Source organism: Actinobacillus lignieresii (assembly GCF_900444945.1).
Taxonomy (GTDB): domain Bacteria; phylum Pseudomonadota; class Gammaproteobacteria; order Enterobacterales; family Pasteurellaceae; genus Actinobacillus; species Actinobacillus lignieresii.
In genome coordinates, this window is record NZ_UFRM01000001.1 from 130172 (window position 1) to 187842 (window position 57671).

Genomic DNA, 57671 nt, shown 5'->3' on the forward strand with positions numbered 1-57671 from the left:
TAACGGCACTATCACCGTTAAACAAGGTAAACCGGGTGTAGATGGTAAAGACGGCGAAACGAAAACGCGTATCGTTTATGAAACCAAAGACGAAACCGGCAAACCGACTACTGAAGAAGTGGCAACGCTTAACGACGGCTTAAACTTCGTGGGTAACGACGGTAAAGTGATTGCGAAGAAACTTAACGAAACTTTAGCGATTAAAGGTAACTTAAGTACGGCGGTTAAAGACGTGACGGCAAACAACTTACGTGTAGATAACGTAGGGGACGAGCTTATCATTAACATGGCGAAAGCATTAACCGACTTAACCAGCGCAACTTTCACTAACAAGGATGGCAATAAGTCTGTGGTTGATGGTAACGGCTTAACTATTACGCCTAAAGGTGGCAATGCAAGCAATACCGTAAGTTTAACCACTACCGGCTTAAATAACGGCGGTAACAAAGTTATTAACGTTGCAGCAGGTGACGTGAACGCAAACAGTACGGATGCGGTAAACGGTAGCCAATTGTATGCGGTCAGCGAAGTGGCGAATAAAGGTTGGAACATCCAAACTAACGGTAACGATACAACCAACGTTAAACCGGGCGATACCGTGAACTTTGTAAACGGTGACAACATCGCAATTACTAACGATGGAACTAAAGTCACTGTCGGCTTAGTGAAACAAGTTGATTTAGGTAAAGACGGTAGCATCAAAGCCGGCGATACCCTCGTGAACAATGAAGGTGTGAAAGTCGGTGATAACGTGAGTTTAACCAAAGACGGTTTAAAAGCTGGTAATGTGACCATTTCAGCAACAACCGGCATCAATGCGGGCGACAAACAAATCACCAACGTAGCAAGCGGTTTGGGCGGAACTAAACTGTCAGAGGCTAAAGGAGATACTTTAACCAATGCGGCGAATATCGGCGACTTACAAACGGCGGTATCGAGCGTAACGGATGCCTCAAAAGGCGGCGGTTTTGGATTAGCGGATGACAAAGGTGCGAACGTGACACAAAACTTAGGCAAGACTATTGCGGTGAAAGGTGACGGTAAGAACATCAGTACGGTGGTAAAAGGCGGTGCATTAACCGTGAACTTGAACAAGGATGTGGACTTGGGTAAAGGCGGTAGCGTAACCACGGGCAATACAAAAGTATCTGATAAAGGTGTAAGTTTTGCGGATTCTCTTGTAAACCTAACCTCAAATGGTTTGGATAACGGCGGTAACAAAGTTACTAATGTTAAAGCCGGTGATGTTAATGCAAACAGTACGGATGCTGTAAACGGTAGTCAGTTATATGCAACTAACCAAAATGTGACGAATGTACAAAATGAAGTTGCGAAAGGTTGGAATATTGAAGCTGGCACAGTTGATGGCGGTAAAGTGTTTAATGCATCGAAAACTAAAGTTGCTATGGGTGATACGGTAGGTGTTAAAGCAGGTAAGAACATTGAGATTACTCAAGACGGTTCGAATATTGCTATTGCAACTTCGGCTAACCCGACATTTGAAACCGTAACGACAGAATCTGTGAAAGTAGGCAAAGGTGATAATACCGTAGCTATTGAAACGGTAACGGATAAACATGGTAGTGCCTTGAAAGTATCAGGTGCTGACGGTAAATCCGAAACTCGTATCAATAACGTTGCCGATGGTAAAGCTGATAATGATGCTGTGAACGTACGTCAGTTAAGAGGTGTTGCTCAAAACGTAGCGAACATTGACAATCGTGTATCTAAACTAGATAAACGTGTTCGTGGTATCGGTGCTAATGCGGCAGCCGCTTCATCGTTACCACAAGTTTACATACCGGGTAAATCTATGGTTGCTTTAGCAGGCGGTGCTTATAGCGGTGCATCTGCTGTAGCGGTAGGTTACTCAAGAGCAAGCGATAACGGTAAAGTTATCCTTAAAGTGAACGGTACTGCAAATAGTGCGGGTCACTATTCCGGTGGTGTTGGTGTCGGTTACCAATGGTAATAACCTATAATTGAATGAATAAATGCGACCTTTCGGGGTCGCATTTTTTTATGATATGTAACCTAAAAATTAGGTCTGTATATAAAGAGAGATATGGAAAAGGGTAGAAGAGTTAAATGAATAAGGCTGGATAAATGTTTCCGAATATTTAAAAAAAGCGGTCGAATTTCCTAAATCTTTTGCAATTTGCAAGTTTTTAGTGAAATTCGACCGCTTGTTTTAGAATAGAATCGTTAGCAATTATTCCGCTTTTTTAGCCGCTTCTTTTGGAAGAAGTAGGTTCATAATAATTGCAGCGATAGCACATAGGCTGATGCCTTTCAGTGAGAACTCACCGACGTTAATCAACATACCGCCGATACCGAAGGTCATTACCACGGAAACGATACAGAGGTTGCGCGCTTCGCCCATATCTACTTTGGCACGAATTAATGTACTCATACCGACCGCTGCGATAGAACCGAAAACTAACATCATAATACCGCCCATCACTACGCCCGGAATGGTTTGTAAGAATGCACCCACTTTGCCGCAGAATGAAATTGCAATTGCCCAGATCGCGGCAAAAGTCATTACACGCGGATTAAAGTTTTTGGTCAGCATAACCGCACCGGTAACTTCCGCATAGGTAGTATTCGGCGGACCGCCTAAGAATGCGGCGGCAGACGTAGCAACACCATCACCTAATAAGGTACGGTGTAAACCCGGTTTCGTCATAAAATCTTTGCCGGTTACCGAGCTGATCGCCATAATGCCGCCGACGTGTTCGACTGCCGGTGCAAGAGCGATTGGGAGTAAGTAAAGAATTGCTTCTAACTTAAATTCCGGCGTGGTGAGTTTCGGTAAGCTAAACCAAGCGGCATTGGTGACTGGGCTAAAATCAATGATGCCGAAAATCAGAGAAAGAATGTAGCCGACCACAATTCCAAACATAATCGGTACTAATTTCATTAAACCTTTGGCAAACACCGCCACGATAAGTGTAGTGATTAAGGTTGCCATCGAAATTAGTAAGGCAGTATTCGGTTCAATCGTTGTACCTTTTCCTAACGCCATATCCACCGCAGTCGGAGCTAAGCCTAAACCGATGATAATAATTACCGGACCAACTACCACCGGCGGGAACAGTTTTTCGAGGATATTCGCCCCTTTCCATTTCACTAACGCACTTAATGCAAAATAGACAAAGCCGGTGAATACCAAGCCACCCATAGTGGTCGGGATGCCCCATTGTTGTACGCCGTATTGAATCGGTGCGATAAATGCGAAGGAAGATGCAAGGAAAATAGGTACTTGACCTTTAGTACAAAGTTGGAAAAGTAGGGTACCGATACCGGCGGTAAGAAGGGCGGTATTAGGATCTAAGCCGGTAATTAACGGCATTAATACTAAAGCACCAAATGCCACAAATAGCATTTGTAAGCCAACGAACACCTGTTTAGGTGTGCTGATAGTTTGATTTGTCATTTTTGTTTCAACTCTCGGTTTGAATTAACATACGTAAACACTACCTCTTTGGATAGTCGGCGCATTATAGCTGAAAAGGAAATGACTTGCTAAACAGAAAATAAAAATCCCCTCAGTTTATGGCTAAGGGGATAAATATTAAGCTGATTCGGATAAGGTTAATCCATTTCGCTCATAAGCGTTGCATTACCGCCGGCGGCTGCGGTGTTAATGCTAATCGACTTTTCATGTACCAACGGTAACAGCGAGAGCGCCAAGTCAAGGCTTTCTACATAAGTTAAAATCGCACCGCTACGCTCGGCATAATGCTGTCTTTCTTCTCCGGAAAGCGGTTCAAGCACAATCATCACGCTTAATTTAGGAAGACTATTGAGGTCGTCCGCTACCGTCAGGTATTCGGCAAATTGATGCGCATATTCCGCTAACGGCGAATCTTTTTTTACTACCGCTTTGCTACCGCACACCGCAATCGCAATCAATGCTTTGATTTGTGCGAACAGTGAGCCGTTACTTACCGCAATTATTGGACGAGCCTCAAAGCGTAAGTAGTTGTTTTCGCCGGTGATACCTTGCATTTTATACACTTGTGCAAGCGGTGATTTTTGGCGTAAAGTTTGCAAGAGAGCTAACGCTTCGCTTTGTTGCTCGCCGGTAAGCGTTTGGCGAACGGCTTGTGCAAGTTTATCCGTTTCTATCACCGCTTCGCCTTCTAAATCAGCAAGCGTCCAAGCCTCGCTTTTTACCAGTCGTTGCAGATAAAGCGGTCCGCCGGCTTTCGGACCGGTACCGGAAAGCCCCATACCGCCGAACGGTTGCACTCCGACCACCGCACCGACCGTATTGCGATTCACATATAAGTTACCGGCGTGTACTTTATCGAGCCATTGATCGATAGTGGTGTCGATACGACTATGTAAACCGCTGGTTAAGCCGAAACCGGTCGAGTTAATGTCATCAATAATTTGTTCGAATTGGTCGGCATTAAAACGAATCACGTGTAGCACCGGTCCAAATACTTCATGTTCGATTTGTGAGATATGGTCGATTTCCAATAAGGTCGGCGGTACGAAAATCCCGTTCTGTTCCACTTCCGCGGTAATCGGCACTTGATAGTACGATTTTGCCGCAGCTTTCATTTTTTCAATATGTGCCAATAAACGGCTTTGAGCGGTACGGTCGATTACCGGACCGATATCGGTATTCAGCAATTGCGGTTTGCCGACACGTAACTCCGCCATTGCGCCTTTAAGCATAGTGAGAATGTGATCGGCGACATCTTCTTGTAGATATAGCACACGCAGAGCGGAACAACGCTGTCCCGCCGAATCGAACGCCGAGTTAAGCACATCCGCCACCACTTGTTCGCCGAGGGCGGAACTATCCATAATCAAGGCGTTTTGTCCGCCGGTTTCGGCAATAAGCGGTACGATTTTACTGTGTTTTTGCAAATTGCGGTTAATAGTTTTGGCGGTTTCGGTCGAGCCGGTAAAAATCACGCCGTCCACACGAGGATCGGCGGTCAATTTATTACCGATTTCCGCACCGCTACCCGGTAAGCATTGTAAAACGCCTTTCGGTACGCCTGCTTGATAAAATAATTCCACCGCATAATGTGCCATTAAGGAAGTTTGCTCCGCCGGTTTTGCCAAAACGACATTACCGGCAACTAAAGCGGAAACGACTTCGCCGGTAAAAATCGCCAACGGGAAGTTCCACGGGCTAATCGCCACAATAATTCCTCTCGGATTTTGATAAGCCTGCGGATTCCGTTTGACTTGGTTTGCATAATAACGGCAAAAATCGACCGCTTCTCTAACTTCTGCAATCGCATTGTTCAGCGTTTTACCCGCTTCGCGAACCGCCAGATCGAATAAAGTCGGCATATTGCTTTCCATTAAATCGGCGATCTTCTCGAGAATTGCCGCTCTTTGTTCCGGTGGAGTCGCTTGCCAAGTGGTCTGATTTTGCTCGGCAATGGCAAAGGCTTTTTCGATGTCGGTTTCGTTAGCATAGGTCACTTCACCGACTATTTGAGTTTGATCGGCGGGGTTATAAATCACTTTTCGTTGCGAACCTTGATAAAATTGCTCGGCAATTTGAGGCACGGCACGGTATTGATTATGATCTGCCAATGCGTTTAATTGTGCGCCTAATTGCACTAAATGGTGCATATCGCTCAGTTCGTAACCGGCTGAGTTTTTACGATCGGCAAATAAGTTTATCGGTAGCGGTGTTTTCGGGTGCATAGTGCCGGCGGTAATACCGGCTTTTGCTACCGGATCTTCAAGTAACTTATCAATACTGACGTTTTCATCGACAATTTGATTGACAAACGAGCTGTTTGAACCGTTTTCTAATAAGCGACGTACCAAATAAGCTAATAAAGTTTGATAAGATCCGACCGGCGCATAGACACGGCATTGAATATTAAGGTTCTCTTTGCCGACTACTTGGTCATAGAGTGTTTCGCCCATACCGTGTAAGCATTGGAATTCAAAACGTTTGCCTTTTGCTAAGTGATAAATCGTGGCTAAGGTTTGCGCATTATGGGTGGCAAATTGCGGGAATACCACATCTTGTGCCGCCAATAGCTTTTTCGCACAGGCAACGTAATTCAAATCGGTATGGACTTTGCGCGTAAACACCGGATAACCGCTTGCGCCTTCCGCTTGAGCGAGTTTTACCTCGGAATCCCAGTAAGCGCCTTTCACTAAACGAATCATTAATTTACGATTATTTTCTCTTGCTTTAGCAATTAAATAATCGATAACCGAACGGCAACGTTTTTGGTAGGCTTGTACGACAATCCCGATACCGTCAAAATCGGCTAATTCGGGTTCGCTTAATAAGCGATCGATTAAATCTAATGAAATTTCTAAACGGTTCGCTTCTTCCGCATCAATATTTAAGCCGATGTTATAACGTTTTGCTAACAGAAATAAATCGCGCAAGCGGGGATAAAGCTCATCCATGACACGATCATACTGTGCCAAACTATAACGAGGATGAATCGCCGAAAGTTTAACCGAGACACCGGAAGAATGATAAACCCCTAAACCTTTTGATACGGCACCGACAGCATGGATCGAATTAACGTAATCTTGATAATAACGTTGTGCGTCTTGTTCGGTAAAGGCGGATTCACCCAACATATCGTAGGTAAAACGGAAACCTTTATTAAAACGAGCCTCGCTATTTTTGAGGGCGAGTTGAATCGTTTCGCCGGTCACAAATTGTTTACCGAGCAAACGCATGGCAAAGTCGATACCTTTGCGAACGACTGGTTCTCCCGCTTTACTAATCAGTTGATTTAGACTGGTTGATAATGCCTGTTGATTTAAAGACAATAATTTTCCGGTAAAGACTAATCCCCATGCGGAAGCATTGACAAATAAAGACGGGCTGCTGCCGATATGTGATTTCCAGTCGCCTTTTGCAATTTTGTCTTTAATCAGTTTATCTCGGGTCGCTTGATCAGGAATACGCAGTAAGGCTTCGGCTAAACACATCAACGCGATACCTTCTTGGCTGGAAAGCGAAAACTCGTGCATCAACGCATCGACACCGCTGGCTTTTTGGCGGTTGGTACGTACTTTTTCGATCAGCTTACGGGCGAGATTTTTGATCTCGGGCTGTAATGTTTCCGTTTCCGCTTCAACTAAGAGCTGCTGAACTAATTCCGTCTCATCAATACGATAACATCGGCTGATATTTTCACGAAGGACGGCTGAAGAAGGAAGAAGTTGATAAATGTTTGTCGGCATAAAGGACTCCTGTTTCGCTTTAACAAGCGGTCGTTTTTATGAAAAAGTTTGCATTTCGAAAACAAAAAAGCGACTTGCCGTTGCCGGCAAATCGCTTTGTCTTTATTGAAGTTCTGCTAAATAGGCTTTATCCGCACACTCAAATGTGTCCGTTACCTTTTTGCTCGGCGGCGGAGTAATGAGCGAAACCAAGACAATCGCTAACGTCGCTAGAATGAAGCCCGGAATCATCGAATAGACTTCCGGTAAATTAGCCCAAAGGGTAATGTCTTTCCAGAAGTACACGATTAACGCTCCTACTAACATACCGCTAATTGCCCCGAAGCCGTTCATACGTTTCCAGAATAATGACAGTAATACCACTGGACCGAAAGCACTACCGAAGCCCGCCCAAGCGTCTTTTACTAAGCCGAATACTTGGCTGTTCGGATCTTGTGCGATATAGATTGCTAATGCGGCAACCGCTAATACCATAATGCGACCGAGCCATACTAATTCTTTATCGGTTGCGGACGGGCGAAGGATACCTTTATAGAGATCTTCGGTAATCGCGCTCGAACAAATTAATAACTGTGCCGAGAGGGTACTCATTACCGCCGCTAAAATAGCGGATAGTAAGACGCCTGCAATCCACGGGTTAAACAGTAATTTTGCCAATTCAATAAAGATTTGTTCTTTATTTTGATTAACAACGGTAGCTTGTTCCGGATGAGTAAAGAAATATGCCATACCGAAATAACCGATGCCGATAGCACCCGCTAAACAGATAATCATCCACGTCATACTGATACGGCGAGCTTTCTCAAGCGATTTTACACTTTCCGCCGCCATAAAACGTACGACGATATGCGGTTGCCCAAAGTAGCCTAAACCCCAAGCCAGTAGGCTTAATACGCCGAGTACGGTCGTACCGGCAAAAATGTCGTTATAATCTTTTTGCGCTAATTCGCCGGCTTTCGCAATCGTTTCTTGCATTACCTCAAAACCGCCTACGTTTATGATGACGAAAATAGGCGTTAAAATTAAAGCGAATAACATTAGCGAAGCTTGAATGGTATCGGTCCAACTTACCGCTAAGAAACCGCCGATAAAGGTGTAAAGAATGGTTGCGACCGCACCGTACCAAATCGCATTTTCATAAGGTACGCCGAAAAGGTTTTCAAATACGCGAGCACCGGCAACTACGCCCGAAGCGCAATATACGGCAAAGAAAAGTAAAAAAATGATTGCGGATAAAATTTTGATAATACGCGTTTCGTCATTAAAACGGTTATGAAAATATTCGGGCAACGTAAGCGCATCGCCGCTATGTTCGGTGTGTGAACGTAAACGACCTGCGACCAGTTTCCAGTTAAGATAAGCCCCGATAGTAAGCCCGACGGCTAACCAGCCTTCAATTAAACCGCTTGCATAAACCGTACCGGGTAGCCCCATTAATAACCAACCGGACATATCCGATGCGCCGGCGGATAGGGCGGTGACGAAGCTGCCTAAACGACGACCGCCGAGGATATAGTCGGATAAATTATTTGTAACACGATAGGCGATAAAGCCGATCGCAATCATTCCAATAATATAAATTATGAATGTAATGGTTGTCGGATCGAAGTTGAACATAGTTATTCCTCTTATTCTTTCTATGTTGCTAATTTAATTAACGCTATGCAAAAGTCGTGAATTATAGCAAAAGATAGGATGGAAATGAATTTTTAACAAAATTTCATGCGTTTTTATGCAGTACTTACGAATTAAATCAAATTTTCGGCAAATCGCAGAAGATTTGTTCATTCGGGAACATAGCGGAAAAAATAAGGGAATGCAAATTATTTTTTAATGAAATGTTTAAAATGTTAAATTTTAGTTAAATGTTATTGGGATATTTTATAAATACCAAAGCAGAAAAAAATAAGTTTTACACAGGCGGAAATTGTCAAGCATCTTTACAAGAAAAATTTTCTGCTTTTTTAACTAAAATAACTGGAAAAAACATAACCAATTGATTTTAAAGGATAAGATATTTTGTATCCAGTTAGCCGAAGAAGCTGATAAAGTCAGATTCCATCTAGGGTTAAGCGATTTTTCAAAAAGAAATCCACAAAGTTATCCACAGGCTTTGTGGATAGAAAAAACACCTGAATATACAATCAGATCTTCGTTGAGATTTTACTAAAAATGTTGAAAAATTCGCCGCTTATTGGCAATTCCAGCCGAGTTCTTCCGAGATCTTATGGGACGTCGCTTGAATTTCCGCACGTAACGTATCAATTCCGACTTGCATAAGTCTTGCCGTAGAAAGAGAAATGGAGATGGCGTAATTCACACGTCCCTGATGATCAAAAATAGGACAGGCGATACATGAAACGCCCATTTCGTTTTCTTCATCATCCATCGCAAATTGTTGTCGGCGGATCTTTTCAAGCTCGGCATTCATCGCCGGCACCGTAGTAATCGTATTCGGTGTTAATTGTTGAATGGTATCGTGTTGGATTTCCCAATAATGCGGAATATATTCCGCTTTATCATAGGCTAAAAATAGTTTTCCCATACCGGAACAATAAAGTTGAAGCCTTTGCCCGATATAGGCACGAGTTTTCATCATACCGGTTGTCGGCTCGAGTTTATAAATCAAGATGGCGTGATTGCCTTCTCGCATAGCGAAATTCACCGTTTCGCCTAACTTTAGGTTAAGCGCCTCCAAATGCGGTGCGGCGATATGTAGGATATTAAGGGAACTGAGCGCGCGCTGACCGATGGCTAAACATTTGGTCGATAAACGATAGCTTCCGGTAGTCGGGGCAGGACGAACGAATCCTTCTTGCTGAAGGCTTTGCAATAAGCGATGAACCGTACTTTTGTTTAAATTCGCCAGTTCGGAAAGTTGAGCTAACGGACAACCGTTCGGGTATTGGGAGAGCAATTCAAGTAATTTAAGACCTCGAACTAATGTTTGGCTTCCTGCGGATTCTTTGTCTGTCACTTTATATCTCCTATGATCAAGTGGTTAAGCGGTATATCCCAAGGTTCCGTCGGTAAATTCTCAACAAATTGAAACGGATATGCAAGCCCTACGCTTATCGCTTGCGGAGTTAGGGCAAGCGTTCTGTCATAAAAACCGCCTCCGTAACCTAAACGATTACCGCTTTTATCACAAGCAAGTAGCGGAGTAAATATCATCTCGATTTCATTTAACGGTTTTACCTTACGTACGTCCGGCTTAGGCTGTTGCATACCGAATTTATGCGTGATGAATAGCGTTTCTGCATCATATTGTTGAAAGAACAGATGACCTTTAGCAAACGGATGGAGAATAGGCAGATAGAGCGATTTGTTTTGTTGTTGTAATCGTTCAATCAACGGAAGCGGTGAAATTTCGCTATTAAAAGGCAAATAGAGTGCAATATGTTCGGTGTGATATTGATTGATAAGAGCAAGTGCTTGCGGAATCAGATTAAAAGAAGCGATTGATTGTTGTTCTAAAGATAATTTAGCTCGTTCGTTCAGAATGGATTGACGAAGTTGTCTGCGAGCTTGTACGGAATGTGATTGCATATTGAGAATACCTTAATGCAAAAGAACCCGAAGTGCCGTTACTTGTGGTGGTCCTTGAACCAGAAGGTTCAAGGGAGTCGAACTTAATTGCCTTTAGGCTTCTTACTCAAGGTAAGCCTGCTCACCGGCATTTAGATGTCCAACTCAAAGTTTCAAATTATCGGCTCAGGGACGTAACGAGTAACGCACACCTCAGGCAAGTCTTATACTAACGGAAATTCACGTTTTTTCCTAGTCTTGAATTGAGAAAAATTCCCAAATGATCAGCTTTTAAACACTTTCTTGATTAATCGCAACGGAACTGCCGGTTAGCAATTTACTTAGCGAGTTATCCAATTGATGAATACAAGATTCCAATACCGCTTTATTATTAGCGTTCTTCTGTTTTTCTTGTTCAAGCTCGTAATTGAGATTCAGTGCGACAATCGCCAATACTTTTTCCAGCTGAATGATACCGGACTGATCTTTTAACAGTGCAACGCGTTCTTCCAAACGTTGTGCAGAGGCAAGTAAATTTTCTTGTTGATCCGGTGGACAATGTAAACGAAGCACCTGCCCAAAAATTTGAACTTCAATATAATTTGCCGACATAGTCGCGAAATCCTCACAAGTAATATAAATTTTTTGCTATTATGCCATTCTTTAACAGAATCACAAATAAGACAACATGGCTATTACACAATCAACCGAATTTAATCAATTAATTACGCAGCTTCAAATCGCCGAAAGCGCCGCAGAAGTACATGGATTTTTAAGCGGATTAATTGCGGGTGGGGTACAAGACGAATCTTGGAAAACCTTAACTTACCAATTTTTAAATGACGGGCATGCTTTTTCACAAGCGCCTCTAGCGGAATTAAGTGCTTTTTACCAACAATTAACCGAAAGTTTTGATGAAGCCAATACCTTATTTTCGCTTTGGACTCCGAATAATGAAGATGGTTTCGCCTTGGCGGACGCTATAGCCGACTGGAGCAGCCAATTCTTATTAGGTTTGGGGCTTGCGCAACCTAAATTAAGCCGCGAAACGGATGAAATCGGCGAAGCGTTAGATGATTTAGAAGAAATATCCAAATTAGGTTACAATGAAGACGATGATAATAACGAGTTGTTGGAAGCCGGAGAAGAAGTGGTCGAGTACCTTAGAGTATTAACGCTTTTCTTACACAGTCATTTTGCCTTAAACGTAAAAACAAGCGAGAAACCTCAACTTCACTAATCCCAACGAGTTATATACAAGCGGTGACTTTCTGGCAAAATTTTGCAAATTTTTTATAAAATTTAGCCGCTTGTTTCTACTTTGAATTGATATGCAAGGAATATTATGAACCAATTAAAAAATGATCGTTACTTAAAAGCGTTACTACGTGAACCAGTTGATATGACACCGGTATGGATGATGCGTCAAGCCGGACGTTATCTACCGGAATATAAAGCGACACGTGCAGAGGCCGGTGATTTTATGTCTTTATGCCGCAATGCGGATTTAGCCTGTGAAGTTACTTTACAGCCGTTACGTCGTTATGCGTTGGATGCGGCGATTTTATTCTCTGATATTTTAACCGTTCCGGATGCAATGGGCTTAGGTTTAAGTTTTGGTGCGGGAGAAGGCCCTAAATTTGCTCGTCCGATTGAAACTAAAGCACAGGTAGAGAACTTACCGATTCCGGATCCGGAAGGTGAATTACAATATGTGATGAATGCGGTACGTACGATTCGTCGTGAGTTAAAAGGCGAAGTGCCGTTAATCGGTTTTTCCGGCAGCCCCTGGACATTAGCGACTTATATGGTGGAAGGCGGTTCAAGCAAAGCGTTCACCAAAATCAAAAAAATGATGTATGCCGATCCGCAAATTTTACACGCATTATTAGATAAATTAGCCGATAGCGTGATCTTATATTTGAATGCACAAATCAAAGCCGGCGCGCAAGCGGTAATGGTTTTCGATACTTGGGGCGGTGTATTGGCGCATAACGAATATAAAGCGTTCTCGCTACGTTATATGCACAAAATCGTGGACGGTTTAATTCGTGAAAACGAAGGTAGAAAAGTACCGGTAACCTTATTTACCAAAGGCGGCGGCTTATGGCTGGAAGCAATTGCGGAAACCGGCTGCGATGCGGTGGGGTTAGACTGGACGATTGATATTGCGGATGCACGCCGTCGTGTCGGACACAAAGTCGCGCTACAAGGCAATATGGACCCGAGTGTGTTGTATGCACAGTCGGAACGTATCAAACAAGAAGTGAAACAAATCTTAGCCGGCTTCGGTCAAGGCTCCGGCCATGTGTTCAATCTCGGTCACGGTATCCATCAAGACGTACCGGAACAAAGTCCGAAAATATTTGTTGATGCGGTACACGAGTATTCAAAACAATACCATAAGTAATCTTCTAGCCGATTTGGCTTAAACAAGCGGTTAAATTTCCGAAAGATTTTGCAAAAAAATGATGAAAATTCGACCGCTTGCGTTAAAAGAAAATTGTCTTTGAATCGAAAAAACAGAGGAAAAAATGAGAAATCCTATTCATAAACGTATGGAACGTTTTGAATCTTGGCAGCATTTAACGTTTATGGTGTGCCTTTGCGAAAGAATGTATCCGAATTACCAACTTTTTTGCGATGTGACGCAACAATCTGAAAAAGCAAAAATTTTTCAAAATATTCTGAACCTTATTTGGGAATTTTTGACAATAAAAGGAACGAAAATTAATTTCGATAACCAACTGGAAAAATTAGAAGAAATTATTCCCGATGTGAACGATTACGATTTTTTCGGCGTATTGCCCGCTCAAGAAGCGTGTGAAGCGTTATCGGAATTATTACACGGCATTATTGCAGGTTCCAGTTTGGAGCAAGCCGTCCGCATCAGCCAGATTTCACTCGGTACGGTGGCGAGTTACCTCGAAATGCAAAATGAAAAAGAACTGAATGAGCAAGAATTGAAAAATTCGGAAGAAATTCAGGACGAATTGGATGTGCAGTGGCAAATCTATCGTTTGCTAAATGAATGCGAAACACGTGATATCGAACTCATTTTAGGACTAAAAGAAGATATTCGCGCTAGCGGAATTAGCAATATTGGGTTAAAATTTAACCAATAAATTAAAATATCGACAATTTTATCACGAATCCCCTTTGCGAAAAGGAAAGTTTCAATTAAGCTAGTGAACGTTTTACGTAACAATTTCGGACGTGTAACGTCATTTAATCTAAAATAAATCTTAGAGGATACAATCATGAATAAAACTGAGTTAATCGATGCAATCGCTGCTGGTGCAGAGTTAAGCAAGAAAGACGCGAAAGCGGCATTAGAAGCGACTTTAAATGCGATCTCTGAAAGCCTAAAAAATGGCGACACCGTTCAGTTAATCGGCTTCGGTACTTTTAAAGTAAACGAGCGTAATGCACGTACGGGTCGTAACCCACGTACCGGCGAAGAAATCAAAATCGCAGCATCTAAAGTGCCGGCGTTTGTTGCAGGTAAAGCATTAAAAGATTTAGTAAAATAATTCTTTGCAAAGTTTTTAAAGCCTAGATTCATTCTAGGCTTTTTTGTTTCTCTTATACCGAGAACGGATATTGGATTGCCGGATGATATTCGTAACCTTCGACTTTAAAATCATCGAGCGTTACCCAAGTTTCTAAATCCTCTAATGATTTAATTGCCGGATTAATCCAAAGTTTAGGAGAAGCCAGCGGCTTTCTTTTCAATTGTACGTCACGCATCAATTCCAATTGGTCTTCATAAATATGCGCATTTACGATTTTATGAAACGCTTGTCCGGCTTTATGTCCGGTAATTTGCGCCATTAAAGCCAAGAAGGTATAGCATTGGATCATATTCCAATTGAGCCCAAGCGGTACATCGGCGGAACGTTGCGTACTGTTTAAATAAAGCGTGCCGTCTAAAAGCGAGAAATGATGGCTATATAAGCAGGGACGTAAACAGCCCATATGGAATACGCCCGGATGATAAAAGGTATAAATTTCACCGCGATTATCCACGCCTTTTTTTAAATCATCGACAATCTGGCGCAATAAATCGACGGAACCTCCGTCCGCTTTCGGGAAGCTACGTCCGACCGCGCCGTAAACCAAACCCATATCATCTTCGCCTTTACGATACGGATTGGCTAACCAAGCCGAGTTTTGATTTGCATTGGCATCCCATGATTTTGTTCCAAGTTTGCGGAAATCGGCGGCATTATCATAGCCTCGAATATAACCCAATAATTCCGCAATCGCCGCTTTCCAAAAACTTCTTCTTGTTGTAACAAGCGGAAACTCTCCGGTTGCAACATTGTAGGTTAAATCGGCATTAATTACGGTTAAACAACGCTTACCAGTACGTTCGTTCTCTACCCATTTTCCTTCGTTTACGATACGATGGCATAAATCTAAATACTGTTTCATGGTGACCTCTTAAAAAAACTTAGGTAATTTTGCCATTTATTCGGTAAAATGGATAATAAATTTTTATAAAGCGATAAGGAGTGCGATATGAAAAAACTGATGAAACCGATTTTTGTCTGCTTAACCTTGGCGGTTCTGACCGCTTGTTCGAGTAAAAGTAGTTGGACTCGTTTAAACGATTCGGAAGTAGATCAAAAATCCTATGCGATAGCTTATGGCGCAACGGCACAAACTTACGCGGATCGAGTAAATGAAAGCTATGATATCGATTCATTTATGAACGGTGTTGATGATTGGTATAACAAAAAAGTTAATCTGCCGGTAGAACAAATTCGAGCAATGATTTTGAATCGCTTAATGGATCATAATATTTACGCTTATTATAGCGGTGTGCTTTATGCTGCGGATTTACAAGGCAATTTTAATCATTTGGATCCAAGTTGTTGGGATTTGGTACAAACGCCGAGTATGACGCAAGGTATCCACGATGCAATGCTTGATATTCAAAAAAATAAGGTACGTGGCGACGAATATATTAAAAACGGAGTGGAACAAATTCTTCATCTTTGCGTAAAAACAATGGTGGAAGACGAGCATAAGCAGGAAGTCAATTCAAAAGCTAAAGGCAAAAAATCGGCGAAAGCGGCTCAGAAACAGAAATCGGCTAAATAACGTCAGTTAATGTATTGTATAAGCGGTCTATTTTTCTCAATAAATTGTAAGATTTTGAGAAAATACGACCGCTTCGGTTTATTTAAGGAGATGACATGACAACCTATAATTTGCGTTTAAAAGCAAAAAGTGAACTTACCCCCCACCCTACGGCACAATATTGGCGTAAATGCCAAGTCGAAGAATTATTCGAAATGCCTTTTATGGAACTTATCTTTAAAGCGGCACAAGTCCATAGAGAGCATTTTGACCCGCAAGCGATTCAATTATCGACGTTACTTTCGATTAAAACCGGAGGATGTCCGGAAGAATGCGAATATTGCCCTCAGTCCGCTCGCTATGATACCGGGCTTGAAAAGCAAGTGATGATGGATGTGGAAGAAATTGTCGAGAAAGCCAAAATAGCCAAAGCGAGAGGCGCGAGCCGTTTTTGTATGGGCGCCGCTTGGCGTGGGCCGAAGCCGAAAGACATTAAAGTGGTGTCTGAAATTATCGGTGCGGTAAAAGCGTTAGGTCTAGAGACTTGCGGTACTTTCGGTTTGCTTGAAGAAGGGATGGCGGAAGATTTAAAACAAGCCGGATTGGATTATTATAATCATAACTTGGATACGGATCCGGAACGTTATAGCAAAATCGTACATACCCGCAATCACGATGATCGTATGGATACGCTCGGTAAAGTACGTCATGCAGGATTAAAAGTCTGCTGTGGCGGAATTGTCGGCATGAACGAAACCCGCCCGGAACGTGCCGGACTTATTGCTAGTTTAGCCAATTTGGATCCACAGCCGGAAAGTGTACCGATTAACCAATTAATTAAAGTGGAAGGAACACCGCTTGAAAATGCGGAAGATTTGGATTGGACGGAATTTGTCAGAACGATTGCCGTTGCCAGAATTACTATGCCGAAAAGTTATGTGCGCTTATCCGCAGGTAGAACCGAAATGCCGGAAGCGATGCAAGCATTGTGCTTTATGGCGGGAGCAAACTCAATTTTTTATGGCGAAAAGCTATTAACGACAGGTAATCCGGAAGAAGATTTTGACCGCTTACTAATGGATAAATTGGATTTATATCCGTTAGCATATCAACCTAATGAAGTCTAATTCGATAAATGAAAAAAGCCAGCATTTTGCTGGCTTTTAGATTCGTTATATAAGTATTTAAAATTAAAGTACTTTTACGTTTACTGCTGAAGGACCGCGATCTGAATCTTGTACTTCAAACTCAACTTTTGCACCTTCTTCTAAAGTACGGAAGTTTGAACCAACGATACCTGAGAAGTGAACGAAAATATCTTTACCGCCTTGATCCGGAGTGATAAAACCGAAACCTTTAGTTGAATTGAACCATTTAACGATACCTGTTGCTTTAGACATAGGATTTTCCTTATAAAAATTTAATGAAAAGAATTGCTGCACGTTTGTTTGGAGATTAGAGATTTATTCGCGAAGAACTCTCAGAAAATCAGAAGATTTATAGAAAGGAAAACATCGATAAAGCAATCGTACTCAAGAACGCTACGAGAAGCGTTTTCGATTAGAACATTAAAAAAACATTAAAGCAAATGTTTTTTTGAACTTATTTATCGGAATTGAAACATAGAAATATATGAACGTAACAAAATAGCGTAATGACTTGATTTTATATAGACGGGAATCCGTAAATAAAATATAGTAGCGGGCTAAGACTCTGTATTGGGTCGGCATCTATTTGGACTTAAATTTAAAGAGAAAAACAATATGTCAGAACAACAAGTAAAAATTCAAAATGGCAATAAAACTAATCCTAGCGTAAAAGAAGTGATTACGTATTTAGCGGAGAAGTTTCCACTTTGTTTTAGTGTTGAAGGAGAAGCAAAGCCACTCAAAGTCGGACTTTTCCAAGATTTGGCCGAAGCGTTGGCTAATGATGAAAAAGTCAGTAAAACATTACTGCGTCAGGCGTTACGTACTTATACGATGAGCTGGCGTTATTTGGCTTGTTGTAAAGCAAATGTCCAACGTGTCGGTTTACAAGGCGAAGAAGCCGGTATTGTGGATGAAGCGCAAGCAGAGCACGCGGCACAAACTTTAACGGTTGCCAAAGAAGCTTATGCGGCTCGTAAAGCGGAACAGCGAAAAGAGCAACGCAAAGAATTCTTTAAGAAAAAAGCTCAAGAAGAGAAAGCGAAGAAAAATGCTGCAAATCAAGTGAAGAAGACTCCTCGAGTTGCGAAAGAAGCTTCTGTAAAAGCGACCGCCGAGAGTTTAGCGGCATTAACAAGCAAATTTGGTAAGGGAAATAAATAATTTGCAGGTCTAGCGGTCGGTTTATTGTCGTTTTACAATACGTAACGTTTTTTTGACCGCTTGCATATCTTTATAATGAATCAGGATTTTTATGAAAATAAATCAACTTAGCCGTCTTATTGCTATTTGTTTCGGGACTATCGTAAGCAGTGCATTTGCGGTAGAACCGCAAATTCAAGAGAGTGCGTTAGTAACCCCGAAACCGACGGAACAACACAGCCTTTCAACTAAACGTGTTACAGCGCGTTTGACACAATCTCACTACCATAAGTTTAAATTAGACGATGAGTTTGCGGATAAGATTTTTAACCGATATATGGATTGGTTAGACGGAGCGCATAATACTTTTTTACAATCCGATATTGATGAGATGCGCGCCAAATATGCGGCGAAATTAGATGATGAGCTGTATGAAGGTAAGTTGGATTCCGCATTTGAAATCTATGATTTAATGACCAAACGTCGTTATGAACGTTATAAGTATGCGTTGTCTTTATTAGATAAAGAGCCGAATTTAAAAGGGTCGGATCAAATCGAAAATGATCGTGAAAAGGCGGCGTTTCCCGCAACGGTTGAAGAAGCTAATCAGCTATGGGAACAACGCGTTAAAAACGATGTAATTAATCTCTATCTTAAAGATAAAAAATGGCCTGAAATTAAGAAAACGTTAATTAAACGTTATAATTTAGCGATTAAACGTTTGACGCAAATTAAAGCGGACGACGTGTTGCAAACGTATTTAAATGCGTTCGCACGTGAAATTGATCCGCATACAAGTTATCTTTCGCCTCGTGCGGCAAAAGCATTCCAAGAAAGTATGAATTTGTCTTTGGAAGGTATCGGTGCGACGCTTGCGATGGAAGACGACGTAACTACGATTAAATCTCTCGTGCCGGGTGCGCCTGCCGCTCGTAGTAAAAAACTGGTGGTCGGCGATAAGATCGTAGGTGTCGGTCAGGATAACGGTGAGATCGAAGATGTTATCGGTTGGCGTTTAGATGATGTCGTCGATAAGATCAAAGGTAAAAAAGGTACGAAAGTTCGTTTAGAAATTGAACCGGAAAAAGGCGGAAAAACGAAAATTATCACTTTAGTCCGAGATAAAGTTCGTTTAGAAGACAGTGCGGCAAAACTAACTGTTGATAAAATCAACGGTAAAAATGTTGCCGTGATTAAAATTTCAACATTTTATATCGGTTTAACCAACGATGTTCGTAAATTGTTAGATGAAATGAAAACTAAAAAAGTGGACGGTTTAATTATCGATTTACGTGAAAACGGCGGCGGTTCTCTGACGGAAGTTGTCGAATTAACCGGACTCTTTATTAAAGACGGGCCGGTTGTTCAGGTACGAGATGCGTTCAACCGTATTAAAGTGCATGAAGATCCGGAAGCGGATAAATCGCTTTATGACGGTAAGATCATGGTTATGATTAACCGCCACAGCGCGTCGGCATCCGAAATTTTTGCGGCGGCGATGCAAGATTACAATCGTGCAATTATCGTAGGGCAACAAACCTTCGGTAAAGGTACGGTTCAACAAAGTCGTTCGTTAAATTTTGTATATGACTTGGATCAGGAACCGTTAGGCTTTATTCAATACACAATCCAAAAATTCTATCGTATTGACGGCGGCAGCACTCAATTGAAAGGCGTCGAAGCGGATATTAAATTTCCTGAAATTATTAATGCGGAGAAAACTGGCGAAAGTTTTGAAGATAATGCTTTACCTTGGGATAAAATTCCTGCGGCAAGCTATCAAGAAGCCGGACATGCAAGAGATGCGGTTTCCGCATTAACTGCTAAGCATGAAGAACGTATTGCGAAAGAACCTGAGTTTATTACGTTAAACGAAGATATTGCAATCCGTAAAGAAAGAGACGCTCGCAAGTATTCGTCACTTAATCTGGAAGAGCGTTTGAAAGAAGATCGCGCAGACGAAGCGAAACGTCTGAAAGATCTGAATGCACGCTTTGCAAGGGAAGGGAAAAAAGCGATTAAGAATATTGATGCCTTACCAAAAGACTATGAAGCACCGGACTTTTTCTTAAAAGAAGCTGAAAAAATGATGGTTGATTGGTTAGAAATTGATAAGAAGTCATAAAATAGCTTATAATGTATTAAATTAGCTGCCGCTTAATGAAAGTTAAGCGGTTTGCTTTTATTGATGTTTTATAATCTCGGAGCTAAGGATTTTTATATGAGTAAGGCGAAAACCTTCAAATTACTGCCGTTAGTAATGCTTTCAAGTGTCGTTTTAGCCGAAACTAATGCAACTCATCTTCAGGCTGCATCAACAGAAAACGCAACGGTTAATCATGCGACATCGGATGCAATTTTACCCCAGCTAAGTTTTAGCGCTCAGCAGGCTAGAGCAGCTGAACTTGCAAAGCGTGCGGATTATGTTTTTGAGCAAGAGCAGATTCGTTTGGAAGAAGAACGTAAATTGCAAGAAGCGGTGTTGAAAGTAAAGCAAACGGTCGGAGATAATCAGTTATTACTAACTAAATCGGTTGCTAAAATTTATTTGGATAACGATTATGCAAGTATGTGGAATGACAAGCATGCGGAGAAGCAATTCCTCAAGGAATACGCATTATTTGCCGCAAGCGGCGTATCAAGCAAATCGGCCAAAGCATTACAACAGATTTTAAATCATCCGGAAGGTTTGGGCAGAGATATCTTATTAACCGACGGTTTCTTAGATTATCTCTATTACAATAAAAACGTGTATAAAAATGCGAATCAATGGTTATACAACCTTGGCAGCTATAGTCCTAAATCACCTAGCTCGGAGCAAATAAATCAATGGGTGGAATCGACTAAGAACGGCGATTCGGCTCAGTTCGTGGCAAATTTAGTGCCTCGTAATCATATTTACCAAGAAACGGTGCAACGCATCTTAGCAATGTCTGCCGGCGGTAACACGAAGAAAGTAGCAAAAGCAAAGAAAACAAAAACGTCTGAGCCGGCAACCGGTAACGATACGTTCTATAAATTAGCGTTAAATGCGCAAAGATTACGTATTATTCCGAGTTTTAATAACGGTATCTTTGTTAATATCCCTAGTTATCAACTATTTTACTTCCGTGACGGTCAGCTTGCATTACAATCAAAAGTGATTGTCGGTCGCGATGATCGCCGTACGCCGGTTATGTATAGTAAGCTTAGTAACGTAGTGGTTAATCCGCCTTGGAATATTCCGCCGACAATTTTAAATAAAGATATTGTGCCGAAATTGGCTAAAAATCCGGGATTCGCAGATGCCGCAGGTTATGAAATTTTTGACGGAAAAGGCAATAAAATTAATCCTCGCAGCGTGAATTGGGCGCAATATGTGAACAGCAAAAATCTTCCTTACCGTATTCGCCAAAAAGCCGGTGATGACAGTGCATTAGGTCGTTTTAAATTTAATATGCCGAGTTCGGATGCGATTTATTTACACGATACGCCGAATCGCGGCTTATTCGGTAAAACGGATCGCGCGTTAAGTTCCGGTTGCGTACGTGTGGAACGTTCGGATGATCTGGCAAGTATTTTGCTGAAAGAAGCCGGTTGGAGTATGGATAAAAAACAAAAAGTATTGGCAAGTCAGAAAACCACTTCGGCTAATATTCGTTCGGACAATCCGGTTTATTTATACTATGTTACCGCATGGGTAGAGAACGGTAAGGTATATACGTTACCTGATATCTATAAATTTGATACCTCTATTCCGAAAAATGTGGTGAATTGGAGTAAAGTTAAAAGTGTGATCTAATTCACAAATATAAAAATTTCCGAGAAGTTTTACTTGCTTCTCGGAACTTTCTTTTTTAGATTAAACCTAATGGGCTTATTACTTAATAAGCCTTTATTTATGGTCGATAGTAAATAATTTGTGATAAATCATTTACTATCAATCATTACTCGTGAAGAATGAGGAATAGCAATGAATCAAATCAATGTTCAACGCCGTAAGTGGTTATCGCTCGGCGGTCTTGTTTTAGGAGCAAGTTTATTGCCAAGCAAAGTAATGGCGCTTCTTTCCACTCCTACTCCGTTAGCGTTACGTTTTCGTAATATCAATACGGGCGATACGTATGCGGCAACATTCAGTAACGGTTCTCTTTCAAGCGGCGATTTAGGGAAATTAAATTACCTTATGCGTGATCGTCATACCAATCAAGTTAAACGAATCGACCCGATGTTATTCGTGAAATTAAATCAAATTCAGCAGCGTTTAGGTTTCCGTAATGCGGAAGTATTAGTGCTAAGCGGTTATCGTTCCGCACAAACCAATGCAAGAATGCATAGAACGCGACGCGGCGTAGCAAGTAACAGTTATCATATTCGCGGACAAGCGGTTGATTTCAGAATTTCCGGAGTTCCTTTGGCAAAATTAAAAGCGGCTGCGGAAAGTTTGCATAATGGCGGTGTTGGTTATTATCCTCGCAGTAATTTCGTTCATGTAGATACCGGCCCTGTTCGTACGTGGCGCGGTTAGGTAAGCGGTCTAATTTTATGTTTAATTTACAAATTATTCCGGTCAGTGCGTTTCAGCAAAATTGTAGCGTTATTTGGGATGATAATAAGAATGCCGCAATTATTGATGCGGGTGACGATGCGGATAAAATCATTCAGTTTGTCGAATCACAAAATTTAAAAGTACAAAAGCTATTACTTACCCACGGTCATTTAGATCATATTATGGCGGTTGAAAAAGTCAGAGATCACTTCGGTGTGGAAGTATATGGCTCTCATATTGATGATAAACCGTTATTTGAACAATTGCCGCAAATGTGCGAAATGTTCGGTATTCCGCCGGTTAAAGCGTTTTTACCGGATCATTGGTTAAGTGAAGATGATAGGGTGGAAGTCGGTGCATTACGATTCTCCGTCCGTCATTTACCGGGACACGCACCGGGGCATATCGGTTTCTTTGATTTTGAAAACAAAATCGCTTTTAGCGGCGATGTGTTATTTAAAGACAGTATCGGACGAACGGATCTTTATATGGGCAGTTTAGACGTGCTACTCAACACGATTCGCACTAAAATGTTTGATTTGGATGACGATTTTATCGTGGTTGCCGGTCATGGTCCGCATACTACAATTGGGCGTGAGAAACAGCATAATCCGTTCTTAAAATAGTTTTATGGTTCGAGAATCGTAAACCATAATTGATTTAACTGATAAATGGCAGAATGATATTCTGCCATTTTTCGTTTAAATTTCCCTTCATTGAATTGTGTTTCTTGCAGATATATACGGAGAAACTCGGTCTGTTGCTGTTGGTTGATTGCAGGATTGGCACTGAAAAGCATCGCAATTTCCAATGCCGGATCCGATACGGCACTATATTCCCAATCAATTAGATACAAGCGGTTATTTTTTTCAATAAAATTCCCTAAATGTAGGTCGTGGTGGCAGATTGCCTGTGCAAAAGGTTGAATCGTTTGAAACGGGGAATGAAATCCCAATGCGGTTTGTTGCTGTTCGGAGAGTTTTCCCCATAAAAATTGACAACGCTCGGCAATATCGAGCTTAGGTAGTGATTCGTCAATTGGAACAAGATGTAGTTCGGCAAGCTGTTGCGCTAATTTATTTAGTAATGACGAACTGAAACGGTTAGGCGTATTACCTTCAATCCAAGTCAGCAAACTGGAATTTTCGTTGTGATAATAGACTTTTGGGCTAAATGATAAGCGAGTTAAGTAGCGTAAAATTTGAGCTTCTTGAGCATAATTGATCCCGAAAGCCGTCGCTCGCTCATTTTGTCGGCGCAAAACAAATCGCTCGCCGGAGGCGAGTTGGATCTGTTGGCTGCAAGCGGTCAAGCCTGCTAAATTTTGGCGAAAAACGACCGCTTGCTGTTGGCTCTCAAGCCAATCAAGCGCATTCATCGATGACCACGTAGATAGATACGATAATTACTGCTTTCATCGGTCGGCTTCTCAAGTTGTAACGTTTGAGATTGCTTTCCGATTAGCCATAAATTAAGCCAAGGCATAGCCGGATCATTATTGCTCTGCGTCACTCCTTGGTTATCATACCAAAATAATTTATAGGATAAATTAAGCGGATGTTCACTAAGGTTCGCAACGGATAACTTATCGCTTTCTGCCTCAACTTGAATTAACGGAGCAATTTGCGCTTCAATATTGACAATCGGCTCAGATTTTCCTTTGATATAACTTTGCGGATTGCTGCCGCAAGCGGTTAAAAAAAGCGAAAAAATTGCCAATAGCCAATAAGATTTTAACTGTTTCATACTATTTGTTGTTTAACATTTTGCCTAAAGGCTCGCCGCCGACTAAATGCATATGGATATGGAATACTTCCTGACCGCCGTGTACGTTACAGTTCACAATTAAACGATAACCGTCTTCAGCAATACCTTCTTCTTTAGCAATTTTTGCCGCCGCGGTAAATAAGCGACCCAACGCTAATTCGTCTTCCGCTTCTACGTGGTTTACGGTCGGAATTAACTTATTCGGTACGATTAAAATATGAGTCGGTGCTTGCGGTGAAATATCACGGAAGGCGGTAACGAGTTCGTCTTGGTAAACGATTGCCGCAGGGATTTCTTTGCGAATAATTTTACTGAAAATGGTTTCTTCAAATGTTGTGTTTGACATAGATATTCCTTATGAGAAGGTAGTTTGAAAGTAATAATTCTCTAATTTTTTGGCAAATTTTGCAAAGAAATTTACCGCTTGCGTTGTTTAAATCGGTTACTTATTAGCACAATTCCAAAAACAATGGATTGAATTAAAATAATCGTCGGACCGGTTGACGCATCGATATGATAGCTCAGTATCGTACCGAAAACAGAGGAACTAATCGCAATCGTCATTGCGATTGCTAACATATAATCAAAACGATTTGATAGCAGATGAGCGGTAATACCGGGGGCAATGAGCATGGCAACAACCAAAATAACACCGACAACCTGCATTGCACTAATGATGGTTAAGGCTAACAGTGCAAGTAAGCCGTAATGTAACCGTTTTACCGGTAAACCGATAACTTTGGCATGATTACTATCAAAGCAATAGAGCAAGAAATCTTTACGTTTAAAGATAATAACGCTGAAAGTTAGCGTGCAAATGATGATAGTTTGAATTAATTCGTTTTGAGTTACCCCGAGCAAATTACCGAATAACAAGTGAGTGAGATGTTGGTCGCTCGGCAAAGCGGTAAATAGCACGATACCAAGCGCAAATAAGCCGGAAAACATAATGCCCATAATGGTATCTTCTTTTAAACGAGAATTCTCTTTGAGATAACCGACGGAAATCGCACAAAACAATCCGGAAGCAAATGCCCCTATAGCTAAAGGTAAACCGAGTAAGCTGGATATTACCACTCCCGGCAATACTGCATGAGAAATTGCATCGCCCATAAGCGACCAGCCTTTTAAAATCAAATAACAAGACAATACCGCGCAAACGGAAGCGACTAATACCGCAGTAAACAAAGCGGTTTGCATAAATTCAAATGCAAAAGGCTCAACGAACCATAGCACTAACTCATTCATTGATCGCCTCCAAACGCTTACGTTTTTGGCTAATCAAACCGTATTTAGGCGCAAAGCAAAAAGCCAATAAAAAGATAAAGGTCTGTAAGCAAACAATCACACCGCCGGTCGCACCGTTTAAAAAGTAACTGAGATAGGCACCGATGCCACTGCTGAGGCTACCGATAAGAATGGCGATAATAACTAAACGAGGGAATTTGTCTGTCAGTAAGTATGCGGTTGCGCCCGGAGTCACCACCATTGCAATTACTAAAATTGCACCGACCGTTTGCAATGCCACCACGACACAAGCACTTAATAAGGTAAAGAATAAAATTTTGTAGAGAAGAGGAGAAAGTCCGACAGACAGCGCATGATGTTCATCAAAAAAAGTGAGCAATAGATCTTTCCAGAAAAAGATGAGACCAAGCAGCGATAATCCGATAATGATAGCAACTTGCCATAAATCTTCGTCCGCAATGCCGAGGATGTTGCCCATTACAATCGCATTAACATCAACTGAGGTTGGGTTAAGCGATACAATAAACATGCCTAGTGCAAAAAATGTGGTAAAGATAAAGCCGATAACCGCATCTTCTTTTATTCGAGTAATACTTTTCACCCATAAAATCGAAAGAGCGGCAAGAATACCGGAGAAAAATGCACCGAAGGCATAAGGGAGTTTTAACGCATAAGCGATGGCAACGCCCGGCACTACGGCATGTGAAAGGGCGTCACCGATTAAAGACCAACCTTTTAACATTAAAAAGGCGGAGAGAAAGGCACAAACCACACCAACGCCCATACTGACGAAAATCGCTTTTTGCATATAGTTATATTGGAAGGGTTCGAGTAGTAGTTCTAGCATTTATAAACCTAAGATTTTCTTCACCGGGGCGAAGCTCTTTCGGTGAAAAGGGGTTGCCCCGAATTGTTCCAGTTTTTCAAAATGTAGTTTAGTCGGATAACCTTTATGCTTTGCAAAACCGTATTCCGGATATTGCACATCTAATTCAGCCATTTCCTGATCTCGGGCAACTTTGGCTAAAATGGAAGCTGCGCTGATCTCGGCAACTAAACTATCTCCTTTTATGACCGCTTGTGCCGGCATCGGTAAAGTTGGAATACGGTTGCCGTCCACCAACACGAAATCGGGCTGAATATTTAGTCCGGCAACCGCCCGCTGCATAGCGAGCATTGTTGCGTGCAAGATATTCAACCGATCGATTTCTTCCGGTTCGGCACGCCCTAAAGACCAACAAAGCGCTTTTGCTTTAATTTCCTCCGCTAAAAGCAAACGCTTCTTCTCCGACAGTTTTTTAGAATCGGCTAATCCTTCAATTGGATTATTCGGATCTAAAATCACAGCGGCAGTTACCACAGCTCCCACTAACGGGCCTCTACCAACTTCATCCACACCTGCGATCAAGTGGGCATTAGGATAAATGAAATTTGTACTCATTGCTATTGATTCTTATTCTTCTGTTCTAAAATGACGTTGACTTTTGGTTTCATCACGGCTTTCAATTAAGCGATGATAGTTTTCAAATCGAATTGCATTAATTTCGCCTTTTTCGACCGCTTCTCTCACCGCACAGCCTGGATCCGATTTATGTTTGCAATCTCGGAATTTACATGTGCCTAATACCGATTGAAATTCACGGTAACCAAGCGTGATTTGTTCCGGCTCTAAATGCCATAAACCGAATTCACGAATCCCCGGCGAGTCAATTAAATTGCCCCCTTGCCGTAAATGGTATAAACGAGAAGATGTGGTCGTATGCTGACCTAACCCCGAAATATCGCTTACCGCACCGGTCAAAGCATTAACCTCCGGTAATAATTGGTTGATTAGGCTTGATTTTCCTACCCCAGATTGTCCGACGAAAATTGAAGTGCCGCGTGATAAATAGCGGTCTAATTTTTCCATATTTTCACCGGTATCGGCAGACAGACAAAGCGTTTCGTAACCGATATTTTCATAAATCGCCAACTGCTTTTGCACTTCTTGTCGCTCGGATTCCGAAAGCAAATCAATTTTATTTAGCACGATAAGCGCATGAATTTTAGCGGTTTCACAAATCACTAAGTAGCGATCAATAATATTAAGCGAAAGTGTGGGTAATACGGCGGAAACAATAATGATTTGATCGATATTTGCCGCCATCACTTTGATACCGTCATAATAATCGGGACGGCTCAATTCGTTTTTACGCGGATAAATTGCTTCAATCACACCGCTAATGCCTTGTAACTGCTCGTTGCCTTGTCGCCAAGAGACCTGATCGCCGACCACCACGTTTTTTAAAGTACGGCGAAGATTACAACGATAAATTTCACCTTGTTCGGTTTCTACATCGGCGTGTTTGGCATGGCGAGTAACCACAATACCTTGTTGAACTTCGCCTAGCATTTCGTCTTGCCATTCCAATTCGGGTTTTGCGATTTTTTTATGATGATTCGATTTGATTCTGCGTTGTTGGTTTTGGGTCAGTCTGCGTTTACTCAAAGGATTTCTCTTAGATGATCGAAATAAGTTGAAAGGATACTATAAATCGCTTTGTTTATGTAGTATCGGAAGAATGAAGTTATCGAAGTTGACGGATAAAAAATTCTATCATTTATACGCACAGATAAGAAATTTTAATGAAAATAGCGCTCTGATACTGGCGGGATTTATTCATTCTGATACAATAGAAAGGCTTTAAACGAAAAAAACCGTCCAAAATGGACGGTTATAAACCAAAAAGGTTCAAAATATACAGGAAGTGAAACGAGTAACTTGATGTTACTCCAGTCTAGTTTCCTAGACCAATATGCAAACACAACATCATACTTAAAAATCTGAAATAGCTTAATTTACCGTAATAAACCGGAAACTTAAGCTATCACTATCCGTCTAAGTACGGCGCGCATTATAGTGATGTTCGACCAGTATGACAAACTAAAAATTTTAATTTTATCTATCAAAAAAAATAATGTAGTCACATTCCGTTTATTAACCAAGAATAATTATCTATGAATAAAAGACTTCCCCCTCTCAACGCGTTAAAAGCATTTGAATCTGCCGCGCGCCATTTGAATTTTACTAAGGCGGCGGACGACTTATTTGTAACGCAAGCCGCAGTCAGTCACCAAATCAAGTTATTGGAAGACTTTCTGGGCGTTTCGCTTTTCCATCGAAGAAACCGCTTGCTGGAGCTTACCGAAATCGGTGCGCAATATTTTGAAGAAATTCAACCGCTTCTCGAACAGATTGCGGTGGCGACCGAAAAGGTTAAATTAAAAAACAGCCGACAAATTTTATCGATCAGTACCACGCCGTCATTTGGTATGCATTGGTTGGTACCTCGTTTAAACGAGTTTCATAAAAAATATCCGGATATCGAAGTGCGTTTAACCACCGCTTCTCAAGATGAAGGCTTATTAGGCAAAGATATTGATGTTGCGATTTATTACGGTTCGGGCAATTGGCAAAATCTGGAAGCGATTGAACTTGTTCAAGCGCGTATTATGATTTTAGCCTCGCCGGAATATTTGCGAGATCATCCGATTACCAAACCTGAAGATTTAGAAGGTAAAAATTTAATTCACGTTTGTTCGCATACCAAATGGAAGCAAATGGCGGAGCATCTTAATTTAAATAATTTAGAAGTAGAATCGGGTCCGATGTATTCGAATACTTCAATGGGAATGCAAGCGGCGAAACACGGTCAGGGCGTTGTGGTGGCAAATAGAATACTCGCGCAAAATGCCATAGAAGAAGGTTCGGTAATCGAGGCTTTCACGACGGACGTTTATGACGAGAAGGCGTTTTACGTGGTTTATCCTCCGCAAATGGCAGAGATTGCGAAAGTTAAACATTTTGTCGAGTGGATTACGCATGAAATCAAAGGAAGTTATAAATAATGAAGTATGATTGGGTTTTATTTGACGCTGACGAAACGCTTTTTTCGTTTAATTCGTACTTAGGTTTAACCTCTATGCTGAAGCGGTACGGTATTGAATTTACGCGAGAAGACTATGAGGCGTTTCAGGCGGTCAATAAACCGCTTTGGGTGGCTTACCAGAATAATGAAATTACCGCTCAAGACATTCAAACCCGCCGTTTTGCCAAGTTATCGGCGCAAACCGGCATAGACGCATTGCAACTTAATCAAGAGTTAATGGCGGAAATGGCATTGGTCAGTAAACCGTTGGACGGCGTGACGGCTATGTTGGAACAACTATACGGTAAAGTAAAGATGGGGATTATCACTAACGGCTTTACCGAATTACAGCAAAAGCGATTAGCGAATACGCATACCGAGAAATTTTTTGAGATTGTCGTCGTATCGGAACAAATCGGTGCAGCCAAGCCGGATCGACAGGTGTTCGATTACGCTTTTACTTTGATGGAACAGGAAGACAAAACCAAAGTGTTAATGGTTGGCGATACGCTTGCATCAGACGTTTTAGGCGGTAATAATGCGGGTATCGATACTTGTTGGTTTAATCATTCGAAAAGTAAGAATGAAACACAGATTCGCCCGACTTATGAAATTAGCTCAATGGATCAGCTTATTGAGATTGTTAAAGGAACCGAATAATGAAATTACAGCAATTACGCTACATCGTTGAAATCGTGAATCAAAATTTGAATATTACCGAGGCGGCGGAAACGCTTTATACTTCTCAACCGGGCATTAGTAAGCAGGTACGTCTATTGGAAAGCGAACTCGGAATTAATATTTTCGAACGAAACGGTAAGCATATTAAAGGATTAACGCCGGCGGGAGAAAAAATTGTCGCGATTGCGCGCGAATTACTGGTAAAAGCGCAGAGTATTAAATCGGTGGCGGAAGAACAGACTCGTCCGAATCGAGGCGTCTTACGCATTGCAACGCCGAATACGCAAGCGCGCTATGTTTTGCCGCCGATTATTGAGAAATTTAAAGCGAAGTATCCGGAGGTCAGCCTACAATTACACCAAGGTTCGCCAAGTCAAATTTACGATGCGTTAATGGCGGGCGAAGTGGATTTGGCGATTACGACCGAAGCGCAGCATTTATTTGAAGATGCGATTTTATTGCCGTGTTATTTATGGAATCGTTCCGTCATTGTGAAGCCGGATCATCCGTTAGTGAAATTTGTGAACCAAAGTAAGAATTTAACGGTCGAAGAACTCGGTAAATATGATCTGATTACTTACACCTTCGGTTTTACCGGGCAGTCGGATCTCGACCACGCATTTAATAAAGAAGGTATCTTACCGCATATCGTGTTTACCGCGACGGATGCCGACGTCATTAAAACTTACGTGCGTTTAGGCTTAGGGGTCGGGATTATGGCGTCAATGGCGCATACGCCCGCGGACAGTGATTTGGTGGCGATTGATGCAAGTCATTTATTCCAATCGAGTATGACGCAAATCGCATTTAAACGCGGCACTTTCTTACGTAATTATATGTATGATTTTATTAACTATTTCTCGCCGCATTTAACAAAGATGCAAGTAGAGAAAGCGGAACAATTAAGAGAGAGCAATGCTATTCTTCGTTTGTTCGAAAGCACTAAATTAGAGGAAAAATAGATGGGATTTATTAAAAAAATCGCACTTTCGTTTGTTGCAATTTTTGCATTAATTTCAACCGCTTGGGCGGATGATTTTAATATAAAATATAGTTCTAATTACCTAATGCCGGCTTATGTGCATTTTAAAAACGGCGGCGGTCAGTATGCGATTCAATCGAAAATCAACGTACCGTTATATAACATTGTTTTTTCAGCGAAAGGCACGGAGCGTAACGGTCAATTTAATATGTTGAGCTATCGCGATACGCGTAACGGCAAAACTTACGCTTTAGCTGAAATTGATTCCAGTACGGTGAAGTACGGCAAAGCGAAAGATCCGTTAAAACAAGAGGCATTAACTATGCCGACCTTCGATTTATTTACCACCGCATTTCAGTTAAGTTATTACGATCAATTACCGACAAGTTTCCAAACGACCAACGGTAAGAAATTATATCCGACACCGAATGTAAAATTGCATAAAGTACAAAAAGCGGTAACGGTAAAAGGTCAAACTTATCAAGAAATTACTTATAGTTTTAAAACTAGCGATCAAAAAGCGATTACCGTGAAAAAATACGTAGGGGAAAAATTCCCTCGTTATATTTCATACAATCGTGACGGCGATAATTACGAGCTGACGTTTGATAGCTTTGTAAAATAAGCGAGTTACAAAAAGACAAGCGGTCTATTTTTCGCAATTTTTTGCAAGAAATAGACCGCTTGTTTATAAGCGAAAACTAGAAGTCTTCAAAATATTGTTGAATCGTATTAATGTCTTTGGTTTGGGTTAAAGCAAGTTGTAATAATACACGTGCTTTTTGCGGGTTGAGCGTACCGGATGCCGCAAAACCGTATTTAGAATCATCCACTTCCGCATCACGAGTGGTATAGCCGGTCGGCACTCGTGAAGAACGAACCACCGCAACACCGTTTTTAGCCGCTTGTTCTAGTAACGCTAAATTCGCCGCATTCATATTACCGTTACCGACACCGGCAACTACTATCCCTTGATAGCCCGCATCCAATAAGGCTTTAAGCGGCTCGGTCGGCATATTTGAATAAGCGTAGATAATACCGACTTTCGGCAGTTCATTGAGCTTATCAACCGTAAACGGGGTATTTAACGTGTGTTTACTTTCCGGTGCACGTTCGTAATCGACTTTACTGTTATGAATATATCCGAGCGTACCGAAGTTCGGCGAACTGAATGTTTGCACGGCGGTAGTACTGGTTTTTGTCACGTCTCTCGCACCCAGTACCACATCATTCATTGCGACTAGCACACCACGTTTTGCCGATTTTTTATCTTTCGCCACTACAATTGAATTATATAAATTCAACGGACCGTCAGCGCTTTTTTCTGTCGCAGGGCGCATTGCACCGACCAACACCACCGGTTTATCGCATTTTACCGTCATATCGAGGAAATATGCGGTTTCTTCCATCGTATCCGTACCGTGAGTAATGACAAAACCGTCCGTATTAGCGCATTGATTATTGATGGTTTTCGCTAATTTTAGCCACACTTCGTCACTCATATCTTGTGAACCGATTTTGACTACCTGTTCGCCTTTAATATTAGCGAGCGTTTTCATTTCCGGTACGGCTTCGATTAAGGTATCAATGTTTAATTGCCCAGCTTGGTAAGCCGAACTCACCGCACTTTGTCCGCTGCCGGCAATCGTTCCGCCGGTTGCCAATATCGTGATATTCGGTAACTCCGCGGCATACACACTCGAAATTGCCATAGAAAGAACAGCAGATAAAGCAAGTTTTTTGAGTTTCATATAAGCTCCTTAAGATTTGAGAAAGATAGAATAATTATCCCATGTAACCAAGAGCGGGTAGAAATGGTTACGGTTTATTTTTTGATCTTGTTCACAAAATTTATCGTAAGATAAGCGGTTGAATTTTTTCTTTTTGTTGCAACGCAAAATTGTAAAAATTTAGTTAAATTTGACCGCTTGTTGATTTTTCCGATAGCCAAAAAATACGTTTTACTATATACTAGGCTCCCGTCCTGATAGTTTTTATTGACTATCCATTCCGAATTTTCTTATCTATTTAACTGATTAATCAAAGGCAGACAAAATGGCAACGAATTATATTTTCGTGACGGGCGGTGTTGTTTCATCTTTAGGCAAAGGTATTGCCGCTGCATCTCTCGCATCAATTCTCGAAGCTCGTGGTTTAAACGTAACCATTATGAAGCTGGATCCTTATATCAATGTCGATCCGGGTACAATGAGCCCGACGCAACACGGTGAAGTTTTCGTTACGCAAGACGGTGCGGAAACTGATTTAGACTTAGGTCACTATGAGCGTTTTATTCGTTCTAAAATGAGCAAAGCGAACAACTTTACCAGCGGTAAAATTTACTCTGAAGTATTACGCAAAGAACGCCGCGGCGATTATTTAGGTGCGACCATCCAAGTGATCCCGCATATCACTAATGAAATTAAAGAACGTGTGATTGAAGGCGGTAAAGGTCGTGATGTGGTGATCGTGGAAGTTGGTGGTACGGTAGGCGATATCGAATCGTTACCGTTCTTAGAAGCGTTACGTCAGTTAGCGGTCGATGTCGGTCGAGAAAAAACCTTATTTATGCACTTAACTTTAGTGCCGTATATTCCGACTGCCGGCGAAGTGAAAACCAAACCTACGCAACACTCGGTAAAAGAATTACTTTCAATCGGTATTCAGCCGGACGTGTTAATTTGCCGTTCGGATCGTGCGATTCCAAGTAACGAGCGTAAAAAAATCGCCTTATTCTGTAACGTGCCGGAACGTGCGGTAATTTCCTTAAAAGACGTAGATTCGATTTACCGCATTCCCGAATTACTGAAATCACAAGGCTTAGATAGTTTTGTTTGCGATCGTTTCCGCCTAGATTGTCCGGAAGCGGATTTAAGCGAATGGGAACAAGTGCTTTATCGCCAAGCGAACCCGACCGGTGAAGTGACTATCGGTATGGTGGGTAAATATGTGGAATTACCGGATGCGTATAAATCGGTAAACGAAGCGTTAAAACACGCCGGTTTAACCAATCGCTTAACGGTCAATATCAAGTATATTGATTCGCAAGATATCGAAACCAAAGGTGTTGAATTACTCCATGGCTTAGATGCGATTTTAGTACCGGGTGGCTTCGGCTATCGTGGTGTGGAAGGTAAAATCCGTACCGCACAATATGCACGTGAAAACAAAATTCCTTATTTAGGTATTTGTTTAGGTATGCAGATCGCACTGATCGAATATGCACGTAATGTGGCAGGTTTAACCCAAGCAAATTCATCCGAGTTTGATAAAGATTGTCCGCAACCGGTAGTGGGTTTAATTACCGAATGGCAAGATGAGTCGGGTAATGTGGAAACACGTTCCGATGAGTCGGATTTAGGCGGCACAATGCGTTTAGGTGCGCAACAATGCCACTTAATCGAAGGCACTAAAGCACGTGAAGTTTATGGTGCGGAAACGATTGTTGAGCGTCATCGTCACCGTTATGAAGTAAACAATACTTTATTACCGCAAATCGAAGCGGCAGGCTTAAAAGTGAGCGGTTTATCGGCAGACCGTAAATTGGTGGAAATTATTGAAATTCCAAACCATCCGTGGTTTATTGCGGCGCAGTTCCATCCGGAATTTACTTCAACACCGCGTGACGGTCATCCGTTATTTGCCGGCTTTGTTGCGGCGGCAAAAGCATATCAAGATAGCCATAAAGCGTAATCAACTATTGCTATAATGTGAGGCGAGTTTTATACTCGCCTTATTTTTTACAAAAAATAAACAAAAATTTAACCGCTTAATTGTATTAATAAGGAGAAAATTATGGCAGATCCGCATATTAAATCCCCAATGGATTTTTGGGATTACTTTACGGTAATTATGTATCGTTTAGGTTTTGTAGTCGCGAGTATTATGGTCTTGTTACTGCCTTACCAAACGGAATGGGCTTCTCTCGGCTTGTTAATCGCCGGTACGATGTTAGCTTCTTCACTTCATCTTTATCTTAAGCGATTCCGCTTTATTTTTCAGTTTGTCGCATGGATAGGGTTGCTTTGCCAAATCTTCGGTTTGCCGATATTTGCCTTGGGCGCAATGTTGTTGGTTGTCGGTGGGCTGAGTTACAAAGAATATTTTTGTTTTAGAGTATTCGGCTTAAATGCTCAACCGTTGTTGGTCGCCGTCATTTGGTTGGCCATTCTGTTAGATCAAATGCTCTTACTCCAAATTTCAAGCGGTATTAGCGGCATATTGTTAGTGGTATTAAGTATTCAGAAGTGGCGAATGCCGTTACATTTCGATATCGGCGATAAGACGAAATTTGAGGTTTAATCATAAAAAAACGGCGTTTAAGCCGTTTTTTTATCTCAGTTGCTCTTAACACGTTAGCGTAAAAATGCCGGAATCTTACTTTCGTAAGCCGCAATCGCATCTTCGTGTTGTAGGGTCAAGCCGATGTTATCCAAACCGTTTAATAAACAGTGACGACGGAATTCGTCTAATTCGAAACGGTAAACTTTATCGCCGACCGTTACCGTCATTGCTTCTAAATCAATATGGATTTGCTTGCCTTCGTTCGCCCACACCCATTGGAAGATTTCTTCCACTTCTTCTTCGCTTAAGCGAATCGGAAGCATATGATTGTTTAAGCTGTTGTTATAGAAAATGTCCGCAAAGCTCGGGGCAATCATCACTTTGAAACCGTAATCGGCTAACGCCCAAGGTGCGTGTTCACGAGAAGAACCGCAGCCTAAGTTTTTACGAGCCAGTAAAATAGTCGCGCCTTGATATTGCGGGAAATTTAATACGAAATCCGGATTTAATTGGGTTTCTTCCGCATCTAAATAACGCCATTCGTGGAATAAATGCTTACCGAAGCCGACACGAGTAATCGCTTGTAAGAACTGTTTTGGAATGATTGCGTCAGTATCCACATTCGCTGCATCAAGCGGAACGACTAAACCTGAGTGTTGTTTTAATCCTGCCATTTTTTTATCCTTAATTTAATTCCACGTGACGAATATCGACAAATTTACCGAACATTGCCGCCGCTGCCGCCATTGCCGGGCTAACTAAGTGGGTACGACCGTTACGACCTTGACGACCTTCAAAGTTACGGTTAGAGGTTGAAGCACAACGCTCCCATTCGCCTAAACGGTCATCATTCATACCTAAACACATTGAACAGCCTGGATTACGCCATTCTGCGCCCGCTTCGATAAAGATCTTATCTAAGCCTTCTTTTTCCGCCTGTTCTTTTACTAAGCCCGAACCCGGTACAACTAGCACACGTTTTACGTTATCCGCTTTTTTACGACCTTTCATTACCGCCGCCGCCGCACGTAAGTCTTCAATACGAGAGTTAGTACAAGAACCGATAAATACTTGATCCACCGAGATGTTTTTCATATCGGTATTAGCGTCTAAACCGATATAGGCAAGCGCTTTTTCCGCTGAAGCTTTAGTGACCGGATCCGCCATTTCTTGTGGATTCGGTACCACTTGGTCAATACCGATGACTTGTCCCGGGTTGGTTCCCCAAGTCACTTGCGGTGCAATATCTTTCGCTTCTAATACAACGACTGAATCAAAGACCGCATCATCGTCTGATTTTAAGGTTTTCCAATATTCGACCGCATCGTCCCAATTTTTGCCTTTCAGTGCGTGCGGGCGGCCTTTTAAGTAAGCAAAAGTAGTTTCATCCGGTGCGACTAAACCGGCTTTTGCACCGAACTCAATCGCCATATTACATACCGTCATACGACCTTCCATTGATAAATCACGGATCGCTTCACCGCAGAACTCCACCACATGACCGGTACCGCCCGCCATGGTTGTTTTGCCGATGATCGCCAGTACGATATCTTTTGCGGTAATGCCCGGGTTCACTTTGCCGCGAACTTCCACTTTCATACTTTTTGCACGCGCTTGTTTTAAGGTTTGCGTTGCAAGTACATGTTCCACTTCCGATGTACCGATACCAAACGCAAGCGCACCGAAAGCACCGTGTGTTGCGGTGTGTGAGTCACCGCAGACAATCGTCATACCCGGTAAGGTTAAACCTTGCTCCGGCCCCATAACGTGTACGATGCCTTGTTCTTTGGTTTGCATATCGAATAACGAAATCCCGTTCGCTTCACAGTTTTTCGCTAATTCTAAAACTTGGATTTTCGCCTGACCTTCTAATTTATTGACGTCACGCACTTGGGTTGAGATGCTGTGGTCCATTGTACCGAACGTTTTACCGATTTGGCGCACTTGGCGACCGGCGACACGTAAACCGTCAAACGCTTGCGGGCTGGTAACTTCGTGAATTAAGTGGCGGTTGATATAAAGAATCGGCGTTTCGCCGGCGGCTTCATATACAACGTGGGCATCAAATAGTTTTTCGTATAATGTTTTTGCCATAATATTGTCCAACTCTGAAAGGATATTGTGAATGCATATAATAGGCGGTGAAATTTGCAAAATTTTTTGTAAAAATGACCGCTTGTGTAATGTTGATAACGAATATAACTGCTAAAAAATATAATGTAAAATGCTATTTTTATAAAAAATTAAGATTTTTATTCTGTTTAATAAGCTGATTAATGCTTGTTTTTATATGTATCTAGCATATTGTTCCGTTTTTTCTTTAAAGTATAGAGGCTTATCTATCGTTTTCGTTGTTTTCCAGCGCGATACCCTAAATGCTATTTTAACGGATTCGGTTACACTAAAAGGTAATTCCTATCGTAAGAAGGTTAGTTATGATATTAAAACTTGATATACCCACCGCCCAAACGATTGTAAAACGCACTATGCAAATTATTCCCAATTCCGTAAATGTTATGGATGAAGAAGGAATCATTATTGCTTCGGGGGATCCTTCTCGGTTAGGCGAACGCCATACCGGTGCGGTGATTGCTTTGCGTAAGAAACAATCGGTTGAAATTGATGAAAGTTTAGCAAAACAATGGAATTACGAAGCGAGAGAGGGATTGAATCTCCCCATTGCTTATTTAGGTAAAACCGTTGGGGTAATCGGTATCTCCGGCAAGCCGAATGAAGTTCGTCAGTACGGCGAGTTAGTGAAAATGGCGGCGGAATTGATCGTAGAGCAATCGGTTTTACTGGCGAAAGAGCGTTGGCAACAACGCTACAAAGAAGAATTTATTCGTCAGTTATTACGAGGGGCATTAAGCGAAGCAGAAATTACGCAGCAAGCGGTCTTTTTTAAACTGGATTCGACCAAGCCGTTAGTGGCAATGATAATTAAAATGGAGCAACCGGATGCCGAAAAATTGCAGTTATTGCTAAATCATTTGGAACTGAATTCCAAACATATTGCTTTGGCGGTAATGGATTTGGATAAGCTGGTCTTACTGAAAACGGAAGAAGAATTTCAGCGTTTATCTAAAGATCGGGGTTTATTATCTTTATTGCCGGAACATAACCGCAATCAAGAATATAAAATTGTGGTCGGAGCAAAGGTCACGCATTTTCATCAAGCGAGTTTTTCTTATCAATCGGCATTACATACTTTATCTTATGCGGAACAATTACGTTTGAAGAAGCAAATCTTACTTTTTTCCGATTATAAATTACCTGCCTTATTGGCTGATTTCGCCAAAACATGGCAAAGCGAAGAATTGCTCTCGCCGTTTAAGATCTTGTTAGCGCAAGACAGTAAAGCGACGTTATTTAAAAGTCTGCAACAATATTTTTTGTCAAATTGTGATCTGGCTCACGCTTCGGAAAAATTGTTTATTCATCCGAATACGCTACGTTATCGTTTAGAAAAAATTGAGCAAATAACATCCTTATCTTTCAATAAGATAGAAGACAAATTTATTCTTTATTTAGGCGCTTCCCTGTTAAAATAATTTGTATTTTTATCTAAAAAGATACAAATATTTTATTTGTTTTTTGTTCTTTTTAATAACGACTTTTGGGGTGAAATTTAGATAATAAGTGCCATTCGTTGGTTCATCTCTCTTATAGGGGCTTATTATGGTAACAGTAACAGCAATTGGAGCAGTCGTTGCCCTTTCCGTGGCAATCGTTCTCATCTTGAAAAAAGTACCGCCGGCATACGGAATGTTAATCGGCGCATTAGTCGGCGGTTTAATCGGCGGAGCGGATCTGTCGCAAACCGTGAGCTTAATGATTGGCGGAGCGCAAGGAATTACCACGGCGGTAATGCGTATCTTAGCCGCAGGCGTATTAGCCGGTGTATTAATTGAATCCGGTGCGGCAAGTACCATCGCCGAAACGATTGTGAAAAAATTAGGCGAAACCCGTGCGTTACTTGCTTTAGTGCTTTCCACTATGATTTTAACCGCGGTTGGGGTATTTGTGGATGTGGCGGTTATTACCGTTTCTCCAATCGCATTAGCGTTGGCGAAACGTAGTGATTTATCTAAGCCGGCAATCTTATTAGCGATGATTGGCGGTGGTAAAGCCGGTAATATTATGTCGCCGAACCCAAATGCGATTGCCGCTTCAGACGCTTTCCATCTACCGCTTACTTCTGTGATGGCGGCAGGTATCATTCCGGCTATCTTCGGCATTATTCTGACTTATTTCTTAGCAAAACGCCTTATCAACAAAGGTTCAAAAGTGGCGGATAATGAAGTTTCTGCAAATAGTTCGCAAAATTTACCCGCTTTCCTACCGGCAATTGCCGCACCGCTTTGTGCAATTATTTTATTAGCATTGCGTCCTATCGCCGATATTAAAGTTGATCCATTGATCGCATTACCACTTGGCGGTTTAGTCGGTGCATTGGCTATGGGCAAATTAAAACAAGTAAATCAATTTGCCACTTCAGGTTTGTTAAAAATGTCACCGGTTGCCGTGATGTTATTAGGTACAGGGGCATTAGCCGGCATTATTGCCAATTCGGGTTTAAAAGACGTGTTAATTGAAGCATTAACCGCTTCAGGCTTACCGTCTTATTTACTTGCACCGATTTCAGGGGCGTTAATGTCGCTGGCAACCGCTTCAACTACGGCAGGTACGGTGGTGGCGTCAAATGTATTTAGTGCGACTTTAATCGAATTAGGCGTAAGCGCATTAGCAAGTGCGGCAATGATTCATTCCAGTGCGACAGTTCTTGACCATATGCCGCACGGATCTTTCTTCCATGCTACCGGTGGTAGTGTCAATATGGATATAAAAGAACGTTTAAAATTGATTCCGTATGAAACAGCGGTCGGTTTAATTATGGCTATCGTTTCAACCTTGGTGTTTGGTGTGTTTAAATTATTCTAAGAGGTAAAATATGAAAATTGTTATTGCTCCTGATTCATTTAAAGAAAGTCTTACGGCGCTTGAAGTGGCACAATCTATCGAAGGCGGTTTCAGACGCATTTTCCCTGATGCGCAATACATCAAAGTGCCAATGGCGGACGGCGGTGAAGGTTCGGTTCAGTCATTAATTGATGCGACTAAAGGTGAGTTGTTAGAAGTTGAAGTGACTGCGCCGCTAGGCAATAAAGTGATCGGTTTTTTAGGTGTTTCCGGCGATAAACAGACCGCTTTTATTGAAATGGCGGCGGCTTCCGGTTTACATCTTGTGCCTTTTGAGCAACGTAATCCGCTGAAAACCACCAGTTTCGGCACCGGCGAATTAATCAAAAAAGCGTTAGATTTGGGCGTGAAGAAAATTCTGTTAGGTATTGGCGGCAGTGCGACCAATGACGGTGGTGTCGGTATGTTGCAAGCGCTCGGCGCTTCTTTCAAAAATGCGACCGGCGAGGAAATCGGCTTTGGAGGCGAACAGCTAAAACAAATCAGCCGAATTTCGTTGGAAAATTTAGATCCTCGTTTACAAAGCGTTGAGTTTGAAGTGGCGTGTGATGTAAACAATCCGCTATGCGGTGAGCGTGGCGCATCGGCTGTATTCGGTCCGCAAAAAGGAGCAACGCCGGAAATGGTACAAACCTTAGATAAGGCATTGGCACATTTTGCGGAAATTGCCTTAGCTCAACAAGGAATTGCGGTTGCGGAGCGTGCCGGAGCCGGTGCGGCAGGCGGTATGGGCGGTGGCTTATTATTGCTACCGAATGTGCAGCTTAAAGACGGCGTACAAATCATTATCGAAGCGACTCGTCTGGCGGAGCATATCCGAGATGCGGATTTAGTGATTACCGGCGAGGGGCGTATGGACGCACAAAGTATTGCCGGTAAAACACCGGTCGGTGTGGCAAAAACGGCAAAACAATTTAATGTGCCGGTAATTGCGATTGTCGGTTGCTTACGAGAAGATTACAATGTGGTTTATCAGCACGGCATTGATGCGGTATTCCCGATTATTCGTCAATTAAATTCACTTGAAGAAACTTTAAAACAAGGACGAGAAAATTTGGAGTCCAGCGCAGAAAATGTCGCTCGTTTAATTAAACTGAATATGTAGAAATTGACGGAGGGCTTTATGCAACAGAAGCTATTTATTGTGACAGGACATGTCCAAGGTGTCGGCTTTCGATTCTTCACGCTACAAGAGGCAGGAAAAATCGGCATTAAAGGTTATGTGAAAAATCGCCCTGAAGGTTCGGTGGAAGTGGTTGCCGTTGGTAGCGATGCGCAAATGGCAGCTTTCAGAAACTGGTTACAAAAAGGCCCTCTGACATCGGTTGTATGTAATTTAATTGAACAGAGTTATCAAGGCTCGGAACAATTCGAACACTTTGAAATTCGACGTTAGTCATAGCGGGGTTTGAATCAGACCAGCGGTTAAATTTGCAAAAAATCTTGTAAATTTAACCGCTTGTGATTTATTGCTCTTTGATAAGTTGCAAGACTTTAATAAACAGCTTTTTAAATAAGCGAGGGATCGCTTGATTGCCTCGTTGTTTGATTTCGCTTGAAATCGCAATTGCCAAATCCGGTTTGGAGGTGTACTGAATCGCGCGTTTGATAATGGTTTTTGTCGGGTATTTGTGATCTCTCGGTTGCCAACGAGCAAGATGTACAAAGACTTCTCTAAGTCCTTCGTGATAGAAAAAATGCTCGATATCTTGGCGTGGGATCACGGTCAAACGTTTGCTCGTGTGTTCGTCTTCCTGCAGCATACTTTTGGCAATATCGGCATATTTTTCGCCCGCTTGATCGCCGTCGGTCAGCACATACCATTCAATGCCCATCGCTTTGGCGTATTTAATTAACGGACGTAAGCCGCATTGGGCAAATTCCACAATCCGAATCCCTTCCATTTCCAAATTAATATCCAGTAAATTCGTCAGCTCGGTTAGAATCCAAACTTCCGTTTCGCCTTCGACTAAAATCCACGCACGAGAAAATAATGCTAAACCTCGATTGTAGTGAATGTGGAAGGTCAATTTGCGCAGATCTTCTTTGCCTAATGAACTGCGTGCAAGCGAATAGGCTTCGGTTCGATCCCGATAACGTACTAAGCGGCTAATTTCGCGCAGCGGTACCTGCGAGAGCAATTCCATCGAGTTGGTAGTGGTAATGCGTTGTACCGGCAGATAAGTGACCAATTCCCAAAAGATCGCAATCATACGAGGATGTAAACGAGCTTCGAGATCTTCAAATAAGATAATCGGCGTTTTAATTTGATTATGCTTTTGATTAAGCACAAAGAGCGAAGAAAGTTGCGTGCGAACTTGTTGTATCAGTTGTTGATCGTTATTCTGTTTTAAACGCTGGCACAGCGATTTGACTTTATTCCATAATTGGCTGGTATCCAACATCGAATTCGGATGATGTTTATTGGTATGCGTACTTAAAAAGTAATATTTTAATAGGAATGAAAGCGCTCGAAGCTCATCCGCCAGCTCACTTTGCGCCAAGTTATCCGATTGAGAGAGTGCCTCTAAATTTGCAAATTTGTTTAAGCGCGCATCACGGAAACGATAGACCGGCGTATGGCTAATGACCGAACGCACCACTTGTTGCAGATTATCAATGTCTAATCGAACGCCTTGGCTGTCTAAAAACTGATATTCCGTTTTTACGCCCTGATCGGTAAGCGTACCGCCAATTTGCAGATAAACGTGCTGTAATCCGGCATCGTTTAAATGAAAAATATCGTAATAATGATTTTCTTCATTTTGCCCGAAGGTCTCGTTTTCCTCTTCACAGAAAGTAAAGCACAATTTTATCGGTTGTGCTTGTTGATGATCCCTTAAATGAAAATCCTGTTCGCTAAATTGGTAAAGTTCGTCTTTAACGTTAAAAATATGGCTTAACGCATCCAGCAAACTGGATTTCCCCCACGCATTTTCGCCAATCAAGACCATATTCGGGCGTAGCGTGAGAGAAAGATGATTAATGCCGCGAAAACCCGAAATTTCAATTTGTTGTAAATACATATCCTATTTCTCCGTATTCGGCAGAATTTGGTAGCATGGTTTATAAGCTTCTCCGGTCGGCAATTTCATTCGGTGTTGAGTAATAAACGTTTGTAACAAGCGATCGATTTTGTCCAATAATTTGCGATCGCCCTGTAATTGGAACGGACCGAATTGTTCGATCAAATCTTGTGTTGCCGGTTTGATATTACCCGCCACAATACCGGAAAACGCTCGGCGTAAATTTGCCGCAAGCCGTTCGGTCGGCTGATCAAAATGTAAATTCAAATCGCTCATATTTTGATGGGTCGGCTCAAACGGATGGGTAAATTCATCGGAAATATGCAAAGACCAGTTAAAGCTATACGAATCGGCAAGCTCTAAGCGTTGCTGTTTGATTTCTTTCATCGCTTTCGCCATTCTTTGTGCGACCAATATCGGATCATCGATGATAATTTCATACATTTGTTGCGCTTCTTTACCTAAGGTTTCACCGATGAATCGGTCGATAGTGGTAAAATAGTCGGCACTTTCTTTCGGTGCGGTAAGAATAACCGGCAGTTTTTGCGCTTTATTCGCCGGATTCAGTTTCACGCCTAAAATATAGAGTAACTCTTCTAATGTGCCTGGGCCGCCGGGGAAGATCACAATACCGTGTCCCATACGTACGAACGCTTCCAGACGTTTTTCGATATCCGGCATAATGATTAATTCGGTTACGATCGGATTCGGCGGTTCGGAAGCAATAATAGACGGCTCGGTGATACCGATAAAGCGACTGTGTTTATAACGTTGATTGGCATGACCGATGGTCGCCCCTTTCATCGGTGCTTCCATTACGCCGGTACCGCAACCGGTAACGATATTAAATTGGCGTAATCCGAGTTCGGTGCCGACCGCACGACAATATTGATATTCGGTTTGGTTAATCGAGTGTCCGCCCCAGCAAACAATCAGATTCGGATCCGATCCGATTTCCAACGCTTTGGCATTGCGTAAAATCGAAAACACAAGATTGGTAATATATTTATTATCTTCCTGCGGCGAAGTATGTTGCCCGATGTATTGGTAAAGCGCATTGACAAACACAATATCGCGTAACACCGCAAATAAATGATATTGAATATTGACGATCATTTTGCCATCGACAAAGGCGGATTTCGGCGGGTTATGCAATTCGAGCGATACGCCTTTTTCTTTAGTAAGCAAGTTAATGTCGAAGTCGGGATATTGATTAAGAAGTGCGCGACTATCGTCGGTTACCGCACCTGAGTTCAGTACGGCAAGAGAGCAGTTTCGATAGAGTGAATAGAGATTGCCCTGCGCATTTTTGGTGAGTAATTCCATCTCTAAGTGAGATAGTTGGTCAAGGCTACCTTTTGGATTGACGCAATGAACGGCCATAAGTTTTCCCTTAAATCCAAATAAAAACATTATCTGAATTTAAGGGAGAAATAGCAAATTTAATTACTTTATTGTACAAAGCTAAGCGCTTGTTCCACCACTTCAACGCCTGCGCCTTGTTTAGTCGCATTTTCGCTTAAATGACGACGCCATTGGCGTGCGCCTTTGCGGTTTTGGAATGCGCCTAACATATGACGAACGATATGATTTAAATACACACCTTTCTGCGTTTGCACTGCAATATAAGGCAACATTTTTTCCACTGCTTCACGGGCGGTGACAAGCGGTCGATTTTCACCGAAAATTTGCGAATCGATTTCACCTAATAGTGACGGATTCTGATAGGCTTCACGCCCCACCATTACGCCATCGACAAATGCTAAGTGCTGTTTGATTTCTTCAATAGTTTTAATCCCGCCGTTAATTGAAATATTCAAATGCGGAAAATCGCGTTTCAGTTGATAGACACGCTCATAATCAAGCGGTGGAATTTCACGATTTTGTTTCGGACTTAAACCGGACAACCATGCTTTGCGAGCATGAACGATGAAATCGTTGCTATACGGCTGTACTTTCTCAATAAAATCACATAAAAATTCGTAACTGTCCAAGTCATCAATGCCGATACGATGTTTAACCGTCACCGGAATTTGCACCGCATCTTGCATTGCTTTGATACAGTCGGCAACCAAATCGGCTTTTGCCATTAAACAAGCACCGAACATCCCATTTTGCACACGGTCGGAAGGGCAACCGACGTTTAAATTGATTTCGGCATAGCCGCGTTCTTCAACTAATTTGGCACAATGCGCAAGCTGTGCCGGATCGCTACCGCCGAGCTGTAACGCAACCGGATTTTCACTCGGATCGTATTCAAGCAGATCGTATTTGGCGTGAATGATCGCCGGCGCGGTGATCATTTCGGTATAAAGTAAAGCGTGTTGGCTAAATTGACGATGAAAATAGCGACAATGACGAGTAGTCCAATCCAGCATCGGCGCAACGGAAAAACGTCCACGGTAAAATTGATTTTGCATAAGATTATTCATACATAAAAATAACAAGCGGTGGAATTTAGCCGATTTTTGGTAAATTTGGGGCTAAATTTGACCGCTTGTATAGAGTTCAAAATTTTATTTATCATACTATAAAATACGGGCGAATTCACGGTTTTTAGGCATTACAAAATATTTGATTATAATTAATACGATACAATATCTAGTATATTTTTAGCGGTAAAACACTAGATATGGGTTTGTAAATTAATAAAACTTTTTTCCTTTATAAATCAAGAAACTAACTAAAAAGAGAGTTTGTCAAGACTTGTGATTATAAAAATTTTTGCCTAAAATCCACGCCCATTACAACTTAGAATCGAGCCAAGGAATTATGTCTAGAAATCTCTTTGAAAAACGCTTGAATATCAAGCCGTATGAATACCCCGAATTATTGGAATTTAAAGATGCTATTCGCCATTCCTATTGGCTACATACGGAATTTAATTTTACCGGCGATATTCAGAACTACCGTATCGATATCAACGATCACGAACGTCACGTATTGACTCGAGCGATGTTGGCGATTTCCCAAGTGGAAGTGAACGTAAAACGCTTCTGGGGTGAGTTGTATCGTTATTTTCCGAAACCGGAAATGGATGATGTCGGCGGTACTTTCGCCGAATCGGAAGTTCGTCATAAAGACGCCTACTCGTTTTTATTAGAAAAATTAGGCCTAAACGAAATGTTTAGCCAAATCCAAGATATTGAACCGTTAATGAACCGCATCCGTTATATGGAATCGTTCATGAAGGATAAAGATGCGGGTAAAGGCGAATTCGTACTTTCACTCGTTTTATTCTCACTTTTCGTAGAACATATTTCCTTATTCGGTCAGTTCTTGATCATGATGTCGTTCAATAAGCATAAAAACCTGTTTAAAGGGATTTCGAATGCGGTTGAAGCGACCTCAAAAGAAGAAGAAATTCACGGTAAATTCGGTATTGCGTTATACGAAATTTTACGCGAAGAACACAGCGAACTGTTCACACCGGAATTTTTTGAAGATTTAAAAACCTTATCAAGCCAAGCATTTGAAGCGGAATGCGGGATTTTAGATTGGATTTTTGAAGAGGGCGATTTAAGTTTTATCAGCCGTGAAGAAGTGGAAAACTACATTCGTAGCCGTTATAACAACTCGTTAATGACGCTCGGTTTAGAACCGCCGTACGATGTAAATCCAGAATTATTAAAAGAAACCGAGTGGTTTGATATTGAAATTCTATCGACGAAAGAAACGGATTTCTTTAACAAACGTAGTACCGATTACAGCAAAAAAATGAAGCAGATTACCGCAGATGACTTATTCTAATTCTCGTCCTGATTTTGAATGGCTGAACGAAGACAGCCGCTTATTTTTACAACGTGGTTATTTACTTGAAGGAACCACCGCATTAGATCGTATCCGTTTTATCGCAGAACACGCCGAACGTAAACTCGGTATTGAAGGCTATGCGGATAAATTTTATCACTATATGGGACGCGGTTATTTCTCGCTTTCCTCACCGATTTGGTCGAACTTCGGTTTAGATCGCGGGTTACCGATTTCTTGCTTCGGTAGTTATATCGGCGACTCAATTCATGAAATTATGGTCACGACCGCCGAAGTCGGTATGATGAGTAAAATCGGAGGCGGTACGTCGGCTTATTTCGGTGATATTCGTCCGCGCGGTTCGGCAATCAGAAATAACGGTAAATCGGACGGTTCGTTTAACTTTAGTAAACTATTCGATACCGTTATTGATGTTATTTCTCAAGGTACGTCACGTAAAGGACAATTTGCCGGCTATATCGATATCGAACACGGCGATATTGACGAATGGCTAGATATTCATACCGAAGGTAATCCGATCCAATTAATGTACTATGGCGTATGTGTCGGTCATGATTGGTTGGAGTCAATGAAAGCGGGCGATCCGTATAAACGCCAGCTTTGGGCGAAATTGTTACAACGTAAAACCGAAACGGGTATTCCGTATTTATTCTTTAAAGATAATGCGAATGCCGGTCGTCCGGACGTATATAAAGATAAAAATATGACGGTACACGCTTCGAACTTATGTACCGAAATTATGTTGCCGTCAAGCTCGGACGAAAGTTTCGTTTGTTGTTTATCTTCAATGAACCTGCTTTATTTTGATGAGTGGAAAGATACCGATGCACCGGAAGTATTAACTTACTTCTTAGACGTGGTAATGAGCGAGTTTATCGAGAAAAGTAAAGATATGCCGTTCTTAGAGCGTGCGAATCGCTTTGCGACTCGTCACCGTGCGTTAGGTTTGGGCGTATTGGGCTGGCACAGTTATTTACAATCGCATAATATTGCGTTTGACAGCTTCCAAGCGATGCAGAAAAACAATTTAATCTTTAAAACGCTGCAAGAGAAAACCTTAAAGGCTTCGCAAGAATTAGCGAAACGTTTCGGTGAACCGGAACTTTTAAAAGGTTATGGTCGTCGTAATACCACTCTAATGAGTATCGCACCGACTAAATCAAGCAGTTTTATTTTAGGTAGCGTATCGCCGTCGGTCGAGCCGTTTAAATCTAACTACTATGTAAAAGATTTAGCGAAAATCAAAACCGTGTATAAAAACCCGTTCTTAGAGAAATTACTTAAGGAAAAAGGTTTGGATACGGAAGAAATTTGGGAATCGATTTTACATAATGACGGCTCCGTACAGCATTTGGAACAATTAACCGACGAAGAAAAAGAAGTATTTAAAACTTTCTCTGAAATCAGTCAGTTAAGCGTGATTCAGCAAGCGGCACAACGTCAGAAATATATCGACCAAGGTCAAAGTATTAATATTATGGTTCATCCGGCAACACCGGCACGTGATTTAAACCAATTATACTTAACCGCAGAAGAACTCGGTTTAAAATCAATTTATTACCAATACTCAATGAGTGCGGCGCAAGTCTTTAACCGTAACTTATTAAGCTGTTCTAGCTGTGAAGGTTAATTAGAAGCATTAAAAACACCACCGAAAGGTGGTGTTTTTATATCTGTCTTTAGCATTTGATAACCTGTCGGTTTGCCCGATTAAAAAAAGCACGAGTAAATTACTCGTGCTTTCCATTTATAACTTATCTAGGCTTAGTAGTAAGAATGTTCGCCGCGTTGATGTTCGGTTACATCTTTTACGCCCGCCAATTCATCAGGGAACATTGCTAACAATTGTTTCTCAATCCCTTCTTTTAAAGTGACGTCCACCATTGAACAGCCGTTACAACCGCCGCCGAATTGCAGAATCGCATATTTATCTTCGGTTACTTCGATTAATGTCACTCGACCGCCGTGGCTTGCCAATTGCGGATTTACTTGAGTTTGAATGACATAATCCAAACGTTCGATGAAAGGGGCGTCATCGGCAACTTTACGCATTTTCGCATTCGGCGCTTTTAAGGTAAGCTGCGATCCCATCGGATCCGTTACATAATCAATTTCGGCTTCATCTAAAAACGGTAAGCTGATTTCATCGACAAAAGCGGAGAAACCGTTGTATTCGAACTGAGTATCGGTTTCTTCAACCGCATTCGGCGGGCAATAAGATACGCCGCATTCGGCATTAGGCGTACCCGGATTTACTACAAAGATACGAATGTTGGTATTTTCTTCCTGTTGCTCTAAAAGACGGCGAAAATGTGTTTGCGCCGCTTCCGAAATTGAAATATGAATAGTTTCTTGTTGTTCCATTAGTTTTGTTCCAAGTGTAATAAATTAATTGACTAAATTTATCGGACATTCTACGCCTTACAGGCGGTTTTTTCTACTCAAAATTTTACAAATCCGAATTGTTACAAATTTTGCAAAAAGTTCATAAAAACGTACCGCTTATGAAAGCGAAAGGTTTAACTCTTAAGGGGTAATTGTTAAAAAATTGAGTAATAAATATTGATTTATTTCAAATTTTCAAGGGCTAGAGGATAAAAAAACCGTGTTTTTGTGGAAAGTGAGCCGATATTTAGGGTAAAATAGCTTGTTTATTTTATCTTGTGAAAAAATACAGGAAAAATCAGATTTGAGAACTTTATGTAGCTTCGGAAATAAGTGGGGGAATTCGTTTATTTCTATCTAAGTTACGGCTCAAGAGAAGCGATTGCGATTTTCGCAATCATATTTTTAACCCAACAAAAGTAGTGCAAATAATATGATTACAATCAAGAAAGGGTTGGATTTACCTATCGCAGGTACACCGGCACAAGTAATCCATAACGGCAATACCGTTAATGAAGTTGCGATGCTTGGCGAAGAATATGTGGGTATGCGTCCTTCAATGAAAGTTCGTGAAGGCGATGTAGTGAAAAAAGGTCAGGTTCTTTTTGAAGATAAAAAGAATCCGGGCATTGTATTTACTGCTCCTGCAAGCGGTACCGTGGTTACTATTAACCGCGGTGAAAAGCGTGTTCTTCAGTCGGTCGTGATTAAAGTTGAGGGTGATGAGCAAATTACCTTTACTCGCTATGAAGCTGCGCAATTAGCGTCGCTATCAGCCGAGCAAGTGAAACAAAATCTTATCGAATCGGGTTTATGGACTGCATTCCGTACTCGTCCGTTCAGTAAGGTTCCCGCATTGGACGCGATTCCGTCATCAATCTTTGTCAATGCTATGGATACTAATCCGTTAGCGGCGGATCCGGAAGTGGTTTTAAAAGAGTACGAAACCGATTTTAAAGACGGTTTAACTGTTTTAACCCGTTTATTTGACGGTCAAAAACCGGTTTACTTATGTAAAGACGCGGACAGCAATATCCCATTAAGTCTGGCGATTGAAGGTATCACGATTAAGTCGTTTAGCGGTGTTCACCCTGCCGGTTTAGTCGGTACGCATATCCACTTTGTTGATCCCGTAGGGGCGACCAAACAGGTTTGGCACTTAAATTATCAAGATGTGATTGCTATCGGTAAATTATTTACTACAGGCGAACTCTTTACCGACCGTATTATTTCGCTTGCCGGTCCGCAAGTGAAAAATCCGCGTTTAGTACGTACGCGTCTTGGTGCGAATCTTTCCCAATTAACCGCAAATGAGTTAAATGCCGGTGAAAACCGTGTGATTTCAGGTTCGGTATTGAGCGGTGCGACTGCGGCGGGTCCGGTTGATTACTTAGGCCGTTACGCATTACAAGTATCCGTACTGGCGGAAGGTCGTGAGAAAGAGTTATTCGGTTGGATTATGCCGGGTTCGGATAAATTCTCCATTACCCGTACCGTGTTAGGTCACTTCGGTAAAAAATTATTTAACTTCACTACGGCAGTTCACGGCGGTGAACGTGCAATGGTGCCAATCGGTGCCTATGAACGTGTAATGCCGTTAGATATTATTCCTACGTTATTACTTCGTGATTTAGCTGCCGGCGATACCGATTCTGCACAAAACTTAGGTTGTTTAGAGCTGGATGAAGAAGATTTGGCATTATGTACCTATGTTTGCCCGGGTAAAAATAACTACGGTCCGATGTTGCGTGCTGCGTTAGATAAGATCGAGAAGGAAGGTTAAGAAAATGGGTTTAAAAAATCTTTTTGAAAAGATGGAACCTGCGTTTCATAAAGGTGGAAAATATGAGAGATGGTACACGCTTTTTGAAGCGACATATACCATTCTTTATACACCGGGTACGGTGACTCGTAAAGACTCGCACGTACGTGACGCATTGGATTCTAAACGTATGATGATTATCGTATGGTTAGCGTTATTCCCGGCAATGTTCTGGGGGATGTATAACGTCGGTCATCAAGCGTTATTAGCGACAAATCATTTAGGTACATTAGCGGATTCGATTGCAAATAACTGGCATTACGGTTTTTCGGATGCGTTAGGCGCGACTTTAACCGCAGAAGCGGGCTGGGGCAGTAAAATGTTACTCGGTGCGACTTATTTCCTTCCTATCTATTTAACGATTTTCTTAGTAGGTGGTTTCTGGGAAGTCGTATTTGCGATGGTGCGTAAACATGAAATTAACGAAGGCTTCTTTGTTACTTCTATCTTATTAGCCTTAATCGTTCCGCCGACTCTACCGTTATGGCAAGCGGCGCTTGCTGCGACATTCGGTGTGGTTGTGGCAAAAGAAGTGTTCGGTGGCGTAGGTAAAAACTTTATGAATCCGGCATTAGCGGGTCGTGCGTTTTTATTCTTTGCTTATCCGGCACAGATTTCAGGCGATTTAGTGTGGACGGCCGCAGACGGTTTCTCCGGTGCAACGGCGCTTTCACAATGGGCGCAAGGCGGTCAAGGCGCGCTTAAACACGTGGTAACCGGTCAAGAAATTACTTGGATGGACGCATTCTTAGGTAACATTCCGGGCTCAATCGGCGAAGTATCTACATTAATGTTAATTATCGGTGCGGCGATTATCGTCTTTACACGTATCGCTTCATGGCGAATTATTGCCGGCGTGATGGTGGGTATGGCGGCAACGGCAACCGTATTCAACTTAATCGGTTCGGACACAAATCCGCTATTCTCAATGCCATGGCATTGGCACTTAGTGTTAGGCGGTTTCGCATTAGGTATGTTCTTTATGGCGACAGACCCCGTATCTGCGGCATTTACCAACAAAGGTAAATGGTGGTACGGTGCGTTAATCGGTGTGATGTGTGTTGTTATCCGTGTAGCAAACCCTGCATATCCGGAAGGTATGATGTTAGCAATTTTATTCGCTAACTTATTTGCTCCGATCTTCGACTACTTAGTAGTTCAAGGCAACATCAAACGTAGAAAAGCGAAGGCGGCATAAAAATGGCTAAATTTAATAAAGATAGCGTAAGCGGTACTTTAACCGTTGTTGTGTTATTAAGTTTAATCTGTTCTCTTATCGTAGCGGGTGCGGCAGTATTGCTTAAACCTACGCAAGATATTCAGAAAGTGCTTGATAAACAAAAAAATATTTTACAAGCGGCAGGTTTAATGCAGCCAAATACAAATGTGCAAGAAACCTATGCGAAATTCATCGAGCCGAAAATCGTTGATTTAGCGACCGGCGATTATGTTGAAGGTGTAAAAAACTTTGATGCGAAAGCAGCGGCGAAAGATCCTGCGCAAAACGTAGCGATCAATCCGGCTGACGATAAAGCGAATATCAAAGTACGCGCTAAATATGCGGAAGTTTATTTAGTAAAAGACGAAGCGGGCAAAGTAAACCAAGTGGTACTTCCTATGTACGGTAACGGCTTATGGTCTATTATGTACGGCTTTGTTGCGGTTCAACCTGACGCAAATACGGTAAACGGTATTACTTACTATGAACAAGGTGAAACGGCGGGTCTCGGTGGCGAAATCGCTAACCCTAACTGGCAGAAAAACTTTGTAGGTAAGAAATTATTCAATGCAAACAATGAAGTGGCATTAACCGTAGCTAAAGGTGCTTCGGAAGATAAAGATCACGGTATTGACGGTTTATCGGGTGCGACCTTAACGTCAAACGGTGTGGACGGCTCATTTAAATATTGGTTCGGTGCTAACGGCTTCGGTCCGTATTTAGCGAAATTTAAAGCAGCAATGGGAGCTAACTAATGGCGAGTAACAATCTTAAAAAGTTATTGTTATCTCCAATCGCGGATAACAACCCGATTGCATTGCAGATCTTGGGTATCTGTTCTGCATTAGCGGTAACTACTCAGTTACAAACAGCGGTAGTAATGGCGATTGCGGTAAGTTTAGTTACTGCTTTCTCCAGTATGTTTATTTCAATGATTCGTAACTATATTCCGAATAGTATCCGTATCATTGTACAAATGGCTATCATTGCATCACTTGTAATCTTAGTTGACCAAATTTTACGTGCGTATGCGTATGAACTGTCAAAACAGCTTTCTGTTTTCGTAGGTCTTATCATTACTAACTGTATCGTAATGGGGCGCGCGGAAGCGTTTGCAATGAAATCCGGTCCGGTAGAAAGTTTCGTTGACGGTATCGGTAACGGTTTAGGTTACGGTGCGATGTTAATTATCGTAGCGTTTTTACGTGAACTAATCGGTTCGGGTAAACTTTTCGGCGTAACTATCCTACAAACTGTTCAAGACGGCGGTTGGTATCAAGCAAACGGCTTATTCCTATTGGCGCCAAGTGCGTTCTTCATTATCGGTTTTGTGATTTGGGGAATCCGTACCTGGAAACCGGAGCAAGTGGAGAAATAAGATGGAACATTATTTAAGTCTATTTGTTAAGTCCGTATTCATTGAGAATATGGCACTTTCTTTCTTCCTTGGTATGTGTACATTCCTTGCGGTGTCTAAGAAAGTTTCAACTGCTTTTGGTTTAGGTATTGCGGTAATCGTCGTATTAGGTATTGCGGTACCGGCTAACCAATTAGTTTATACTCACGTATTAAAAGACGGCGCACTTGTTGAAGGTGTGGATTTAAGTTTCTTAAACTTCATCACGTTCATCGGTGTGATTGCGGCGCTTGTTCAAATCTTAGAAATGATTTTGGATAAGTTCTTCCCGGCATTATATAGTGCATTAGGGATCTTCTTACCGTTGATTACCGTAAACTGTGCAATCTTCGGTGGCGTATCATTTATGGTTCAACGTGAATATAACTTCACGGAATCGGTGGTTTACGGTCTCGGTGCCGGTACGGGTTGGATGTTAGCAATCGTTGCGCTTGCAGGTTTAACTGAAAAAATGAAATATTCTGACGTTCCGGCTGGTTTACGTGGTTTAGGTATTACCTTTATCACTGTAGGCTTAATGGCGTTAGGCTTTATGTCATTCTCGGGCATTCAATTATAAGGAGCATATCGTGGATAGTAATTTTATTTTCGGTATTATCGCATTTACTGCTCTGGTATTAGTGCTTGCGGTGATCATTCTTTTCGCTAAATCAAAATTAGTCGATTCAGGTGATATTACCATCTCGATCAACAACGATCCGGAAAAAGGCATTACGCTTCCGGCGGGTGGTAAATTACTTGGTGCTTTAGCGAGCAAAGGTATTTTCGTATCGTCAGCTTGCGGCGGCGGCGGCTCATGCGGTCAATGTAAAGTACAAGTAAAATCCGGCGGCGGTGAAATTCTTCCAACCGAGTTATCGCACATTTCTAAGAAAGAAGCGAAAGAAGGTTGGCGTTTAGCGTGTCAGGTAAACGTGAAATCTTCAATGGATGTTGAACTTCCGGAAGAAATCTTTGGTGTGAAAAAATGGGAATGTACCGTTATTTCTAATGATAACAAAGCAACCTTCATCAAAGAGCTTAAACTTCAAATTCCTGAAGGCGAAGAAGTACCTTTCCGTGCGGGCGGTTATATCCAAATCGAAGCGGATCCGCATACGGTTAATTATAAAGACTTCGATATTCCGAAAGAGTATCACGAAGACTGGGATAAATTTAACTTATGGCGTTATGTATCAAAAGTGGACGAGCATATTATTCGTGCTTACTCAATGGCTTCATATCCGGAAGAGAAAGGCATTATTATGCTAAACGTGCGTATTGCAACGCCTCCTCCACGTAATCCGGATGTTCCACCGGGTCAAATGTCTTCATACATTTGGTCGTTAAAACCAGGTGATAAAGTAACGATTTCTGGTCCGTTCGGTGAATTCTTTGCGAAAGAAACCGACAACGAAATGGTATTTATCGGTGGTGGTGCAGGTATGGCGCCGATGCGTTCACATATCTTTGACCAATTAAAACGTTTAAAATCTAAACGTAAAATGTCATTCTGGTATGGTGCTCGTTCTAAACGTGAAATCTTCTATCAAGAAGACTTTGACCAATTAGCGGCTGAAAACGATAACTTCGTATGGCACGTAGCGCTTTCAGATGCGTTACCGGAAGATAACTGGACAGGTTACACAGGCTTTATTCACAACGTACTTTATGAGAACTATCTGAAAAACCATGAAGCACCGGAAGACTGTGAATACTATATGTGTGGTCCACCAGTAATGAACGCAGCGGTAATCGGTATGCTGAAGAGCTTAGGTGTTGAAGACGAAAACATCTTATTAGATGACTTCGGTGGTTAATACCAAATCGAACAGGGTGTAAATGCACCCAGATTTACAAGCGGTGTGATTTGCAAAGTCTTTTGTAAATCACACCGCTTGAAGTGCTTTAAATTATTAGTGAAAAAGTTTGCTACTGCAGTCTTTTTCAATAGTAATTTTAATTTATAAGGGCGGGTAGATTGACTTGTTTAAAAATCTTACGCACTAAAATAAAGAGGTTTAATTTGAAACTTAAATCTATTTTAATTTTTGCAATATTGGCAATTTTTTTAACCGCTTGCAACAAAGCTCCAGAGCAAATTACCTTAAAAGGTAAAACGATGGGAACCACTTATACCGTTAAATATATTGATAACGGCGAGTTACAAAATCTTCCAAAATCCGAGGAAGTGCAAAAAACATTAGATGATTTGCTTAATCAAGTTAATAATGAAATGTCCACCTATCAGCCGGATTCGCAAATCAGCCGATTTAATGCGATGCAAGAGGCAAATAAGGCGGTGCAAATTTCGCCTGATTTTGCTAAGGTTGTGCGTGAAGCTACTCGGTTAAATCGGGTAACTGAAGGTGCGTTGGATGTTACGGTTGGTAAGCTGGTCAATTTATGGGGATTCGGTCCGGATAAACGCTTAAATAAATCACCGAGTGCAGAACAGATAGCAGCTCTTGCAGCGAGTGTAGGGATCGAGAAATTAAGTGTAAGTGATAATTCACTGATGAAATCTGTGCCTAATTTATACTTAGATCTGTCTTCTATCGCAAAAGGTTTTGGCGTAGATAAATTAGCGGAACATCTCGAAAGCCTCGGTTTAGCCAATTACTTAGTGGAAATCGGCGGCGAGTTGCGTGGTAAAGGGAAAAATTTACAAGGTGTCGATTGGCGTATTGCGATTGAGCAACCGACCTTAGCACAAGGTCAAGCGGCACAGATTACCGTGCCGTTACATAATTTGGGCATGGCGACTTCCGGTAATTACCGCAATTATTTCGAAGATGAACAAGGTAATCGTCTTTCGCATATTATCAATCCGAAAGAATTACGTCCGGTTAGCCATAAATTGGCTTCGATTACCGTATTTGCCCCGACCACAATGACGGCGGACGGTTTATCAACCGGTTTATTCGTCTTAGGACCGGAAAAAGCGTTAGAAGTGGCTGAACGTGAAAAGTTAGCGGTCTTTCTGATTATCAAGAACGGCGAGGCATTTGAAACCAAAATGTCGAGCGAATTTGAAAAATTAATTAACCAAAAATAATTGGAGTAAACAATGGAAACATTATTAATTACTTTCGGCTTTTTTATTGCCGTAATTTTTGCGATGTCGATTGGTTTTATCGTAAAAGGAAAAACAATCAAAGGTAGCTGTGGCGGTATTACTGCATTAGGGATGAAAAAAATGTGTGACTGTGAAGAGCCGTGCGATAATCTGAAAGCTAAAATGGCGGACGGTACGGCTGATCCTGAAGAAGTGGCACGTTTCAGCAAAGAACCGCAATTTTACGAAGTAAAATAAAAATATAAAAGACGATATCCCTCTCCCCTTGTGGGAGAGGGACAGATTTTTCTTTGTACAGAAGAAAAATCAGGGAGAGGGGAAAGCGGTTTAAAAATGGTTAAACCTTGAAGCCCCTTTCAATATTTTAATGGCACAAACATTCGGTTTGTGCCGTTTTCTATCTGTGTAAGTAAATACTTACCTATCTGTTAAACTAACCAATGTGCTTCGCCTTAACCGAAGTTACGGGAGAATTATGACAAATC

General features: G+C 41.7%; 55 protein-coding genes and 1 other RNA gene (2 of these 56 running past the window's edge). 33 read left to right on the forward strand and 23 right to left on the reverse strand.

All coding sequences use genetic code 11. The features are described 5' to 3' along the window. Positions 1–1972 carry the 3' end of a YadA-like family protein gene (locus DY200_RS00585; protein WP_425320816.1) on the forward strand. The gene continues 10931 nt to the left of window position 1, outside the view, so 1972 of the gene's 12903 nt are visible here — the last part of the coding sequence; the start codon falls outside the window, past its left edge; the stop codon is at positions 1970–1972. A 240-nt stretch (positions 1973–2212) separates the two neighbouring features. Here the strand turns inward: DY200_RS00585 and DY200_RS00590 are convergent, their stop codons facing one another. The 7 genes from DY200_RS00590 to DY200_RS00620 all read right to left on the reverse strand — a co-directional run bounded on the left by DY200_RS00590 (position 2213) and on the right by DY200_RS00620 (position 11343). Further along, positions 2213–3439, reverse strand: coding sequence for a uracil-xanthine permease family protein (locus DY200_RS00590; RefSeq protein ID WP_005616598.1), 1227 nt, complete (start codon positions 3437–3439; stop codon positions 2213–2215). Between the two features lie 158 nt (positions 3440–3597). After that, a complete protein-coding gene (gene putA, locus DY200_RS00595) occupies positions 3598–7203 on the reverse strand; it encodes a bifunctional proline dehydrogenase/L-glutamate gamma-semialdehyde dehydrogenase PutA (protein WP_115586512.1) in 3606 nt (1201 codons plus the stop codon). A 102-nt stretch (positions 7204–7305) separates the two neighbouring features. Then, complete coding sequence (putP, locus tag DY200_RS00600) at positions 7306–8820, reverse strand: sodium/proline symporter PutP (protein ID WP_115586513.1); 1515 nt, start codon at positions 8818–8820, stop codon at positions 7306–7308. A gap of 574 nt (positions 8821–9394) precedes the next feature. Beyond that, positions 9395–10180: an IclR family transcriptional regulator gene (locus DY200_RS00605; RefSeq protein ID WP_115586514.1), complete on the reverse strand. Its 786-nt coding sequence runs from the start codon at positions 10178–10180 to the stop codon at positions 9395–9397. Continuing rightward, positions 10177–10752, reverse strand: a complete 576-nt coding sequence (locus DY200_RS00610; protein WP_115586515.1) for a 5-formyltetrahydrofolate cyclo-ligase — start codon at positions 10750–10752, stop codon at positions 10177–10179. Before DY200_RS00610 ends, DY200_RS00605 begins: the two co-directional genes overlap by 4 nt. A 20-nt stretch (positions 10753–10772) precedes the next feature. Next, positions 10773–10954, reverse strand: a non-coding RNA gene (gene ssrS, locus DY200_RS00615) — 6S RNA. A gap of 68 nt (positions 10955–11022) precedes the next feature. Further along, the gene (locus DY200_RS00620; RefSeq protein ID WP_005595785.1) at positions 11023–11343 is read right to left on the reverse strand and encodes a cell division protein ZapA; all 321 of its coding nucleotides are present in this window, start codon (positions 11341–11343) and stop codon (positions 11023–11025) included. Positions 11344–11419: 76 nt separating this feature from the next. On the opposite strand from DY200_RS00620, the gene DY200_RS00625 reads away from it, so the two are divergent. The 4 genes from DY200_RS00625 (at position 11420) to DY200_RS00640 (ending at position 14264) form a co-directional block, all read left to right on the forward strand. Further along, positions 11420–11971 (forward strand): UPF0149 family protein, encoded by a 552-nt coding sequence (locus DY200_RS00625; protein ID WP_115586516.1) that lies wholly within the window; start codon positions 11420–11422, stop codon positions 11969–11971. Positions 11972–12076: 105 nt separating this feature from the next. Further along, complete coding sequence (gene hemE / locus DY200_RS00630; protein ID WP_115586517.1) at positions 12077–13141, forward strand: uroporphyrinogen decarboxylase; 1065 nt, start codon at positions 12077–12079, stop codon at positions 13139–13141. A gap of 124 nt (positions 13142–13265) precedes the next feature. Next, positions 13266–13856, forward strand: a complete 591-nt coding sequence (locus tag DY200_RS00635) for a YjaG family protein (RefSeq protein WP_115586518.1) — start codon at positions 13266–13268, stop codon at positions 13854–13856. Between the two features lie 135 nt (positions 13857–13991). After that, entirely contained in the window at positions 13992–14264 is a 273-nt protein-coding gene (locus DY200_RS00640; RefSeq protein ID WP_005595795.1) for an HU family DNA-binding protein, read from the forward strand. 52 nt (positions 14265–14316) lie between these two features. Here DY200_RS00640 and DY200_RS00645 read toward each other — a convergent pair whose 3' ends face one another. Beyond that, positions 14317–15168 carry a thymidylate synthase gene (locus DY200_RS00645; RefSeq protein ID WP_115586519.1) on the reverse strand — a complete coding sequence of 284 codons (852 nt, stop codon included), beginning with the start codon at positions 15166–15168 and terminating at the stop codon, positions 14317–14319. Positions 15169–15255: 87 nt separating this feature from the next. On the opposite strand from DY200_RS00645, the gene DY200_RS00650 reads away from it, so the two are divergent. Both DY200_RS00650 and bioB read left to right on the forward strand, forming a co-directional pair. Then, on the forward strand, positions 15256–15840 hold the full coding sequence (locus DY200_RS00650; RefSeq protein ID WP_005595799.1) for an HI_0449 family lipoprotein: 585 nt from the start codon (positions 15256–15258) through the stop codon (positions 15838–15840). Positions 15841–15935: 95 nt separating this feature from the next. Then, positions 15936–16946: a biotin synthase BioB gene (gene bioB / locus DY200_RS00655; protein WP_115586520.1), complete on the forward strand. Its 1011-nt coding sequence runs from the start codon at positions 15936–15938 to the stop codon at positions 16944–16946. A 63-nt stretch (positions 16947–17009) separates the two neighbouring features. Here bioB and cspE read toward each other — a convergent pair whose 3' ends face one another. Then, on the reverse strand, positions 17010–17219 hold the full coding sequence (cspE, locus tag DY200_RS00660; RefSeq protein WP_115586521.1) for a transcription antiterminator/RNA stability regulator CspE: 210 nt from the start codon (positions 17217–17219) through the stop codon (positions 17010–17012). Between the two features lie 363 nt (positions 17220–17582). Here cspE and proQ point away from each other — a divergent pair, with 363 nt between their 5' ends. The 5 genes from proQ to DY200_RS00685 all read left to right on the forward strand — a co-directional run bounded on the left by proQ (position 17583) and on the right by DY200_RS00685 (position 23264). Next, positions 17583–18131: an RNA chaperone ProQ gene (proQ, locus tag DY200_RS00665; RefSeq protein ID WP_005595806.1), complete on the forward strand. Its 549-nt coding sequence runs from the start codon at positions 17583–17585 to the stop codon at positions 18129–18131. 91 nt (positions 18132–18222) lie between these two features. Then, positions 18223–20235 carry a carboxy terminal-processing peptidase gene (gene prc, locus DY200_RS00670; RefSeq protein ID WP_115586522.1) on the forward strand — a complete coding sequence of 671 codons (2013 nt, stop codon included), beginning with the start codon at positions 18223–18225 and terminating at the stop codon, positions 20233–20235. 96 nt (positions 20236–20331) lie between these two features. Continuing rightward, on the forward strand, positions 20332–21891 hold the full coding sequence (locus DY200_RS00675) for a L,D-transpeptidase family protein (protein WP_115586523.1): 1560 nt from the start codon (positions 20332–20334) through the stop codon (positions 21889–21891). Positions 21892–22062: 171 nt separating this feature from the next. Further along, the gene (mepK, locus tag DY200_RS00680) at positions 22063–22617 is read left to right on the forward strand and encodes a peptidoglycan L,D-endopeptidase MepK (protein WP_005595812.1); all 555 of its coding nucleotides are present in this window, start codon (positions 22063–22065) and stop codon (positions 22615–22617) included. 17 nt (positions 22618–22634) lie between these two features. Next, entirely contained in the window at positions 22635–23264 is a 630-nt protein-coding gene (locus tag DY200_RS00685; protein ID WP_115586524.1) for an MBL fold metallo-hydrolase, read from the forward strand. A 2-nt stretch (positions 23265–23266) separates the two neighbouring features. Here the strand turns inward: DY200_RS00685 and DY200_RS00690 are convergent, their stop codons facing one another. The 7 genes from DY200_RS00690 to rsgA all read right to left on the reverse strand — a co-directional run bounded on the left by DY200_RS00690 (position 23267) and on the right by rsgA (position 28141). Continuing rightward, on the reverse strand, positions 23267–24016 hold the full coding sequence (locus DY200_RS00690) for a choline kinase family protein (protein ID WP_115586525.1): 750 nt from the start codon (positions 24014–24016) through the stop codon (positions 23267–23269). Next, positions 24013–24384: a YcfL family putative periplasmic lipoprotein gene (locus tag DY200_RS00695; protein ID WP_115586526.1), complete on the reverse strand. Its 372-nt coding sequence runs from the start codon at positions 24382–24384 to the stop codon at positions 24013–24015. The genes DY200_RS00690 and DY200_RS00695 overlap by 4 nt, the downstream gene beginning before the upstream one ends. A 1-nt stretch (position 24385) precedes the next feature. Then, positions 24386–24751 carry a purine nucleoside phosphoramidase gene (gene hinT / locus DY200_RS00700; protein WP_115586527.1) on the reverse strand — a complete coding sequence of 122 codons (366 nt, stop codon included), beginning with the start codon at positions 24749–24751 and terminating at the stop codon, positions 24386–24388. Between the two features lie 71 nt (positions 24752–24822). Beyond that, on the reverse strand, positions 24823–25653 hold the full coding sequence (locus DY200_RS00705) for a metal ABC transporter permease (RefSeq protein ID WP_115586528.1): 831 nt from the start codon (positions 25651–25653) through the stop codon (positions 24823–24825). Next, entirely contained in the window at positions 25646–26500 is an 855-nt protein-coding gene (locus DY200_RS00710; protein WP_115586529.1) for a metal ABC transporter permease, read from the reverse strand. Before DY200_RS00710 ends, DY200_RS00705 begins: the two co-directional genes overlap by 8 nt. Further along, positions 26501–27094: a ribonuclease HII gene (rnhB, locus tag DY200_RS00715; RefSeq protein WP_005620061.1), complete on the reverse strand. Its 594-nt coding sequence runs from the start codon at positions 27092–27094 to the stop codon at positions 26501–26503. Positions 27095–27106: 12 nt separating this feature from the next. Continuing rightward, complete coding sequence (rsgA, locus tag DY200_RS00720; RefSeq protein ID WP_115586530.1) at positions 27107–28141, reverse strand: small ribosomal subunit biogenesis GTPase RsgA; 1035 nt, start codon at positions 28139–28141, stop codon at positions 27107–27109. 509 nt (positions 28142–28650) lie between these two features. Between rsgA and DY200_RS00725 the strand changes: the two genes are divergently transcribed. The 4 genes from DY200_RS00725 to DY200_RS00740 are packed head-to-tail and all read left to right on the forward strand — an operon-like array spanning position 28651 to position 31849. After that, positions 28651–29541 (forward strand): transcriptional regulator GcvA, encoded by an 891-nt coding sequence (locus DY200_RS00725; protein ID WP_115586531.1) that lies wholly within the window; start codon positions 28651–28653, stop codon positions 29539–29541. Continuing rightward, the gene (gene yjjG / locus DY200_RS00730; protein WP_005600148.1) at positions 29541–30221 is read left to right on the forward strand and encodes a pyrimidine 5'-nucleotidase; all 681 of its coding nucleotides are present in this window, start codon (positions 29541–29543) and stop codon (positions 30219–30221) included. Before DY200_RS00725 ends, yjjG begins: the two co-directional genes overlap by 1 nt. Then, positions 30221–31204, forward strand: a complete 984-nt coding sequence (cysB, locus tag DY200_RS00735; RefSeq protein WP_115586532.1) for an HTH-type transcriptional regulator CysB — start codon at positions 30221–30223, stop codon at positions 31202–31204. Before yjjG ends, cysB begins: the two co-directional genes overlap by 1 nt. Continuing rightward, the gene (locus DY200_RS00740) at positions 31205–31849 is read left to right on the forward strand and encodes a hypothetical protein (protein WP_115586533.1); all 645 of its coding nucleotides are present in this window, start codon (positions 31205–31207) and stop codon (positions 31847–31849) included. Between the two features lie 76 nt (positions 31850–31925). Here the strand turns inward: DY200_RS00740 and ansB are convergent, their stop codons facing one another. Beyond that, positions 31926–32975 (reverse strand): L-asparaginase 2, encoded by a 1050-nt coding sequence (gene ansB, locus DY200_RS00745; RefSeq protein WP_115586534.1) that lies wholly within the window; start codon positions 32973–32975, stop codon positions 31926–31928. 304 nt (positions 32976–33279) lie between these two features. On the opposite strand from ansB, the gene pyrG reads away from it, so the two are divergent. Together pyrG and DY200_RS00755 are read left to right on the forward strand one after the other, a co-directional pair. Then, positions 33280–34917: a glutamine hydrolyzing CTP synthase gene (pyrG, locus tag DY200_RS00750; RefSeq protein WP_115586535.1), complete on the forward strand. Its 1638-nt coding sequence runs from the start codon at positions 33280–33282 to the stop codon at positions 34915–34917. Between the two features lie 102 nt (positions 34918–35019). Further along, positions 35020–35526: a DUF2301 domain-containing membrane protein gene (locus DY200_RS00755; RefSeq protein ID WP_005611241.1), complete on the forward strand. Its 507-nt coding sequence runs from the start codon at positions 35020–35022 to the stop codon at positions 35524–35526. 53 nt (positions 35527–35579) lie between these two features. Here the strand turns inward: DY200_RS00755 and leuD are convergent, their stop codons facing one another. Further along, the gene (leuD, locus tag DY200_RS00760; protein WP_039197541.1) at positions 35580–36182 is read right to left on the reverse strand and encodes a 3-isopropylmalate dehydratase small subunit; all 603 of its coding nucleotides are present in this window, start codon (positions 36180–36182) and stop codon (positions 35580–35582) included. A gap of 10 nt (positions 36183–36192) precedes the next feature. Next, the gene (leuC, locus tag DY200_RS00765; RefSeq protein WP_115586536.1) at positions 36193–37602 is read right to left on the reverse strand and encodes a 3-isopropylmalate dehydratase large subunit; all 1410 of its coding nucleotides are present in this window, start codon (positions 37600–37602) and stop codon (positions 36193–36195) included. Between the two features lie 341 nt (positions 37603–37943). Between leuC and DY200_RS00770 the strand changes: the two genes are divergently transcribed. The 4 genes from DY200_RS00770 (at position 37944) to DY200_RS00785 (ending at position 41884) form a co-directional block, all read left to right on the forward strand. Beyond that, the gene (locus DY200_RS00770) at positions 37944–39059 is read left to right on the forward strand and encodes a CdaR family transcriptional regulator (protein ID WP_115586537.1); all 1116 of its coding nucleotides are present in this window, start codon (positions 37944–37946) and stop codon (positions 39057–39059) included. Positions 39060–39186: 127 nt separating this feature from the next. Continuing rightward, positions 39187–40449, forward strand: coding sequence for a GntP family permease (locus tag DY200_RS00775; RefSeq protein WP_115586538.1), 1263 nt, complete (start codon positions 39187–39189; stop codon positions 40447–40449). Between the two features lie 10 nt (positions 40450–40459). After that, entirely contained in the window at positions 40460–41593 is a 1134-nt protein-coding gene (locus DY200_RS00780; RefSeq protein ID WP_115586539.1) for a glycerate kinase, read from the forward strand. Between the two features lie 18 nt (positions 41594–41611). Then, entirely contained in the window at positions 41612–41884 is a 273-nt protein-coding gene (locus tag DY200_RS00785) for an acylphosphatase (protein WP_115586540.1), read from the forward strand. 70 nt (positions 41885–41954) lie between these two features. On the opposite strand, the gene DY200_RS00790 is transcribed toward DY200_RS00785, so the two are convergent. From DY200_RS00790 to dusA, 3 genes are all read right to left on the reverse strand, one after another. Further along, a complete protein-coding gene (locus DY200_RS00790) occupies positions 41955–43514 on the reverse strand; it encodes a DUF2813 domain-containing protein (RefSeq protein ID WP_115586541.1) in 1560 nt (519 codons plus the stop codon). 3 nt (positions 43515–43517) lie between these two features. Beyond that, on the reverse strand, positions 43518–44897 hold the full coding sequence (ppnN, locus tag DY200_RS00795; RefSeq protein ID WP_115586542.1) for a nucleotide 5'-monophosphate nucleosidase PpnN: 1380 nt from the start codon (positions 44895–44897) through the stop codon (positions 43518–43520). Between the two features lie 68 nt (positions 44898–44965). Beyond that, positions 44966–45934 (reverse strand): tRNA dihydrouridine(20/20a) synthase DusA, encoded by a 969-nt coding sequence (gene dusA / locus DY200_RS00800; protein WP_374189186.1) that lies wholly within the window; start codon positions 45932–45934, stop codon positions 44966–44968. Positions 45935–46286: 352 nt separating this feature from the next. Between dusA and DY200_RS00805 the strand changes: the two genes are divergently transcribed. After that, positions 46287–47264 (forward strand): ribonucleotide-diphosphate reductase subunit beta, encoded by a 978-nt coding sequence (locus tag DY200_RS00805; protein ID WP_005600172.1) that lies wholly within the window; start codon positions 46287–46289, stop codon positions 47262–47264. Further along, on the forward strand, positions 47251–48915 hold the full coding sequence (locus tag DY200_RS00810) for a ribonucleoside-diphosphate reductase subunit alpha (RefSeq protein ID WP_115586544.1): 1665 nt from the start codon (positions 47251–47253) through the stop codon (positions 48913–48915). Before DY200_RS00805 ends, DY200_RS00810 begins: the two co-directional genes overlap by 14 nt. Positions 48916–49049: 134 nt before the next feature. Here the strand turns inward: DY200_RS00810 and nfuA are convergent, their stop codons facing one another. Further along, the gene (nfuA, locus tag DY200_RS00815) at positions 49050–49649 is read right to left on the reverse strand and encodes a Fe-S biogenesis protein NfuA (RefSeq protein WP_005600176.1); all 600 of its coding nucleotides are present in this window, start codon (positions 49647–49649) and stop codon (positions 49050–49052) included. Positions 49650–50103: 454 nt separating this feature from the next. On the opposite strand from nfuA, the gene DY200_RS00820 reads away from it, so the two are divergent. The 9 genes from DY200_RS00820 to mnmA all read left to right on the forward strand — a co-directional run. Beyond that, a complete protein-coding gene (locus DY200_RS00820; RefSeq protein ID WP_115586545.1) occupies positions 50104–51453 on the forward strand; it encodes a Na(+)-translocating NADH-quinone reductase subunit A in 1350 nt (449 codons plus the stop codon). 4 nt (positions 51454–51457) lie between these two features. Further along, positions 51458–52690, forward strand: a complete 1233-nt coding sequence (locus DY200_RS00825; protein ID WP_115586546.1) for an NADH:ubiquinone reductase (Na(+)-transporting) subunit B — start codon at positions 51458–51460, stop codon at positions 52688–52690. A 2-nt stretch (positions 52691–52692) separates the two neighbouring features. Beyond that, positions 52693–53466, forward strand: coding sequence for a Na(+)-translocating NADH-quinone reductase subunit C (locus DY200_RS00830; RefSeq protein WP_005595866.1), 774 nt, complete (start codon positions 52693–52695; stop codon positions 53464–53466). After that, on the forward strand, positions 53466–54089 hold the full coding sequence (locus tag DY200_RS00835) for an NADH:ubiquinone reductase (Na(+)-transporting) subunit D (RefSeq protein WP_005595868.1): 624 nt from the start codon (positions 53466–53468) through the stop codon (positions 54087–54089). Before DY200_RS00830 ends, DY200_RS00835 begins: the two co-directional genes overlap by 1 nt. A gap of 1 nt (position 54090) precedes the next feature. Continuing rightward, complete coding sequence (nqrE, locus tag DY200_RS00840) at positions 54091–54687, forward strand: NADH:ubiquinone reductase (Na(+)-transporting) subunit E (protein ID WP_005595869.1); 597 nt, start codon at positions 54091–54093, stop codon at positions 54685–54687. A gap of 10 nt (positions 54688–54697) precedes the next feature. Continuing rightward, the gene (gene nqrF, locus DY200_RS00845) at positions 54698–55927 is read left to right on the forward strand and encodes an NADH:ubiquinone reductase (Na(+)-transporting) subunit F (RefSeq protein WP_005595870.1); all 1230 of its coding nucleotides are present in this window, start codon (positions 54698–54700) and stop codon (positions 55925–55927) included. Between the two features lie 206 nt (positions 55928–56133). Next, entirely contained in the window at positions 56134–57165 is a 1032-nt protein-coding gene (locus tag DY200_RS00850) for an FAD:protein FMN transferase (RefSeq protein WP_115586547.1), read from the forward strand. 12 nt (positions 57166–57177) lie between these two features. Further along, positions 57178–57423 carry a (Na+)-NQR maturation NqrM gene (gene nqrM, locus DY200_RS00855; protein ID WP_005595875.1) on the forward strand — a complete coding sequence of 82 codons (246 nt, stop codon included), beginning with the start codon at positions 57178–57180 and terminating at the stop codon, positions 57421–57423. Between the two features lie 238 nt (positions 57424–57661). After that, positions 57662–57671 carry the start of a tRNA 2-thiouridine(34) synthase MnmA gene (mnmA, locus tag DY200_RS00860; RefSeq protein ID WP_115586548.1) on the forward strand. It continues 1160 nt past the right edge of the window, so 10 of the gene's 1170 nt are visible here — the first part of the coding sequence; it begins with the start codon at positions 57662–57664; its stop codon lies off the right edge, out of view.

Coding starts and splice junctions, on each gene's coding strand:
- DY200_RS00590 (WP_005616598.1), bottom strand. CDS start 3,439: ATGACAAATCAAACTATCAGCACACCTAAACAGGTGTTCGTTGGCTTA.
- putA (WP_115586512.1), bottom strand. CDS start 7,203: ATGCCGACAAACATTTATCAACTTCTTCCTTCTTCAGCCGTCCTTCGT.
- putP (WP_115586513.1), bottom strand. CDS start 8,820: ATGTTCAACTTCGATCCGACAACCATTACATTCATAATTTATATTATT.
- DY200_RS00610 (WP_115586515.1), bottom strand. CDS start 10,752: ATGCAATCACATTCCGTACAAGCTCGCAGACAACTTCGTCAATCCATT.
- DY200_RS00620 (WP_005595785.1), bottom strand. CDS start 11,343: ATGTCGGCAAATTATATTGAAGTTCAAATTTTTGGGCAGGTGCTTCGT.
- DY200_RS00625 (WP_115586516.1), top strand. CDS start 11,420: ATGGCTATTACACAATCAACCGAATTTAATCAATTAATTACGCAGCTT.
- hemE (WP_115586517.1), top strand. CDS start 12,077: ATGAACCAATTAAAAAATGATCGTTACTTAAAAGCGTTACTACGTGAA.
- DY200_RS00635 (WP_115586518.1), top strand. CDS start 13,266: ATGAGAAATCCTATTCATAAACGTATGGAACGTTTTGAATCTTGGCAG.
- DY200_RS00640 (WP_005595795.1), top strand. CDS start 13,992: ATGAATAAAACTGAGTTAATCGATGCAATCGCTGCTGGTGCAGAGTTA.
- DY200_RS00645 (WP_115586519.1), bottom strand. CDS start 15,168: ATGAAACAGTATTTAGATTTATGCCATCGTATCGTAAACGAAGGAAAA.
- DY200_RS00650 (WP_005595799.1), top strand. CDS start 15,256: ATGAAAAAACTGATGAAACCGATTTTTGTCTGCTTAACCTTGGCGGTT.
- bioB (WP_115586520.1), top strand. CDS start 15,936: ATGACAACCTATAATTTGCGTTTAAAAGCAAAAAGTGAACTTACCCCC.
- cspE (WP_115586521.1), bottom strand. CDS start 17,219: ATGTCTAAAGCAACAGGTATCGTTAAATGGTTCAATTCAACTAAAGGT.
- proQ (WP_005595806.1), top strand. CDS start 17,583: ATGTCAGAACAACAAGTAAAAATTCAAAATGGCAATAAAACTAATCCT.
- prc (WP_115586522.1), top strand. CDS start 18,223: ATGAAAATAAATCAACTTAGCCGTCTTATTGCTATTTGTTTCGGGACT.
- DY200_RS00675 (WP_115586523.1), top strand. CDS start 20,332: ATGAGTAAGGCGAAAACCTTCAAATTACTGCCGTTAGTAATGCTTTCA.
- mepK (WP_005595812.1), top strand. CDS start 22,063: ATGAATCAAATCAATGTTCAACGCCGTAAGTGGTTATCGCTCGGCGGT.
- DY200_RS00685 (WP_115586524.1), top strand. CDS start 22,635: ATGTTTAATTTACAAATTATTCCGGTCAGTGCGTTTCAGCAAAATTGT.
- DY200_RS00690 (WP_115586525.1), bottom strand. CDS start 24,016: ATGAATGCGCTTGATTGGCTTGAGAGCCAACAGCAAGCGGTCGTTTTT.
- DY200_RS00695 (WP_115586526.1), bottom strand. CDS start 24,384: ATGAAACAGTTAAAATCTTATTGGCTATTGGCAATTTTTTCGCTTTTT.
- hinT (WP_115586527.1), bottom strand. CDS start 24,751: ATGTCAAACACAACATTTGAAGAAACCATTTTCAGTAAAATTATTCGC.
- DY200_RS00705 (WP_115586528.1), bottom strand. CDS start 25,653: ATGAATGAGTTAGTGCTATGGTTCGTTGAGCCTTTTGCATTTGAATTT.
- DY200_RS00710 (WP_115586529.1), bottom strand. CDS start 26,500: ATGCTAGAACTACTACTCGAACCCTTCCAATATAACTATATGCAAAAA.
- rnhB (WP_005620061.1), bottom strand. CDS start 27,094: ATGAGTACAAATTTCATTTATCCTAATGCCCACTTGATCGCAGGTGTG.
- DY200_RS00725 (WP_115586531.1), top strand. CDS start 28,651: ATGAATAAAAGACTTCCCCCTCTCAACGCGTTAAAAGCATTTGAATCT.
- yjjG (WP_005600148.1), top strand. CDS start 29,541: ATGAAGTATGATTGGGTTTTATTTGACGCTGACGAAACGCTTTTTTCG.
- cysB (WP_115586532.1), top strand. CDS start 30,221: ATGAAATTACAGCAATTACGCTACATCGTTGAAATCGTGAATCAAAAT.
- DY200_RS00740 (WP_115586533.1), top strand. CDS start 31,205: ATGGGATTTATTAAAAAAATCGCACTTTCGTTTGTTGCAATTTTTGCA.
- ansB (WP_115586534.1), bottom strand. CDS start 32,975: ATGAAACTCAAAAAACTTGCTTTATCTGCTGTTCTTTCTATGGCAATT.
- pyrG (WP_115586535.1), top strand. CDS start 33,280: ATGGCAACGAATTATATTTTCGTGACGGGCGGTGTTGTTTCATCTTTA.
- DY200_RS00755 (WP_005611241.1), top strand. CDS start 35,020: ATGGCAGATCCGCATATTAAATCCCCAATGGATTTTTGGGATTACTTT.
- leuD (WP_039197541.1), bottom strand. CDS start 36,182: ATGGCAGGATTAAAACAACACTCAGGTTTAGTCGTTCCGCTTGATGCA.
- leuC (WP_115586536.1), bottom strand. CDS start 37,602: ATGGCAAAAACATTATACGAAAAACTATTTGATGCCCACGTTGTATAT.
- DY200_RS00770 (WP_115586537.1), top strand. CDS start 37,944: ATGATATTAAAACTTGATATACCCACCGCCCAAACGATTGTAAAACGC.
- DY200_RS00775 (WP_115586538.1), top strand. CDS start 39,187: ATGGTAACAGTAACAGCAATTGGAGCAGTCGTTGCCCTTTCCGTGGCA.
- DY200_RS00780 (WP_115586539.1), top strand. CDS start 40,460: ATGAAAATTGTTATTGCTCCTGATTCATTTAAAGAAAGTCTTACGGCG.
- DY200_RS00785 (WP_115586540.1), top strand. CDS start 41,612: ATGCAACAGAAGCTATTTATTGTGACAGGACATGTCCAAGGTGTCGGC.
- DY200_RS00790 (WP_115586541.1), bottom strand. CDS start 43,514: ATGTATTTACAACAAATTGAAATTTCGGGTTTTCGCGGCATTAATCAT.
- ppnN (WP_115586542.1), bottom strand. CDS start 44,897: ATGGCCGTTCATTGCGTCAATCCAAAAGGTAGCCTTGACCAACTATCT.
- dusA (WP_374189186.1), bottom strand. CDS start 45,934: ATGCAAAATCAATTTTACCGTGGACGTTTTTCCGTTGCGCCGATGCTG.
- DY200_RS00805 (WP_005600172.1), top strand. CDS start 46,287: ATGTCTAGAAATCTCTTTGAAAAACGCTTGAATATCAAGCCGTATGAA.
- DY200_RS00810 (WP_115586544.1), top strand. CDS start 47,251: ATGACTTATTCTAATTCTCGTCCTGATTTTGAATGGCTGAACGAAGAC.
- nfuA (WP_005600176.1), bottom strand. CDS start 49,649: ATGGAACAACAAGAAACTATTCATATTTCAATTTCGGAAGCGGCGCAA.
- DY200_RS00820 (WP_115586545.1), top strand. CDS start 50,104: ATGATTACAATCAAGAAAGGGTTGGATTTACCTATCGCAGGTACACCG.
- DY200_RS00825 (WP_115586546.1), top strand. CDS start 51,458: ATGGGTTTAAAAAATCTTTTTGAAAAGATGGAACCTGCGTTTCATAAA.
- DY200_RS00830 (WP_005595866.1), top strand. CDS start 52,693: ATGGCTAAATTTAATAAAGATAGCGTAAGCGGTACTTTAACCGTTGTT.
- DY200_RS00835 (WP_005595868.1), top strand. CDS start 53,466: ATGGCGAGTAACAATCTTAAAAAGTTATTGTTATCTCCAATCGCGGAT.
- nqrE (WP_005595869.1), top strand. CDS start 54,091: ATGGAACATTATTTAAGTCTATTTGTTAAGTCCGTATTCATTGAGAAT.
- nqrM (WP_005595875.1), top strand. CDS start 57,178: ATGGAAACATTATTAATTACTTTCGGCTTTTTTATTGCCGTAATTTTT.